55 protein-coding genes, 1 other RNA gene and 1 riboswitch (1 of these 57 running past the window's edge) are annotated in these 55,403 nt (G+C 74.8%); of the genes, 31 read left to right on the top strand and 25 right to left on the bottom strand.

What is annotated here, in order from left to right:
• Positions 1–149 precede the first annotated feature (149 nt).
• On the bottom strand, positions 150–3,569 hold the full coding sequence (locus ACFVHV_RS20360; protein ID WP_380352516.1) for a BTAD domain-containing putative transcriptional regulator: 3,420 nt from the start codon (positions 3,567–3,569) through the stop codon (positions 150–152).
• A 195-nt stretch (positions 3,570–3,764) separates the two neighbouring features.
• Between ACFVHV_RS20360 and ACFVHV_RS20365 the strand changes: the two genes are divergently transcribed.
• Positions 3,765–4,580, top strand: a complete 816-nt coding sequence (locus tag ACFVHV_RS20365; protein ID WP_359896926.1) for a site-2 protease family protein — start codon at positions 3,765–3,767, stop codon at positions 4,578–4,580.
• A 32-nt stretch (positions 4,581–4,612) separates the two neighbouring features.
• Here the strand turns inward: ACFVHV_RS20365 and ACFVHV_RS20370 are convergent, their stop codons facing one another.
• On the bottom strand, positions 4,613–4,798 hold the full coding sequence (locus tag ACFVHV_RS20370; RefSeq protein ID WP_359896925.1) for a hypothetical protein: 186 nt from the start codon (positions 4,796–4,798) through the stop codon (positions 4,613–4,615).
• Positions 4,799–4,910: 112 nt separating this feature from the next.
• Positions 4,911–5,603 (bottom strand): NADPH-dependent F420 reductase, encoded by a 693-nt coding sequence (npdG, locus tag ACFVHV_RS20375; RefSeq protein WP_359896923.1) that lies wholly within the window; start codon positions 5,601–5,603, stop codon positions 4,911–4,913.
• 47 nt (positions 5,604–5,650) lie between these two features.
• Here npdG and ACFVHV_RS20380 point away from each other — a divergent pair, with 47 nt between their 5' ends.
• Both ACFVHV_RS20380 and ACFVHV_RS20385 read left to right on the top strand, forming a co-directional pair.
• Positions 5,651–6,274, top strand: coding sequence for a hypothetical protein (locus tag ACFVHV_RS20380; RefSeq protein WP_359896922.1), 624 nt, complete (start codon positions 5,651–5,653; stop codon positions 6,272–6,274).
• A 95-nt stretch (positions 6,275–6,369) separates the two neighbouring features.
• Complete coding sequence (locus ACFVHV_RS20385; RefSeq protein ID WP_359896921.1) at positions 6,370–7,707, top strand: MFS transporter; 1,338 nt, start codon at positions 6,370–6,372, stop codon at positions 7,705–7,707.
• 16 nt (positions 7,708–7,723) lie between these two features.
• On the opposite strand, the gene ACFVHV_RS20390 is transcribed toward ACFVHV_RS20385, so the two are convergent.
• Positions 7,724–7,951, bottom strand: coding sequence for a hypothetical protein (locus ACFVHV_RS20390; RefSeq protein ID WP_359896920.1), 228 nt, complete (start codon positions 7,949–7,951; stop codon positions 7,724–7,726).
• A gap of 112 nt (positions 7,952–8,063) precedes the next feature.
• Here ACFVHV_RS20390 and map point away from each other — a divergent pair, with 112 nt between their 5' ends.
• Positions 8,064–8,909, top strand: a complete 846-nt coding sequence (map, locus tag ACFVHV_RS20395) for a type I methionyl aminopeptidase (RefSeq protein WP_359896918.1) — start codon at positions 8,064–8,066, stop codon at positions 8,907–8,909.
• Positions 8,910–8,949: 40 nt separating this feature from the next.
• Here the strand turns inward: map and ACFVHV_RS20400 are convergent, their stop codons facing one another.
• A complete protein-coding gene (locus tag ACFVHV_RS20400) occupies positions 8,950–9,645 on the bottom strand; it encodes a bifunctional DNA primase/polymerase (RefSeq protein ID WP_359896917.1) in 696 nt (231 codons plus the stop codon).
• A gap of 546 nt (positions 9,646–10,191) precedes the next feature.
• Here ACFVHV_RS20400 and ACFVHV_RS20405 point away from each other — a divergent pair.
• Together ACFVHV_RS20405 and ACFVHV_RS20410 are read left to right on the top strand one after the other, a co-directional pair.
• Complete coding sequence (locus ACFVHV_RS20405; RefSeq protein WP_359896915.1) at positions 10,192–10,422, top strand: hypothetical protein; 231 nt, start codon at positions 10,192–10,194, stop codon at positions 10,420–10,422.
• A gap of 73 nt (positions 10,423–10,495) precedes the next feature.
• Positions 10,496–10,693, top strand: a complete 198-nt coding sequence (locus ACFVHV_RS20410; RefSeq protein ID WP_380352519.1) for a hypothetical protein — start codon at positions 10,496–10,498, stop codon at positions 10,691–10,693.
• 167 nt (positions 10,694–10,860) lie between these two features.
• On the opposite strand, the gene ACFVHV_RS20415 is transcribed toward ACFVHV_RS20410, so the two are convergent.
• Positions 10,861–11,538, bottom strand: coding sequence for a PadR family transcriptional regulator (locus tag ACFVHV_RS20415; RefSeq protein WP_380352521.1), 678 nt, complete (start codon positions 11,536–11,538; stop codon positions 10,861–10,863).
• Positions 11,539–11,709: 171 nt separating this feature from the next.
• Between ACFVHV_RS20415 and ACFVHV_RS20420 the strand changes: the two genes are divergently transcribed.
• Both ACFVHV_RS20420 and ACFVHV_RS20425 read left to right on the top strand, forming a co-directional pair.
• The gene (locus ACFVHV_RS20420; RefSeq protein ID WP_359896909.1) at positions 11,710–12,108 is read left to right on the top strand and encodes an ACT domain-containing protein; all 399 of its coding nucleotides are present in this window, start codon (positions 11,710–11,712) and stop codon (positions 12,106–12,108) included.
• Between the two features lie 101 nt (positions 12,109–12,209).
• Entirely contained in the window at positions 12,210–12,467 is a 258-nt protein-coding gene (locus ACFVHV_RS20425) for a Prokaryotic metallothionein (protein WP_359896907.1), read from the top strand.
• Between the two features lie 39 nt (positions 12,468–12,506).
• On the opposite strand, the gene rnpB is transcribed toward ACFVHV_RS20425, so the two are convergent.
• From rnpB to ACFVHV_RS20445, 4 genes are all read right to left on the bottom strand, one after another.
• An RNA gene (rnpB, locus tag ACFVHV_RS20430) (RNase P RNA component class A) lies at positions 12,507–12,904 on the bottom strand.
• 13 nt (positions 12,905–12,917) lie between these two features.
• Positions 12,918–14,399: a DHA2 family efflux MFS transporter permease subunit gene (locus ACFVHV_RS20435; RefSeq protein ID WP_359897128.1), complete on the bottom strand. Its 1,482-nt coding sequence runs from the start codon at positions 14,397–14,399 to the stop codon at positions 12,918–12,920.
• A 170-nt stretch (positions 14,400–14,569) separates the two neighbouring features.
• On the bottom strand, positions 14,570–14,941 hold the full coding sequence (locus tag ACFVHV_RS20440; RefSeq protein WP_359896904.1) for a type II toxin-antitoxin system death-on-curing family toxin: 372 nt from the start codon (positions 14,939–14,941) through the stop codon (positions 14,570–14,572).
• Positions 14,938–15,303 (bottom strand): hypothetical protein, encoded by a 366-nt coding sequence (locus tag ACFVHV_RS20445; protein ID WP_359896902.1) that lies wholly within the window; start codon positions 15,301–15,303, stop codon positions 14,938–14,940. The genes ACFVHV_RS20440 and ACFVHV_RS20445 overlap by 4 nt, the downstream gene beginning before the upstream one ends.
• Before the next feature lie 183 nt (positions 15,304–15,486).
• On the opposite strand from ACFVHV_RS20445, the gene yaaA reads away from it, so the two are divergent.
• On the top strand, positions 15,487–16,272 hold the full coding sequence (gene yaaA, locus ACFVHV_RS20450; protein WP_359897126.1) for a peroxide stress protein YaaA: 786 nt from the start codon (positions 15,487–15,489) through the stop codon (positions 16,270–16,272).
• A 20-nt stretch (positions 16,273–16,292) separates the two neighbouring features.
• Here the strand turns inward: yaaA and ACFVHV_RS20455 are convergent, their stop codons facing one another.
• The 3 genes from ACFVHV_RS20455 to ACFVHV_RS20465 are packed head-to-tail and all read right to left on the bottom strand — an operon-like array spanning position 16,293 to position 19,034.
• Positions 16,293–17,426: a bifunctional RNase H/acid phosphatase gene (locus tag ACFVHV_RS20455; RefSeq protein WP_359896901.1), complete on the bottom strand. Its 1,134-nt coding sequence runs from the start codon at positions 17,424–17,426 to the stop codon at positions 16,293–16,295.
• Positions 17,427–17,430: 4 nt separating this feature from the next.
• The gene (locus ACFVHV_RS20460; protein WP_359896899.1) at positions 17,431–18,174 is read right to left on the bottom strand and encodes a C4-type zinc ribbon domain-containing protein; all 744 of its coding nucleotides are present in this window, start codon (positions 18,172–18,174) and stop codon (positions 17,431–17,433) included.
• Positions 18,175–18,197: 23 nt separating this feature from the next.
• Entirely contained in the window at positions 18,198–19,034 is an 837-nt protein-coding gene (locus ACFVHV_RS20465; protein ID WP_380352524.1) for a Nif3-like dinuclear metal center hexameric protein, read from the bottom strand.
• A gap of 807 nt (positions 19,035–19,841) precedes the next feature.
• On the opposite strand from ACFVHV_RS20465, the gene ACFVHV_RS20470 reads away from it, so the two are divergent.
• From ACFVHV_RS20470 to ACFVHV_RS20480, 3 genes are all read left to right on the top strand, one after another.
• Complete coding sequence (locus ACFVHV_RS20470; RefSeq protein ID WP_380352526.1) at positions 19,842–20,858, top strand: hypothetical protein; 1,017 nt, start codon at positions 19,842–19,844, stop codon at positions 20,856–20,858.
• Positions 20,855–22,846, top strand: coding sequence for an alpha/beta hydrolase family protein (locus ACFVHV_RS20475; RefSeq protein WP_380352528.1), 1,992 nt, complete (start codon positions 20,855–20,857; stop codon positions 22,844–22,846). The genes ACFVHV_RS20470 and ACFVHV_RS20475 overlap by 4 nt, the downstream gene beginning before the upstream one ends.
• Positions 22,847–23,248: 402 nt before the next feature.
• Complete coding sequence (locus ACFVHV_RS20480) at positions 23,249–23,422, top strand: hypothetical protein (RefSeq protein WP_380352529.1); 174 nt, start codon at positions 23,249–23,251, stop codon at positions 23,420–23,422.
• Between the two features lie 169 nt (positions 23,423–23,591).
• On the opposite strand, the gene ACFVHV_RS20485 is transcribed toward ACFVHV_RS20480, so the two are convergent.
• Positions 23,592–24,674, bottom strand: coding sequence for an alcohol dehydrogenase catalytic domain-containing protein (locus ACFVHV_RS20485; RefSeq protein ID WP_380352530.1), 1,083 nt, complete (start codon positions 24,672–24,674; stop codon positions 23,592–23,594).
• 148 nt (positions 24,675–24,822) lie between these two features.
• Between ACFVHV_RS20485 and ACFVHV_RS20490 the strand changes: the two genes are divergently transcribed.
• The 5 genes from ACFVHV_RS20490 (at position 24,823) to ACFVHV_RS20510 (ending at position 30,545) form a co-directional block, all read left to right on the top strand.
• Positions 24,823–26,208 (top strand): M48 family metallopeptidase, encoded by a 1,386-nt coding sequence (locus ACFVHV_RS20490; protein WP_380352532.1) that lies wholly within the window; start codon positions 24,823–24,825, stop codon positions 26,206–26,208.
• Between the two features lie 160 nt (positions 26,209–26,368).
• Positions 26,369–27,022, top strand: a complete 654-nt coding sequence (locus ACFVHV_RS20495) for a class I SAM-dependent methyltransferase (protein WP_359896888.1) — start codon at positions 26,369–26,371, stop codon at positions 27,020–27,022.
• Positions 27,023–27,159: 137 nt separating this feature from the next.
• Entirely contained in the window at positions 27,160–28,401 is a 1,242-nt protein-coding gene (locus tag ACFVHV_RS20500) for a hypothetical protein (protein WP_359896885.1), read from the top strand.
• A gap of 7 nt (positions 28,402–28,408) precedes the next feature.
• Positions 28,409–29,452, top strand: a complete 1,044-nt coding sequence (locus tag ACFVHV_RS20505; protein WP_380352534.1) for an N-acetylmuramoyl-L-alanine amidase — start codon at positions 28,409–28,411, stop codon at positions 29,450–29,452.
• 187 nt (positions 29,453–29,639) lie between these two features.
• Positions 29,640–30,545 carry a hypothetical protein gene (locus ACFVHV_RS20510; protein ID WP_359896883.1) on the top strand — a complete coding sequence of 302 codons (906 nt, stop codon included), beginning with the start codon at positions 29,640–29,642 and terminating at the stop codon, positions 30,543–30,545.
• A 168-nt stretch (positions 30,546–30,713) separates the two neighbouring features.
• On the opposite strand, the gene ACFVHV_RS20515 is transcribed toward ACFVHV_RS20510, so the two are convergent.
• From ACFVHV_RS20515 to ACFVHV_RS20525, 3 genes are all read right to left on the bottom strand, one after another.
• Entirely contained in the window at positions 30,714–31,775 is a 1,062-nt protein-coding gene (locus ACFVHV_RS20515) for a prenyltransferase (protein ID WP_380352536.1), read from the bottom strand.
• On the bottom strand, positions 31,772–32,515 hold the full coding sequence (locus tag ACFVHV_RS20520) for a methyltransferase domain-containing protein (RefSeq protein ID WP_359896878.1): 744 nt from the start codon (positions 32,513–32,515) through the stop codon (positions 31,772–31,774). Before ACFVHV_RS20520 ends, ACFVHV_RS20515 begins: the two co-directional genes overlap by 4 nt.
• 184 nt (positions 32,516–32,699) lie before the next feature.
• On the bottom strand, positions 32,700–34,010 hold the full coding sequence (locus ACFVHV_RS20525; protein WP_359896876.1) for a glycosyltransferase family 4 protein: 1,311 nt from the start codon (positions 34,008–34,010) through the stop codon (positions 32,700–32,702).
• 256 nt (positions 34,011–34,266) lie between these two features.
• Between ACFVHV_RS20525 and ACFVHV_RS20530 the strand changes: the two genes are divergently transcribed.
• The 6 genes from ACFVHV_RS20530 to ACFVHV_RS20555 all read left to right on the top strand — a co-directional run bounded on the left by ACFVHV_RS20530 (position 34,267) and on the right by ACFVHV_RS20555 (position 40,695).
• Positions 34,267–34,863: a TetR family transcriptional regulator gene (locus tag ACFVHV_RS20530; protein ID WP_359896874.1), complete on the top strand. Its 597-nt coding sequence runs from the start codon at positions 34,267–34,269 to the stop codon at positions 34,861–34,863.
• 119 nt (positions 34,864–34,982) lie between these two features.
• A riboswitch (cobalamin riboswitch) is annotated at positions 34,983–35,055 on the top strand.
• Positions 35,056–35,167: 112 nt separating this feature from the next.
• On the top strand, positions 35,168–36,436 hold the full coding sequence (locus ACFVHV_RS20535; protein WP_380352539.1) for a prenyltransferase/squalene oxidase repeat-containing protein: 1,269 nt from the start codon (positions 35,168–35,170) through the stop codon (positions 36,434–36,436).
• Positions 36,436–37,137 (top strand): SCO2322 family protein, encoded by a 702-nt coding sequence (locus ACFVHV_RS20540; protein WP_359896870.1) that lies wholly within the window; start codon positions 36,436–36,438, stop codon positions 37,135–37,137. The genes ACFVHV_RS20535 and ACFVHV_RS20540 overlap by 1 nt, the downstream gene beginning before the upstream one ends.
• Positions 37,138–37,157: 20 nt before the next feature.
• Positions 37,158–38,264, top strand: coding sequence for a CbiQ family ECF transporter T component (locus ACFVHV_RS20545; RefSeq protein ID WP_380352541.1), 1,107 nt, complete (start codon positions 37,158–37,160; stop codon positions 38,262–38,264).
• Entirely contained in the window at positions 38,261–39,862 is a 1,602-nt protein-coding gene (locus tag ACFVHV_RS20550) for an ABC transporter ATP-binding protein (protein ID WP_380352543.1), read from the top strand. The genes ACFVHV_RS20545 and ACFVHV_RS20550 overlap by 4 nt, the downstream gene beginning before the upstream one ends.
• Entirely contained in the window at positions 39,859–40,695 is an 837-nt protein-coding gene (locus tag ACFVHV_RS20555) for an ECF transporter S component (RefSeq protein WP_380352545.1), read from the top strand. Before ACFVHV_RS20550 ends, ACFVHV_RS20555 begins: the two co-directional genes overlap by 4 nt.
• On the opposite strand, the gene ACFVHV_RS20560 is transcribed toward ACFVHV_RS20555, so the two are convergent.
• The 3 genes from ACFVHV_RS20560 to ACFVHV_RS20570 all read right to left on the bottom strand — a co-directional run bounded on the left by ACFVHV_RS20560 (position 40,692) and on the right by ACFVHV_RS20570 (position 43,527).
• Positions 40,692–41,507, bottom strand: coding sequence for a helix-turn-helix domain-containing protein (locus tag ACFVHV_RS20560; RefSeq protein WP_380352547.1), 816 nt, complete (start codon positions 41,505–41,507; stop codon positions 40,692–40,694). The genes ACFVHV_RS20555 and ACFVHV_RS20560 overlap by 4 nt on opposite strands.
• 232 nt (positions 41,508–41,739) lie before the next feature.
• Complete coding sequence (locus ACFVHV_RS20565; RefSeq protein WP_359896861.1) at positions 41,740–42,828, bottom strand: methyltransferase domain-containing protein; 1,089 nt, start codon at positions 42,826–42,828, stop codon at positions 41,740–41,742.
• Positions 42,829–43,029: 201 nt separating this feature from the next.
• Entirely contained in the window at positions 43,030–43,527 is a 498-nt protein-coding gene (locus tag ACFVHV_RS20570) for an ATP-binding protein (RefSeq protein ID WP_380352549.1), read from the bottom strand.
• 163 nt (positions 43,528–43,690) lie between these two features.
• Between ACFVHV_RS20570 and ACFVHV_RS20575 the strand changes: the two genes are divergently transcribed.
• The 6 genes from ACFVHV_RS20575 to ACFVHV_RS20600 all read left to right on the top strand — a co-directional run bounded on the left by ACFVHV_RS20575 (position 43,691) and on the right by ACFVHV_RS20600 (position 49,422).
• Complete coding sequence (locus ACFVHV_RS20575) at positions 43,691–44,989, top strand: multiprotein-bridging factor 1 family protein (protein WP_380352551.1); 1,299 nt, start codon at positions 43,691–43,693, stop codon at positions 44,987–44,989.
• On the top strand, positions 44,986–45,531 hold the full coding sequence (locus ACFVHV_RS20580) for a GNAT family N-acetyltransferase (RefSeq protein WP_380352553.1): 546 nt from the start codon (positions 44,986–44,988) through the stop codon (positions 45,529–45,531). The genes ACFVHV_RS20575 and ACFVHV_RS20580 overlap by 4 nt, the downstream gene beginning before the upstream one ends.
• Before the next feature lie 93 nt (positions 45,532–45,624).
• Positions 45,625–46,275 (top strand): M15 family metallopeptidase, encoded by a 651-nt coding sequence (locus tag ACFVHV_RS20585; RefSeq protein ID WP_380352555.1) that lies wholly within the window; start codon positions 45,625–45,627, stop codon positions 46,273–46,275.
• A gap of 95 nt (positions 46,276–46,370) precedes the next feature.
• Complete coding sequence (locus tag ACFVHV_RS20590) at positions 46,371–46,784, top strand: NUDIX hydrolase (RefSeq protein ID WP_380352557.1); 414 nt, start codon at positions 46,371–46,373, stop codon at positions 46,782–46,784.
• A 152-nt stretch (positions 46,785–46,936) separates the two neighbouring features.
• Positions 46,937–48,340, top strand: a complete 1,404-nt coding sequence (locus ACFVHV_RS20595) for a hypothetical protein (protein WP_380352559.1) — start codon at positions 46,937–46,939, stop codon at positions 48,338–48,340.
• Positions 48,341–48,588: 248 nt separating this feature from the next.
• Complete coding sequence (locus ACFVHV_RS20600) at positions 48,589–49,422, top strand: LysR family transcriptional regulator (protein ID WP_380352560.1); 834 nt, start codon at positions 48,589–48,591, stop codon at positions 49,420–49,422.
• Between the two features lie 70 nt (positions 49,423–49,492).
• Here the strand turns inward: ACFVHV_RS20600 and ACFVHV_RS20605 are convergent, their stop codons facing one another.
• Together ACFVHV_RS20605 and ACFVHV_RS20610 are read right to left on the bottom strand one after the other, a co-directional pair.
• Positions 49,493–49,816 (bottom strand): antibiotic biosynthesis monooxygenase, encoded by a 324-nt coding sequence (locus ACFVHV_RS20605; RefSeq protein ID WP_117487522.1) that lies wholly within the window; start codon positions 49,814–49,816, stop codon positions 49,493–49,495.
• A 102-nt stretch (positions 49,817–49,918) separates the two neighbouring features.
• The gene (locus ACFVHV_RS20610; RefSeq protein ID WP_380352562.1) at positions 49,919–50,356 is read right to left on the bottom strand and encodes a cupin domain-containing protein; all 438 of its coding nucleotides are present in this window, start codon (positions 50,354–50,356) and stop codon (positions 49,919–49,921) included.
• Between the two features lie 20 nt (positions 50,357–50,376).
• Here ACFVHV_RS20610 and ACFVHV_RS20615 point away from each other — a divergent pair, with 20 nt between their 5' ends.
• A complete protein-coding gene (locus ACFVHV_RS20615) occupies positions 50,377–50,868 on the top strand; it encodes a MarR family winged helix-turn-helix transcriptional regulator (protein ID WP_380352564.1) in 492 nt (163 codons plus the stop codon).
• A 14-nt stretch (positions 50,869–50,882) separates the two neighbouring features.
• Here the strand turns inward: ACFVHV_RS20615 and ACFVHV_RS20620 are convergent, their stop codons facing one another.
• Both ACFVHV_RS20620 and ACFVHV_RS20625 read right to left on the bottom strand, forming a co-directional pair.
• Positions 50,883–51,362, bottom strand: coding sequence for a hypothetical protein (locus tag ACFVHV_RS20620; protein WP_380352566.1), 480 nt, complete (start codon positions 51,360–51,362; stop codon positions 50,883–50,885).
• Positions 51,363–51,406: 44 nt separating this feature from the next.
• Positions 51,407–53,479 (bottom strand): MFS transporter, encoded by a 2,073-nt coding sequence (locus tag ACFVHV_RS20625; protein ID WP_380352568.1) that lies wholly within the window; start codon positions 53,477–53,479, stop codon positions 51,407–51,409.
• A 468-nt stretch (positions 53,480–53,947) separates the two neighbouring features.
• Between ACFVHV_RS20625 and ACFVHV_RS20630 the strand changes: the two genes are divergently transcribed.
• Positions 53,948–55,168, top strand: coding sequence for a hypothetical protein (locus tag ACFVHV_RS20630; protein ID WP_380352569.1), 1,221 nt, complete (start codon positions 53,948–53,950; stop codon positions 55,166–55,168).
• Positions 55,169–55,224: 56 nt separating this feature from the next.
• Here ACFVHV_RS20630 and ACFVHV_RS20635 read toward each other — a convergent pair whose 3' ends face one another.
• A protein-coding gene (locus ACFVHV_RS20635; RefSeq protein ID WP_359907155.1) for a TMEM165/GDT1 family protein crosses the window boundary here: on the bottom strand, positions 55,225–55,403 show its final stretch. Its footprint extends 406 nt past the window's final position; only the last 179 of its 585 coding nucleotides appear in the window; its start codon lies off the right edge, out of view; it ends in the stop codon at positions 55,225–55,227.

Here is a 55,403-nt window from a genome sequence, read left to right on the forward strand (position 1 = left end):
GTTTATACGAGCCCGGCCGGGGCGGGGCGCCGCCCGCGGACGGGGCCCGTGCGGCGGGTGACCGGGGGACGGGCGCCGGCCGCACGGGCCCGGGAAGTGCGGGGCGTCCGCGGAGTCCGGGGAGCCCGGGGAGTCCGGGGAGTCCGGGGCTAGCCGATCAGCCCCTCCAGCAGCTCGAAGGCCTGCTCCTGGGACGTCCCGACCCCGCCGTCCCGGGCCTCCTCGTACTCGGCGTCGCCCATCAGCTCCCGCAGGACGGCCTCCGTGCGCGCCCGCTCGGACCGGTCCAGGTAGCCGCCCTTGGGGCCGTTCAGCCCGCCGTGCGCGCCGATCAGCACCGCCGCCGCCCGGGCCCGCTCCAGGTCCCCGTCGCGCCGGGCGAAGCTGCACAGCACCGCCGTCACCGCGGGCACCACCATGACCGTCATGTGCTCGGCGAAGCCGCTCGCCGCCGTCACCGCCCGCAGCTGCCGCCAGCCGTCGCGCAGCAGCTCGAACCCCGCCTCCGGATCGCCGGCCCGGGCCGTGATCCAGCCCCGGGCGCTCAGCAGCATCCCGGTCACCAGGCTCGGCGCGAAGCCGCCGACCCGGACCGTGTCCAGCTCGTCCAGCTCGGCCATCGCCAGCTCGAACTCGCCGCGCTGGGCGTGCAGGCCGCAGAGCGTCAGGTGGCCGAACATCAGGGCCCCGGTGGTGGACTGGTTGAGGCCCGGGGTCTCGATCGAGGCCAGCGCCTCCCGGACGACCCGCTCGCCGCGGTCCATGTCGTGCTCCAGCAGGGCGGTGCCCAGGTTCACCCGCAGGATCGGCACCTCCAGCGGCGCCCCCAGCTCCTCGACCAGCCCGATCGCCCGCTCGTACGCCTCCGCGGCGGCCGCGGAATCGCCCCGGTTGGCCAGCGACTCGCCGTGCGCCGCCAGCGCCTGGGAGATCCCCCAGAGGTCGCCCGCCTGCTCGTACAGCTCCAGCGAGCGCTTGCCGTCCACGATGCTCTGCTCCGCGCCGCTCGGCCAGTCGTTCAGCATCCTGGCCCGCACCTGCAGGATGAACGCCAGGTCGCTCGGCCCGCCGTACCGCTCGCAGCCGAGCACGGCGTCGTCCAGCAGGTCCTTCATCACCTCCAGGCGGCCGGCCAGGAACGCGCCGAACACCCGCATCAGCGCCGGGAAACGGTAGGACTGCGGCAGGTCCGGGGTGTAGGCGTCCATCAGCCGCTGGGCGACCTCGACCGCCTCCGGGTCGCCGAGGACGTCCAGGTTGCCCTCGAACAGCCCGATCAGCCGGAACATCGCGAGCAGCCGGCGGGCCTCCTCGACCACCGGCGCGGACAGCGGCAGCTCGTACGCGAACACGCTGTGCTCCAGCGGCACCGCCCGCGGGGCGTCCGGGCCGAACGGGTCCGGGCCGAGCGCGCCGACCGCGGTGTACCAGGTGCGCGCCTCCATGCTGTAGCCGCGCAGCGACCAGTACCAGCTCATGCCGAGGGCGAGCAGCAGCGCCTGGTCCTCGTCCCGCAGGTCGATCGCCCGGCGCAGCGCCGCGCGGATGTTGTCCTGCTCGCGCTCCAGCACCGCCAGCCAGTGCAGCTGCCGGGGGCCGTGGATCTGCGCTTCCGCGACCGCGATCATGGTGCGGAAGTGCGCCAGGTGACGGGCCTCGGTGGCGGCGCGCTCGGCGGCGGACGCGGCCAGGCGCTCGGTCGCGTACTCGTGGATGGTCTCCAGCATCCGGTAGCGCGGCAGGCTGGCCCCGTCCAGGTCGGCCACCAGCAGGGACTTGTCGACCAGCGACAGCAGCAGGTCCGCGACGTCGCCGGTGGCCACCTCGACGCCGTCGGCGCAGACCGCCTCGGCGTCCTCCAGCTGCCAGCCGCCCGCGAACACCGCGAGCCGGCGCAGCACCGCCCGCTCCCGCTTGCCCAGCAGGTCCCAGCTCCAGTCCACCACCGCGCGCAGCGTCTGCTGGCGCGGCAGCAGGGTGCGGCTGCCCGCGGTGAGCAGCGCGAACCGGCCGTCCAGCCGGTCGGCTATCTGGCGCGCCGTCATCACCCGCAGCCGGGCGGCGGCCAGTTCGATGGCCAGCGGCAGTCCGTCCAGCCGGCGGCAGATCTCGGCGCAGGCCTCCGGGTCGCCCTGCGGGTCGAAGCCGGGACGGGCGGCTGCCGCGCGCTCGACGAACAGCCGCAGCGCGACCGGGTCGGGCAGCGGCTCCACCGGCAGCACCGTCTCCCCCGGCACGCCCAGCGGCTCGCGGCTGGTGGCGAGCACCGTCAGCCCGGGGCACTCGGCGAGCAGGACGTCGGCGAGGTCGGCGGCCGCCTGGATCAGGTGCTCGCAGTTGTCCAGGACGAGCAGCATCCGGCGGTGGCCGCAGTGCTCGACCAGCCGGCGCACCGGGTCCTCGGCCCGCTTCTCGATCACCTCGGCGACCATGCTGGTGCTGTGCAGCACGATCTCGCGCAGGCCGAGCGCCGAGACCACGGCGGCGGGCACCGCGTCCGGGCTCTCCAGCGGGGCGAGTTCGGCCACCCAGACGCCGTCCGGCCAGCCTCCGGCGGACTGCTCGGCGCGGCCGGCCTCGGTCGAGAGGCTGGTCTTGCCGGAGCCGCCGGGGCCGGTCAGGGTCACCAGCCGACGGTCCGTCAGCATCGCGCGCAGCGCGGCGAGATCGTCCTCGCGGCCGACGAAGCTGGTCAGCCGGCCGCGCAGGTTGCCGCCGGGGCGCGGGAGTTGGGGCGCCGCGGGGGCGGAGGCGGTGACGGGGGCGGGATCCGGGTTCCGCTCCCCCTGGGCCGCCGGGGCCTTCGGGGTCGTCGGGGCCGTCGGGGCCACCGGGCCCGTCAGCTCCGTCGGGTCCGTCGGAGCGAGCAACTCGGCGTACAGGGAACGGAGTCCGCGCCCCGGGTCGACGCCGAGCTCGTCGGCCAGGGCGCGCCTGGTCCGCTCGTAGTGGCGCAGCGCCTCGGCCGTCCGCCCGCTCTCGTGCAGCGCCCGGATCATCAGCAGCTGCAACGGCTCGTCCAGCGGCTGCCGTTCGCACAGCTCGGCCAGCTCGGCGATCAGCTCGGCGGCCCGGCCGAGGCCGAGGTCCGCGGTGATCCGGTGGCGCCGGGCCTCCTCGTGCTGGGCCTCCAGCCGGACGGCCGGGCCGGTGCGGTCCGGCAGGTCGGCGAGCGCGGGGCCGCGCCACAGGGCCAGGGCGGCGCACAGCCGCTCGGCCGCGAGCGCGTGGTCCCCGGCGTCCAGGGCGCGGCGGCCCTCACCGGTCAGCCGCTGGAAGTCGGCGAGGTCGGTGGCCGGGCCGGTCAGCCAGTACCCGGCCGGGCCGGAGCCGACCTCGTCCCGGCCGATGGTGCGGCGCAGCCGGCCGACCAGGGTCTGGAGCGCGGCGGAGGAGTCCTGCGGCGGCTCGGCCTCCCACACCTCGTCCACCAGCAGGTCGGCCGGCACCGGCCGGCCCTGCCGCAGGGCCAGGGCGGTGAGCAGGGCCCGCAGCCGGGCGCCGCCGATCGCTACCGGCGTGCCGTCGTCGTGGTGGGCCGTCGTCGTCCCGAGGATGCCGTAGTGCACCGCACCATTCTGGTCGATGCCCGGGGGAAGGGCCGCACAATTGTGCTGGGCCCCTCCCGGCCCCGGCACGTAGGGTGGAACGCCACCGCGCGCCCGGACGTTCACCCGGGACGGCTTGTCCGGTCACCGGCCCGCCCGGCATGATCGACCCGCCCGCGCCCGCCCGCCTTCCCCTCCCCACGGAGCACCCAGACCATGACCTTCGCCGCCACGCCGCGCTCCCGCAGCGAGGACCGCCGGATCAGCCCGGTGTTCTGGGCGCTCCTCGCCGTCCTCGGCACCTCCGGCTGGGCGGTGTACCAGGGTTACGGCAACGCCTCGTTCGGGGTGTTCCTGTTCGTGGTCGCGGGCTGGATGGTCTCCCTCTGCCTGCACGAGTACGCCCACGCGCGCACCGCGCTGCACGGCGGCGACATCACCGTCGGGGCCAAGGGCTACCTCACGCTCAACCCGCTGAAGTACGCCAACGTGCTGCTCAGCTTCGTGCTGCCGATCGTCTTCGTGATCCTCGGCGGCATCGGCCTGCCCGGCGGCTCGGTCTGGATCGAGCGGCACCGCGTCCAGGGCCGGCTCAAGCACAGCCTGATCTCGGCGGCCGGCCCGCTGGTCAACCTGCTCATCGCGGCGGCGCTGCTGATCCCGATCGGCGCGGGCTGGCTGGACGACCCGACCGTGCACGCGTTCTGGAACGGCTACGAGCTGACCATCTCGCCGTTCTCCGGCGCGCTGGGCTTCCTCGGCTTCCTCCAGCTGAGCGCCGCCGTGCTGAACCTGCTGCCGGTGCCCGGACTGGACGGCTACGGGATCGTCGAACCCTGGCTGTCCTACAAGACCCGGCGCGCGGTCGAGCCGTTCGCGCCGTACGGGATGCTCGCGGTGTTCGCGCTGCTGTGGCAGCCCCAGGTGAACCAGTTCTTCTTCGGGATCGTCCACGGCCTGATGAACCTGTTCGGCGTGGACCAGGACTACGCCACGCTCGGCCGGTACCTGTTCAGCTTCTGGAAGAACTAGCTCCTCCGGCGGACCGCGGGCGGGGCAGGGCCTCAGCCCTGCTCGGCGGCCGCCGCGGCGATCCGGGCCCGGCGGCGGTCCATCCACAGCACGTTGCTGGCCACGCCGGCCAGCGGCAGCCAGATCAGGCCCAGCCAGAAGCCCTGGACCAGCGAGACCACCAGGGCCACGAGCGCGAGGACGACGGCGGCCAGGGCGAAGAGGGACGTGCGAGGCATGGCGGGAGGCTCCTAGAACGGGTGCGGGCGGCCGGGTCACGGCCGCCACCCATTGTCGCCGACCTCACCTCCGGAGCCGGTCCAGGGGTGAGGTCGACACGGCCCGTGCCGGTCAGACGTCGGTGATCCGCAGGCCCGCGTGGGCCTTGTAGCGGCGGTTGACCGAGATCAGATTGGCGACCAGCGACTCCACCTGGTGGGCGTTGCGCAGCCGGCCCGCGTAGATGCCGCGCATCCCGGGGATGCGGCCGGCCAGGCCCCGCACGACGTCGGTGGCGTCCCGGTCGTCGCCGAGCACCATGACGTCGGTGTCGATGCTCTCCACCGACTCGTCCTGGAGCAGCACCGCCGAGAGGTGGTGGAACGCGGCGGTGACCCGGGAGTCCGGCAGCAGGGCGGCGGCCTGCTCGGCGGCGCTGCCCTCCTCCGGCTTCAGCGCGTACGCGCCCTGCTTGTCGAAGCCCAGCGGGTTGACGCAGTCGACGACGATCTTGCCCGTGAGCTCCTCGCGCAACGCGGTCAGGGTGGCGGCGTGGCCGTCCCACGGGACCGCGATGATCACCACGTCGCTCTCCCGGGCGACGGCGGCGTTGTCGGCGCCGCGCACGCCGAGGCCCAGCTCGGCCGCCGAGGCCTCCGCGCGGGCGGCGTCACGGGAGCCGATGAGCACCTGCTGGCCGGCCTTGGCCAGCCGCAGGGCCAGTCCCCGCCCCTGGTCGCCGGTGCCGCCGAGGACACCGACCACCAGCTGCGAGACGTCCGGCACCTCGTGGGCCGGGTTTGTCGCTGAATCGAGGGAAGTCATGGGCCGATCCTGCCAAATCCCCGGCCCGGCGGGACATCCTGGCCCGCATGGACGCGGTGAGAGTTTCGGCACTCCGGGAACGGCTGACGGGAACGGGCTGGCTGGAGGCGGTCGGCGGCTTCGCCGGGGCGCTGCGCCGCTCGGTGGAACGGCGCGGGGCGAGCGGGCTGCTGCTGGTCGGCACCGAGGCGTACGAGCCCTGGCACCTGGCCGCCCACCTGGACGACGAGGCCGCGTGGTCGGACGTCCCCCGGCTGGCGCCCACCCTGCTGCGGCACAGCCCGCCGGCCGGCGCCCCCGCCCACCTGCTGCACGACCTGCGACGGCTCACCGGGGCCGGGCGCGGCGACACCGTGCTGGTGGTGGTCCCGGAGGCGGCCGGCGCCCCGCTGCTGGAGCGGGTGCAGGACGCCCGGCGGCGCGGCGCGACCGTGCTCGCGCTGGACGGCGGCGCCCCGGCCGGGCCCGGGACGGCCGGCGGCCCCGGCGGCCTCGGCGAGCTCGCGCACGAGCGGCTGGCCGTCGGCACCGCCGCCGAGGGGCCCTTCGACCTCGCCCAGCACCTGGTCAGCGTCGCCGCCGGGCAGCGGACCCACCGCCGCTCCGTCCGGGACCGGCTCGCCCGACTCGCCGAACGGCTGACCTCGACGCCCGCGATCAGCCGCTGGTGAACCGGGCGCCCGAGCCACCGGTGCGCGTGCTCCGACCGCCGACGGACCGAAAACCCTTTGCGGAAGCGGTGACCGCCGTCCGAGGATGACGGTTCGTGAACGTCGACGAACCCCCGCATCCCGCCGTGCCCGGGCGCGCCCGGAGGCTGCTGCGATCGCTGGCACCCGACCTGGCACCCTGGCGTGCCTCCCGCGACTTCCGCTACCTGTGGACCTCCGGCTGCGTCACCAGCTTCGGCGGCTTCCTGACCCTCGTCGCCGTACCGATGCAGATCAAGGAGCTCACCGGCTCCTCCTTCGCGGTCGGCCTGATCGGCGCCGTCGAACTCGTCCCGCTGATCGTCTTCGGTCTCTGGGGCGGCGCCCTCGCCGACGCCCTGGACCGCCGGAAGCTGGTGCTGCGGGCGGAGGTCGCGCTCGGCCTGCTGGCCGGGCTGCTGCTGGTCAACGCCCTGCTGCCGCACCCGCTGCTCTGGCCGATCTACCTGGTCGCCGCACTGGTCGCGGCCGCCGACGGCATCCAGCGCCCGGCGCTGGACTCGCTCCTGCCCCGGCTCGTCCCGCACCAGCACCTGACCGCCGCGTTCGCCCTCAGGTCGCTGTACCACAACGCCGCTTCGGTGGCCGGTCCGGCGCTGGCCGGGGTCGTGGTGGCCTTCGCCGGGGTGCAGACCGCGTACGCGCTGGACGTCCTCACCTTCGCGGTCTCGCTGCTGCTGCTCGTCCGGATCAAGGCGGTGCCGCCGCCCACCGGCGCCGAACGGCCGTCCGTCCGGGCGGTGCTGACCGGCGTCCGCTACGCGTGGAGCCGCAAGGACCTGCTCGGCACCTACGCGATCGACCTCTGCGCCATGCTGTTCGCCTACCCGGTGGCCGTCTTCCCGTTCCTGGCCTCGGAGTTGGGGGCGGACTGGGCGCTCGGCCCGATGTACGCCGCCTCCGCCCTGGGCGCCCTGCTGGTCGGCGCCACCAGCGGCTGGACCTCCCGCGTCCACCGGCACGGGCGGCTGCTGGTGGCCGCCGCCGTCGGCTGGGGCGCGGCGATGGCGCTCGCCGGACTGACCGAGCACATCGGGCTGGTGCTGCTCGGCCTGGCGCTGGCCGGCGGCGCCGACGAGATCAGCGGGCTCGCCCGCTCGACCATGTGGAACCAGTCCATCCCCGACGAGTTGCGCGGGCGGATGGCCGGCGTCGAACTGCTCAGCTACTCCGTCGGCCCGCAGCTCGGCCAGGTCCGGGCCGGCACCATGGCCGGGCTGATCGGCGTGCGCGCCGCCGTCTGGGCCGGCGGTGTCGCCTGCGTGGTCGCCGTGCTCGCGGTCGCCGCCGCCCTCCCGAAGCTGCTCGGCTACGACGACCGCACCGACCCCCACGCCGCCGCCGTCCGCGCCGAGCACGAACGCACCGAACGGGAGGCCGCCCCGACGGCGTGACGAGCCACCGGGCGGGCTACTCGGCGTCGTCCTTCGGCTTGTCGCTCCAGCGCGGGTCGTTCTGCCACTCGCGGTTGCGCTCGTCGGCGATGCGCAGCGCCTGGGCGGCCTCCTCGGGGGTGGCGTACGGGCCCAGGCGGTCCTTCGCCGGGCACTCCGGGCCCTCTTCGACCTTGTTGTGCTTGATGCAGTAGAACCACTCGCCGGGTTTGCCGGTCGGCTTGCGGTTGAATCCGAGGGGCATGGCGCTCTCCCGTTCAGAAGGCCAGAAGGATGGGTCGGTACCGATCATTCCCCGCCCCGGCCCGGGCCGCACACCCCCCGGGGCCCCGGGGACCGGCGACTAGACTCGCGGCATGGCTCTCGTACCCGGCATCCAGTCCCCCACCCGCAAGGTCCCGGCGCACATCGCGCGCCCCGAGTACGTCGGCAAGTCCGCGCCGACGCCGTACACCGGGCCCGAGGTGCAGACCGCCGAGACGATCGAGAAGATGCGGATCGCGAGCGGGATCGCCGCCCGGGCGATGGAGGAGGCGGCCAAGCTGATCGCCCCCGGCGTCACCACCGACGCGCTGGACGCCGTCGCCCACGCCTACATGTGCGACCACGGCGCCTACCCGTCCGACCTCGGCTACCGGGGCTTCCCCAAGTCCGTCTGCACCTCGATCAACGAGGTGATCTGCCACGGCATCCCGGACTCGACGGTGCTCCAGGACGGCGACATCGTCAACATCGACGCCACCGCGTACATCCACGGGGTGCACGGCGACCTCAACGCCACCTACCTGGTCGGCGACGTGGACGAGGAGTCCCGGCTGCTGGTCGAGCGCACCCGGGAATCCCTCGCCCGGGCGATCAAGGCGGTCAAGCCGGGTCGTCAGATCAACGTCATCGGGCGGGTCATCGAGTCCTACGCCAAGCGCTTCGGGTACGGCGTGGTGCGGGACTTCACCGGACACGGCATCAACACGTCGTTCCACTCCGGCCTGATCATCCCGCACTACGACAGCGAGCGGGCCACCGAGGTGATCAAGCCGGGCATGACCTTCACCATCGAGCCGATGCTGACCCTGGGCACCTACGACTACGAGATCTGGGAGGACGGCTGGACGGTCGTCACCAAGGACCGCAAGCGCACCGCCCAGTTCGAGCACACCCTGGTGGTCACGGCGGACGGCGCGGAGATCCTCACCCTGCCGTGACCGGCGTCGCCGGCGTGACCCGCGCCGCCCGGTGGGCGCCCTAGCCGATCAGCCACTGCTCCTCGGCGACGGCGCCCACCTCGGTGCAGGCGTCGGTGAGCACGTCCAGCACCCGCAGCGGGTCCGGCAGCGGCTGCTCGGGCCCGCGCAGCCACCTCACGTGGGAGCCGTCCGGCAGCGCGGCCGGCGGCAGCAGGGTGTACGAGCCGCGGCAGTGCCAGCGCAGGCCGGGGTGCTCGGACATGGTGTCCGGGGTGGAGTCGAGCGCGCTCGGCCACCACTCGTCCTCGTCCTGGGGGGTGCCGCGGGTGGCGGTGAAGAACAGGTAGCGGTCCTCGCCGACGGCGGCGACCGGGCCCTCGACACCCAGAGCGGTCAGCCGCTCCAGCGCCAGCCGTCCGGCCTCCGCCGGGACGTCCAGCACGTCGTGCACCCGGCCGGTGGCGGTGATGAAGTTGGCCTGCGGGTCGCGGGCGAGCCAGCGGGAGAGCTGCTCGGGGTCGGTGGTGGCCTGGGTCTGCCAGGCGAAGGAGACCGGGTGCTGGGCGGGGGCCGGGCAGGCCACCCGGTCGCAGGAGCACCGGTAGCCGGCCGGGTGGGCGGCGGGCGCGAGCGGGAATCCGGCGCGCGCGGCGCCGAGCAGCTGATCGAGTCCGGCGGCCGGGTCGTCGGCGCCCCCCGCCCGCTGACGTTCACGCTTCTGCCACCAGGTCGTCCACCTGCTGCCGGCTTCCATCGGGCCCCTTCCGCGCAACTGCCGTGCCTGGTGCGACACAGCGTTCGACGTACCACTCGACGCAACGCATGGAGCCCCCGACTGCTTCCCGGGGTGCTCGGCCCTGACGTCCGCGCCCTGCCGGCCGTGGACCGGGGTCACCGGGCGGCCGACGCCCGGGTCACGGTACGCAGTCGCGGCAGCACGCTGTCCGCGCCAAATCGGCCGGATGGCGCGCGGATTCGCGCCTCGCCCGGCCCGTACGGGCCCGCTGACCCGGGTGGACCCCGAGGGCGTAACAGGAAGGATAAGGGTGCGGAGGGCCTCCGGATGACCGGGGGCGGTGCCTCTCCGGTCACACTCGCGGTGACGCCCACGGGCGCACCCCGGGCACACTCCCGGCACGCCGCCCGCACGCGACGTCCCGCCCGCCCTCCCGTCCGGGAGCCCCCGGTCGTCCCGGCGCTCCCCCGCCGGCACCCCGTCCGGCGCCCCGGGCGCAGCCCCGGCCCTGGTCCCGGTCCCGGTCCCGGTCCCGGTCCGGCGCGGAGGTGAGACCCTGGGGGGATGAAGAGCGCGGACACCGAATTCGTCGGCGGCCCCCTGGACGGGACGATCCTGCCCATCCCCCTGGGGCCGATGCTCGGCGTGCCCAAGAAGTACAAGGTTCCGGTCCCCGCGCACGGCGAGGCCGCCGCGCGCACACTGGTGTACGTCCGGAGCAAGCAGGTTCGGGGCCTGAGCTGGTTCTGGCGCTACGAGTACGACGAGGCGGCCACCGTCCGCGCCTCCGGCTGACGGGCCGCGCGCCTCGCCGTCGCCCTGCGTCGCCCTGCATTGCCCTTTTCGTTCGCCTCCCGGGGAGGTCGGCATGGCGAGGACGGTTCGGCACCCGAGGAGCCGCTCCCGGGCGGTGGAGCACCACAACCGGCAGGTCGCGGCCGTCACCGGGGTGCTGCTCCTGGTGGTGTGCCTCTACAGCGTGGTCATCGGGCCGAACGCCTGGCTCTGGTTCGGCTGGGCGGTGCTGCTGCTGGTGTCCGTGGCGCTGTTCACGGTCCGGCCGTGAGGCCCATGAGCGCCTGAGGCCCATGAACCCCGCGAGGCCCGCGAGGCCCGCGAGGCCCTTGCGGCCCTCCCCCGGACCGCCCGGGCAGCGGCACCGCCCGTCCCGTTCCCCGGCGGGCTGCCCGCCCCCCCCCCCCGCGGGTTCTTCCCCGGCTCCCCCCGGGCCGGTCAGTCGTCCTCGGCGAGGATGAGGTACAGCTTCTTGCGGGCCTCGGTCAGTACGGTCAGGCCCTTGGCGCGCTGCGCCTCGGTGCCGGTGGCCATGACCTGCCGGATCGCCTGGTCGACGGCGGCGAGTGCCTGGCCGACCTCCTGGACGGCCTCCCAGTCGACCTCCCGGCCGGCCTCCGCCCACGGTTCGGCCGGCCCGGCGTCGGCCTCGGCCCGGCCCGCGTCGGTGAGCGAGACCAGCCGCTTGCCGCCGACCTCCTGCGCGGTGATCAGGCCCTCCTCCTCCAGCAGCTGGAGGTTGGGGTAGATCGACCCCGGGCTGGGCCGCCAGGCCCCTCCGGTCCGCTCGGTGATCTCGGCGATCATCTCGTAGCCGTGCATCGGCCGCTCCTTGAGCAGCGCCAGCAGCGAGGCCCGGACGTCACCGCGCCGGGCCCGGCCGCCGCGCCGGCCGTGCGGGCCTCCGCGCCGGCCGCCGTGGCCGCCGAAGCCGTGCCCGAACGGGCCGCCCGTCGGCCGGCCGGGGCCGCCGCCGCCGAACGGCGGGCCGAACCCGCCGAACGCCTCCCGGCCCTCGACGCCCTCCCCGGGCATCCCCCGGAACTCGGGGCCCGGGCCGCGGCGCCGGCCGCCGCCCGGGCCGCCTCCGCGCGGGCCTTCCCAGCGGAATCGCATTCCTTGACCTTCCGAGCGCATCGCGCCCACCTCCGTCTCCACGGTTCGACGAGGCAGTCGAGTTACTGTCTCGATAGCTCGACGATATATCGGTGACTGTCGCTCGTCAACGGATTCCGACACGCCCACGGAGCACGACGCATCCCCCGTCCAGCCGCTACGGTGGCGGGCATGGCCGCAGAACGAGACCTCGCGACGCTGCTGCGCGCAATGAGCCCGCAGCTCAACCCGGGGCGGTACGTCTACTGCACGCTCCCCGCCCGGGTGCCCGCCGGCATGCGGCCGGTGGTGACCGTCGCCGAACCCGAGGGGGTGACGATGGTGGTCGCCCAGGAGGAGGCGGACGCGCTCGGGCTGCGCTACGAGTACGTGGCGGCCTGGATCACCCTGCGGATCCACTCGGCGCTGGAGGCCGTCGGGCTGACCGCCGCGGTGTCCGGCCGGCTCGCCGAGGAGGGCATCAGCTGCAACGTGGTGGCCGGTTTCCACCACGACCACCTGTTCGTCGCCGCCGACGACGCCGACCGCGCCGTCCGCGCCCTGGAGGACCTCTCCGCCCGCTCCGCCTGAGCCCCCGCCGCTCGCCCCGGGTGGCCGCCGCCGACCGGGCCTTCGACACTGGGAGTCGAGCCGCCCCGCCGGGACGGCCCCACCGGAAGGAGACGGCCGCCATGGCCATCTGCGTCACCTGCGGCAACGACTACTGGCTGGCCTTCGAGATCAAGACGGTCACCGGCGACACCTACACCTTCGACAGCTTCGAGTGCGCGATGGAGAAGCTCGCCCCGCGCTGCGAACAGTGCGACGTGCGCATCGTCGGCCACGGCGTCGAAGTCGCCGGCATGTTCTTCTGCTGCGCCAACTGCGCCCGCGTCAACGGCGGCCTCGGCGACCAGATCCGCGACGCCGTCGGCGCCCGCCCCGCCTGACCCGGCGGGGCCCCGCCGGACGGCGGGGAGGGAAAGGGGCGGAAGAGTCGGCCTGTACGCCGGGTTCTGTCTCCCGGGTTGCTTGCGCGGCCCGGGGAGGCGGCCATCCATCTAGGGCTGCCGTTGCCGACAGCCTCGTGCGGTCCACCCGCGGACTCGGGCGAGCAGCCTTCAAACGTCCGCGCACGGTGCCCGAGGGCACCGATCTTGACCTTGCTCCAGGTGGGGTTTACCTAGCCGGCCGGGTCACCCCGGTCGCTGGTGGTCTCTTACACCACCGTTTCACCCTTACCCACCACGAAAAGCGGTGGGCGGTCTGTTTTCTGTGGCACTGTCCCGCGGGTCACCCCGGGTGGGCGTTACCCACCACCCTGCTCTGTGGAGCCCGGACGTTCCTCGGCGGGTCTGGGACCCGTCGCGACCGCCCGGCCGACTCTTCCGCCGTAGTGGTCATGGTAGCCGCTCGGGCGGCGCCTCCCGTACACCGGACCGGACGGCCGGCGGCTCGGCGCCGAGGCGGGCGGCCACCCGGGCGGCCGTCGCGCTCGCCCAGGCCGTGGTGGTGACCAGGCCCAGGACGAGGACGGCGCCGCCGAGGCCGACCAGGATCCACCAGCCGGCGTGGCTGGCCCGGGCGAAGCCGGTCGCGACCGGCCCGACCACGGCCGAGGCGACGACCGTGCCGATCACCGCCACGCCCAGCGACTGGCCGATCTGACGGCTGGTCGAGGCGACCGCGGCCGCCACGCCCGCCTGGGCGCGCGGCATGCCGGACACCGCGGCGTTGGTGATCGGCGCGTTGACCATGCCGAAGCCGAAGCCGAACAGCCCGTACGCGGCCAGCAGCAGGGCGGGCGGGGAGTCGGCGGCGAGCCGGGTCAGCAGCAGCCCGCTCGCGGCGAGGCCGAGACCGGCCGCGACCAGCGGCAGGCGCGGGCCCCGGCTCGCGACGATCCGCCCGGACAGCGGCGCGCAGACCAGCATCATCCCGGCCATCGGCAGCGTCCACAGGCCGGCCTCGACCGGGCCGTAGTGGCGGACGTCCTGGAGGTAGAGGGTGTTGAGGAAGAGGAAGCCGCCGAGCGCGGCGAAGGCGCAGACCGCGGTGACGGTGGCGCCGGTGAACGGCGCGCTGGCGAAGAACCGGGGGTCCACCAGCGGCTCGGCCACCCGGCGCTCCCAGAGCGGGAAGGCGATCAGCGCGGCCCCGGCGGTGGAGGCCAGCGCGAGGATCAGCGGGGACGTCCAGCCGTTGGCCGGCCCCTCGATGATCGCGGCGGTGCCGCAGCCGAGCAGCACGATCATCAGCAGCTGCCCGACCGGGTCCAGCCGGCGCGGCCGGGGCGCCCGGGACTCGGGCACGAAGCGGGCGGTCAGCGCGATGGCGGCGAGCGCCACCGGGACGTTGATCAGGAAGATCGACGGCCAGCCCGCGCCGTCCACCAGGAAGCCGCCGAGCAGCGGGCCGAGCGCCATCGAGATGCCGACCACGCCGCCCCAGACACCGATCGCCCGGGCCCGCTCCTTCGGGTCGGTGAAGGTGTTGGTGATGATCGACATCGCCACCGGGTTGAGCATCGAACCGCCCACCGCCTGGAGCGCCCGGAACGCCACCAGCCAGCCCAGGCTCGTCGCCTGGCTGCACAGCAGCGAGCCGAGCGCGAAGCAGACCAGCCCGGTCTGGAACACCCGGCGGCGACCGAAGCGGTCGGCCACCGAGCCGAACAGCATCAGCAGCGAGGCCAGCACCAGGGTGTAGGCGTCGATGATCCACTGCAGCCCGGACGCCGGGGCGCCCAGGTCCCGCTGGATCACCGGCAGGGCGATGTTCACCACGGTGTTGTCGAGGCCGACGATGAACAGGCTCAGGCAGCAGATCGCCAGGACGAGCAGACGGCGGCGGGGGCCGGGCGCGGGCCCGGGGGCAGGCACGGGCGCGGCGGCGGCGCGGGGCTGGGGGGCGGGCACGGACCGATCCTCCCACCGCGGGGCGGCCCGGGGCGGGTTGGCGGCGCGTCCGGGTGGCGCGTCCGGGTGGCGACGCCCGGGCCTCGCCGCCCCCGGCCGGAGGGGGTGGCACGGCCCGGCGGCCCCGGCGGGGCTCAGCGCCCCAGCAGGGACTTCAGGTCCTTGGCGGCGAGCGCGACCGCGTCGTCGTAGCCCCCGGTGGCGAGCCGGAGCATGAAGGCCACGGCGTCGTCCGGGTGCGGGTCGGTGTACGGCTCGCCGTTGTAGTCCAGGAACAGCAGCATCGCCTCGAAGGCGGTGCGCTTGTTGCGGTCGATCAGGGGGTGGTTGCGGGCCAGGCTCTGGCCGAGGGCCGCCGCCTTGGACCAGAGGTCCGGGTAGGCGTCCTCGCCGAACAGGCTCGCCTGCGGGCGGGCGATCGCCGAGAGCAGGCCGCCGAGGTCGCGGACGGTCTCCGGACCGCCGGCGAGGTAGGTGACGTCGTCGAGGTCCAGGTACTCGGTCACAGGTCCTTGAGCCTCTCCAGCGTCTCCGCGTTGGCGGTGCGGATCCGGGCCACCATGGCCGCCCGGCGCTCGGCCCTGCTCTCCCGACCGGCCTCCCGACCGGCCTCCGGAGCGGTCGGCCCGGTGAGCGCCCTGGGGACGTCGGACTGGCGGACCTCGAAGGCGAGTTCGGCGGTGTCCGCGCCGTCCGGCGCCCCGGTCACCCGCACCCGCCCGGCCATCACCGCCTGCGCGGCCGCCCGCAGCGCGAACTCCAGCGCGGTCCGGGTCTCGGCCGGCAGGCCGGCGGGCAGGCGCACGGACAGGGACTCCTCCACGGCGTCGTCGTCGCCGGGCACCAGGTCCAGGGGTCGCAGGGTCATCGCACTCACTCTCCTCGCCGCTCACCGTACTGGTGAACGCCCGGGTGCCCCACCGAATTGCCGGCCGCGCCCGCCCGCCCGCTGCGGGGCCGGGGCAAGGGGGCGGTCGCGAGGGCGGGGTCCGTACGGCGGGCGCAGTAGGGTTGCGGGGTTCGTGTGCCACAGATCGTCGAGGAGTCCGCTGTGCTGGTGCTGTTGCCGCCCTCGGAGGGCAAGGCCGGATCCGGGGACGGCGGGCCGGTGGCGCTGGAGCGGCTGTCGCTGCCCGGGCTGACGGCGGCGCGCGGCGCGGTACTGGACGCGCTGGTGCGCCTGTGCCGGGGCGACGAGGACACCGCCGCCGAGGTGCTCGGTCTCTCCCCCGGCCTGCGCGGCGAGATCGCCAAGAACGCCGGACTGCCGACGGCCGGGGCCCGCCCGGCGGGCGAGGTGTACACCGGGGTGCTGTTCGACAACCTCGGCCTGGCCACCCTGGACGCCGCCGCGTACGACCGGGCCGAGCGCTCGCTGCTGGTCTTCTCCGGCCTCTGGGGCGCCGTGCGGATCTCCGACCGGATCCCGTCCTACCGCTGCTCGATGGGCGTGAAGCTCCCGGAGCTGGGGGCGCTCGGCACGTACTGGCGGAGCGTGACGGCCCCCGTGCTCCCGGAGGTCGCGGACGGGCTGGTGCTGGACCTGCGCAGCTCCGCGTACGCGGCGGCGTGGAAGCCGGCCGGCGAGGTGGCCTCCCGGACCGCGACCGTCCGGGTGCTCCAGGAGCGCGACGGCAAGCGCACCGTGGTCAGCCACTTCAACAAGGCGACCAAGGGCCGGATCGTCCGGGACCTGCTGCTCGCCGGGGCCGAGCCGAAGACCCCCGGCGAGCTGATGGACGCGCTGCTGGAGCTGGGCCACCAGGTCGAGCTCGCGGCGGAGGGCACGGCGCGCAAGCCGTGGCAGCTGGACGTGGTGGTCACGGACGTGCACTGAGCACGTCCGTGACCGGCCGGTCAGCGCAGGTGCGAGGTGTCGTTGAGCAGCCGCAGCGAGGCGTTGCCGTCCGCGTAGTACTGGACGGCGCAGATCGAGGCGGCGGACAGCTCCATCCGGTACATGGAGTCCGGCGGGGCGCCGAGCGCCAGCCGGACCAGGGTCTTGATCGGGCTGACGTGCGAGACCACCAGGACCGTCTTCCCCGCGTACCGGGCGAGGATCTTGTCCCGGGCGACGCCGGCCCGGTGGGTGAGCGTGGTGAAGCTCTCGCCGCTGCCGGTCGGCCTGGCCTTGGCGGAGCCGAGCCAGGCGGTCAGGTCGTCCGGGTACCGCTCCCGCACCTCGGCGAAGGTCAGGCCCTCCCAGTCGCCGAAGTCGACCTCGCGCAGCCCGTCCTCGTACCGGACCTCCAGGCCGAGCCGGGCGGCGACGGTCTCGGCGGTCTGCCGGGTGCGGCGCATCGGGGAGGCGACGACCGCCTGGACGCTGCCGCGCGCGGCCAGCGCCTCGGCGGCCCGCTCGGCCTGCCAGCGGCCCTTGTCGGAGAGCTCCGGGTCGCTGCCGCCGCTGCCGGAGAAGCGCTTCTCCGGGGTGAGCGGGGTCTCGCCGTGGCGCAGCAGGACGAAGGTGGTGGGGGTGCCGAGGTCGGCCGGGGCCGCCCAGCCGGCCTTGGGCGCGGCGGTCTCCAGCGGGGGTTCCTCGACGGCGGCCGCCGGCTTGCGGGGCTCCCACTGGCGCCCGGCCTTGCCCGCGTCCATCGCCTCGTTGGCCAGCCGGTCGGCGTCCTTGTTCCGCTCGCGCGGGATCCAGGTGTACGTGACCCGGGCGCGCGGGAAGACGGTGCGCGCCTCGGCGGCGAGCGGCTGCATGTCGGGGTGCTTGATCTTCCAGCGCCCGGACATCTGCTCGACGACCAGCTTGGAGTCCATCCGGACGTCCACCGAGGCGTCCGGGTCCAGCTCGCGGGCCGCCTTGAGCCCGGCGATCAGGCCCTTGTACTCGGCCACGTTGTTGGTGGCGTGGCCGATGAACTCGGCGGCCTCGGCGACGATCTGCCCGGTGTCCCCGTCACGGACCACCGCGCCGTAGCCGGCCGGCCCCGGGTTGCCCCGGGACCCGCCGTCAGCCTCGACGACGAAACGCGCCGCCACCGGCTCAGACGCCCGAGTCGGAGGTGCGGACCAGGATCCGCGAGCAGTTCTCGCAACGGACCACCTTGTCGGCCGGCTCGGCCTTGATGGCGTTCAGCTCGGTGATGGAGAACTCGGTGCGGCAGCCCTCGCAGCGGCGCTGGTAGAGGCGGGCCGCGCCGACGCCGCCCTGGGTCTCGCGCAGCTTGGCGTACACCTTCAGCAGGTCGGCGGGGATGACGGTGGCGACGGTCTCGCGGTCGCGCTTGACCTTGTCGGCCTCGCCGTCGATCTCGGCGAAGGAGGCGTCGCGGCGGCCCTCGGCCTCCTTGAGCACGATGGTGGAGTGCTCCAGGCGGGCGGACAGCTCCTCGACCCGGGTGTTGGCGCTCTCCTGGCGCTCCATGATCTCCAGCACGACCTCCTCCAGGTCGCCCTGGCGCTTGGCGAGCGAGCCGATCTCGTGCTGGAGGTTCTCCAGGTCCTTCGGCGAGGTGATCGCGCCGGAGTCCAGGCGCTGCTGGTTGCGGGCGGCACGGGAGCGGACCTGCTCGACGTCCTGCTCGGCCTTGGTCAGCTCGCGGGCGGTGTCGCCCCTCTGGGCCTCGGCGGCGACGACGAGGTCCTTGAGCGCGGTGTGGTCGGCGGTGGCCTTGTCGATCTCGGCGTGCTCGGGCAGGCTCCGGCGCCGGTGGGCCAGCTGGTCGAGCTTCGAGTCGATGGCCTGGAGGTCGAGCAGGCGGATCTGGTCGGCGGGCGCGGCGTTCAAGCGGAGAGCTCCTGTGAATCGGGTCAGGCGGTGAAGGACATGGGGGCGTGCGCGGTCCACGGGTCGGTGACCCGGTGGGAGACCTTGGTCTCCACGGCCCAGCCGCGCTTGTCGGCGACGGCCAGCAGGGCCCGCTCGGCCAGGGTGAGCCAGGGCCACTCGGTGGCCCAGTGGGCGGCGTCGAGCAGCGCGACGGGCGCCGCCTCGGCGGCCTCGGAGGCCGGGTGGTGACGCAGGTCGGCGGTCAGGTAGGCGTCCACGCCGGCCGCCCGGACGTCGGCGAAGAGGCTGTCGCCCGAGCCGCCGCACACCGCGACCCGGCTGACCAGCCGGTTCGGGTCGCCGGAGACGCGGACGCCGGCGGCGGTGGCGGGCAGGCCCTTCGCCACCTGCGCGGCGAAGGCGGAGAGGGGCAGCGGGGGCTCCAGCAGGCCGATCCGGCCGGTGCCGCGGCGGCCCAGCGGGTCGGTCGGGTCCGGTACCAGCGGGCCGGTGACCCGCAGGCCCACCGCCTCGGCGAGCGCGTCCGAGACGCCGGGGTCGGCGTGGTCGGCGTTGGTGTGGGCGACGTGCAGGGCGATGCCGTTGGTGATCAGCGTGTGCACCACCCGGCCCTTGAAGGTGGTGGCCGCGACGCTGGTGGTGCCGCGCAGGTAGAGGGGGTGGTGGGTGACCACGAGGTCGGCGCCCCACTCCACGGCCTCGTCGACGACCGCCTGGACGGGGTCGACGGCGAAGAGCACGCGGTTGACCTCGGCCTGAGGGTCCCCGCAGACCAGGCCGACGGCGTCCCAGGACTCCGCCCACTGCGGCGGGTAGACCTCTTCGAGCGCGGTGATGACGTCGGACAGTTTCGGCACCTGTCGAGACTACCGTGCGCGCGGGCGCGGTCGGGCCTCGGCCGTTCGGCGGGCTGCCGGGGGAGTCGCGGCGGCTGTTCGGACGCGGGAGCTGTGGGCGTACGGGTGCGCGTCAATCTGTGACGGGAGGCGCCCGGCGGGGCCCGCGCGCTCCGTACGCGGCCGCGCGCCGGGCGCCCGTTACTCACAGCAGGGTTCTCGTACGAATTCGAAACCACGCCTTGATCACCCTTACGAGTGAAGTGACCGGCTCTGCGTTGAGGCTTCGGCCGGCTCGAAAGTAACTTCACTCCTGCGAACGGGAGTTGCACCGGCGGCAGCCACGACCCGGAGTCGGGCGGATGCCGCGCGGGCCGGACGGGATCCGGGTGAGCACTCCCGTGCCGGGGCGGCACCGCCGCCCCCTCCGGGGAAACCGATCGGGCCGGGCCGCCGCCCCGGGTGCCGCGAGCAGTGGGCACCCGGCGCGGCGGCGGAGACGAAGGGATGTGGTGGCGAATGAGGGCGGGCACATCGCTGCGTGCGGCCGGGGACAGGGGATCGGTGGAGCGCGGACCGGATGCGGCGGGTTCGTGGCCGGAGACGACACGGGCGGCACTGACCGGTGCCGGAGGCCGGGGAGGCGGCGGTGACCGGGACGTCACCGCCGGCGGCTTCCGGCGCGCGGCCAGGCCGCCCGTGTCCTCGCCGCGCGTTCCTGCCCCTTCTCCCGGCGCCGCCCCTTCCGGCAAGGCGCTTCCCTCCGCGCCTGCCCCTTCCTCCGCTTCCGCCGCGGCCCCTTCGGCCGGGGCGAAGCGCCGGGGCGGGGTGCTGCTGGCCGGGCGGTACGCGCTGACCGCCGCCGTCCGGCACGACGCGGAGGGCGGGGTGTTCCTCGGCCGGGAGGTGTCGAGCGGTGCCGAGGTCGTGGTCAAGCAGGCCCGGGCGCACACGGGGGTGGACCGGGCCGGCACCGACGCCCGCGACGCGCTGCGGCACGAGGCCGCGCTGCTCGCCCGACTGGCGGGGCAGGGCCTGGCGCCGCTCGCCGTCGAACTGATCGAGCAGGAGGACTCCGTCTTCCTGGTGCAGGAACGAATCGCCGGGCAGCCCCTGGACGACTGGGTGGCCGCGCGGCTGCGGCGCGACGGCCGCCCCGACGTCGACTGGGCCGAGGCCGGGCCGGTGGCGCACGGACTGCTCGATCTGGTCGAACAGGTGCACGCCCAGGGGCTGGTGCTGCGCGACCTCTCCCCCGGCAACGTCATGGTCCGCCCGGACGGCACGCTGCGGCTGGCCCACCTCGAACTCGCCGCCGAAACCGGACGCCCCGCGGGCTCGGCCGGCGCCCCCGGCTACCGCGCCCCCGAGCACGGGCCCGGCCGGCTCGCCGCCGCCGACCGCGGCCGCGTCGCCGATCCGGCCGTCGACCTGTACGCCCTCGGCGGACTCCTCTTCCTACTGGCCACCGGCCACGACCCGCTGCTGTCCGAGGACCTCCCGCGGGCCCGCCCGGTCGCCGAACGCCTCGGCCGCTGGCTCGCCCTCGCGGCCAGGACCGGCGGGACGGCCCGTCGGCTGGCGCCGGCGATCCTCGGGCTGCGCGCCGAGCATCCGCGGCAGCGGTGGGGAGTGGCCCGGGTGCGGGCGGCGCTGCGCGACGACCTCCTGGTGCCCCCGGACGGGACCGGGGCCTGCCGCGCCCCCGGCTACGGCACCGGCGCGGCAGGCCCGCCGGCCTTCCGGCCGCGGCTGCGCCACGGCGGCCCCCGGCTCCGGCCGGACACGACAGGCCCGTCCGGCGCCGCGCGCCCGGCCGGCACCACCGGGGTGAGCGGAGCATGAACGTGGCCACCCGGACCGTGACCCAGGCCCTGCGCCGGCTGAACTTCGCCTTCGCCGCCGACGGCAGCCACGCCGCCTGCCTCGCCTCCTCGGCCGACAGCGGCTGGTACGTGGAGAGCTGGCGGCTTCCGCAGGACGGCGGGCCGGCCGCGCCGACCGCACTGGCACTGCCCGGCAACCGCTCGGAGAGCCTGCGCTCGCAGCTGGTCGCCCTGCCGGACGGCTCGGTGCTGATCTGTCGGCACGACGGCGACCGGCACGACCTGTCCCGCCTGACGCCGGGCGAAAGCTCCGCTGTGGAACAGCCGTCGGGTGCGCTCAGGATGGCCGGACTGCGGATGCTGCCGCTCCCGGCGGCGGCCGGGGCCGGGCCGCGGACGCCGGTGGCGGTCGCCCTCGGCAGCGACACCCGCCCGGCGACCACCGCCTGGCTGGTGCGGACGGACGGCAGCGAGCCCGAACAGGTCGCCGAGATCCCCGGGTTGCACGGCGGCGGCACCTGGCTCGACCGTACGGGCACACTGCTCGCGCTGGACCGGGTGAACGACGGCCTGGTCCGCAGCGTGGTGCTCGACCTGCGCACCGGCCGCACCACCCCGCTGCTGGAGATCGGCCCGCACAGCAACGACCGCCTCGTCCTGTTCGACCCGGAAAGCCGGTTCGCGATGGTGCGCAGCGACGCGCCCGGCACCGACCGGCTCGGCTGGGGTCTCCTCGGCACCGGGGAGCCGCTGCGGTTCCCGGAGTGCCTGCACGTCGCGGGCATGCTCCTGCGGCCGGTGGCCCTGCGGGTGGCGGCGGACGGCCCCCGGGTCGCGGTGCAGATCGACCACGGCGCGGGCTCGACACTCGCGCTGTGGCGGCCCGCCACCGGACGGCTGGACCCGCTGCCGGCGCCGCCCGGGCGACTCGGCGCGGTCGGCCACTGGGGCGAGGCCGGGCTTCGGCTGCCGTACTCCTCGCCCGACCGTCCGACGGCGCTGGCCACCCTGGACGTCGACGCGCTGCTGGCGCACGGCCCGCTCCCGGCCGCCTCCGCCCCGGTACCGCTGCCGCTTCAACTCGCGCCGCTGGCCTCGGGGTTGCCCGGCCCGTGGCGGGACACCGTCCTGCCCTGGCAGCCCGGTGGGATGCGCCCGGTACGGACCACACCGCCCGGCTGGCGGCTGGACGGCAGCACCCCGCCCGGCGACGGCGGCCGCTGGCAGCCCGCGCAGAGCCTCGAACTGGCGGGCCCGGCAGGCCCGTTGGAGGCCGTGGTGTACGGCGGGGACAGCTGGCTGAGCAGCCCGCACCTGGTGCTGGCGCTGCACGGCGGCCCGGCGGACGCTTGGCGGCTGGAGTTCGACCCGGCGCTGCAGCGGATGGCCGCCGAGGGCCTGGCGGTGGTCGCGCCCAACCAGCGCGGCTCCACCGGCTACGGCGTGGCGCACGCGCTGGCCATCCGGGGCGCCTGGGGCGGCCCCGACCTGGACGACGTCCTGTACCTGCTGGACGGCATCGCCGGCCAGCGCGCCGCCCTGGGCCTGGAGCCGCCCGCCCTCTTCGGGGTCAGCTACGGCGCCTTCCTCGCGCTGCTGGCGGCCGCGCACGCGCCGGCCGGGCAGGTCGCCCGCTGCGCGGTGGTCGCACCGTTCCTGTCCGGCGCCCGGCTGCTGGCCGAAGCGGCGCCCCCCGTGGGGGCGTTGGCCACCCGCCTGGGCGGTGGCGAGCCGATCTCCGACGCCCGCGGACCGCGCGACGTCCTGCAACTCGCACACCGGCTGAGCGCGCCGCTGCTGATGGTGCACGGCAACCGGGACGAGGTCGTGCCGGTGAGCCAGTCCCGGTCGCTGCGGCACGAACTGCTGCGGATCGGCCGGGTCGAGGGCGAGGACTTCCGGTACGTCGAGGCGGCGGGCTCCGGGCACGAGGTGCTCGCCGACGAGGGCGCCGCCGTCCTGCACGAGCTGCTGGCCACGTTCCTGCGGACCGGCCGTCCGGGCTGATCCGCCCTCCGCCCGCCGAAGATCACGAACTCCCGGACCTTCCCGGACCCTCACGGACCCTCCCGCACGGCCGGGCGGCCCCGATGCCGCGCTGGGCGATCCGAGTGAACTGCGCAGGTGAGCGCGGGCCGTCGGCCCGGCCCGGCGACCTCCGGACACCGCCCCCGGTCCACCGCGAGCCGGTGCGCCGCCGGCCCGGCCCCGGGCCCCGGACCAGCACGGGACTCGCGTCAGGATCTCGATAGGATCTCGCCCGTCCCGGCCGTTATGGTGGCCGGGGCACGGGCCGTGATCACCGGCTACGGGCGCGTACCGAGCACCCGATCGGGGACCCGACCGTGCGCCACCGGCGCCGGCCGGGCGCCGATGACCCGCACCCTCCGCACGGAAAAGACGAATCTCATGTCCGACACCCTCACCGACACCACCGGACCCGCGGTTACCGGGACCGACGCCGACGAGAAGACGGCCAAGGACACCGGGTCGCACGGCCGCCACCGCGGTGGCTCCGCCGACGACGACAGCCCGGAGACCGACCCGCACGGCCGCCACCGCGCGGCCGGCGCGCGGGGCTGACCGCGCCACCACCGGGGCGTCGGCACCAAGGGCACCGCGCAGCAGCACCGCACGGCGGTGCCGCGCCCGAGGGCCCGCCGGGAGAGCACGGACTCCCCCGGCGGGCCCTCGCTCTTCCCCGGGCCCCGCCCGGCCGTCCCCGCGTCCCGCCCCCGGCCCGGCCCGGCCCTCAGTCCATCGTGACGACCGTCCGCAGCGCCTCGCCGCTGCGCATCTGCGCGATCGCCTCGTTGACGTCCGCGAGCCCCACCCGGTGGGTGACCATCCCGTCGAGGTCGATCCGCCCGGCCCGCCAGAGGTCCACGACCAGCCCGATGGTGCGCGTCACCGTCGCCCCGCCGTACAGCGAGGGCAGCAGGCGCTTCTCGTTGAAGAACAGCTCGCCCATGGTGAACTGCGCGAGGTCGTCCTGCGCGCCCGCGCCGATGACCACCACCGCGCCGCCGCGCCGGGCGGCCTCGTAGCCGGCCCGGACGGTGGCCGCGCGGCCGACCGCCTCGAAGACGTAGTCGAAGCCGCCGCCGGGCAGCTTCTTGGCCGCCGCCTTCAGGTCCTCGGGCGCGATCGCCTCGGTGGCGCCGAAGGCCAGGGCGCGCTCGCGGCGCGAGGCCACCGGGTCGACGACGGTGATCCGGCCGGCGCCGCAGACCCGGGCGCCCTGCACGGTGGCCACACCGACCCCGCCCGCCCCGATCACCGCGACGGAGGCGCCGGGCTCGACCCGGGCGGTGTTCACGGCGGCGCCGATGCCCGTGGTCACTCCGCAGCCGATCAGCGCGGCGGCCTCGTAGGGGAGGTCGGCGGGCACCTTGATGACGGCGTTCGCCGCGACCACGACCTCCTCGGCGAAGGCCCCGGTGCCGTAGAAGCCTGAGGCGTTCAGCTCGCCCTCGGCGATCCGGAAGCCCGGGGCGCCGAGGCCGCGCAGGCTGGCGATGCACAGGTGGCCGCGGTCCCGGCGGCAGTGGTCGCAGCGGCCGCACGGGGCCATCCAGCAGAGCACCACCCGGTCACCGGCGGCGAGGCCGGTGACGCCCTCGCCCACCTCCACCACGTCCCCGGCGCCCTCGTGCCCGGGGACGAACGGCGCGGGCTGCGGCAGCACGCCGCTCATCGCGGAGAGGTCCGAGTGGCAGAGGCTGGCGGCGCGCATCCGGACCCGTACGGTGCCCGGCCCGAAGCCCACGGCCGTCACGTCCTCGCGGACGTCGAGGGTCTCCTGGCCGGTCTTGTGCAGGACGGCTGCGCGCATGGTGCTGCTCCCGGGGTGCCTGGTGTTCCTCGGATCGGCGGTCGCGCCGATTCTGGCACGGGCGGCGCGGCGCGACGAGAACGCGTTCCACAACAAGCGGCCGGCGGAACTGTGCGGATCCACTGTCCTTCCACCACCGGAACACGCCATGATCACCACCGTGTCGATACCCCCGCAGACGTCCCCACCGACGTCCCCACCGACGTCGCCGCCGATCTCCGCCGAGCCGGCCGCCCACGGCGGGCCCTGCCCCCGCTGCGACGCCGCGCTGACCGCCGACCGGCGCTTCACCGCCTGGTGCCCGGCCTGCGACTGGAACCTGTCCCCCGGTCAGGACGGCACCGCCGCGCCCACCCGGCGCGAGCGGGCGGCGGCCGACCGCACCGACCGGCTGTTCGAGGAGCAGGCCGCGGGCGGCGACTCCCCCACCGCCCGCCGCGACTGGCTGCTGGCCTCCGCCGCCGTTCCGATCCACCTGGTCACCGTCGGCCTGTTCTTCCTGGCGCTCTGGCTGCTCGTCACCGGGAACACGGTGCAGCGCTGCGCGGGCGCGGTGGCGCTGGTGATCGCGGTCGCGCTGCGCCCCCGGCTCGGCCGGTTGCCGCGCGAGAACGTCCTCGACCGGGCCTCGGCTCCGGCGCTGTACGGGCTGGCGGACCGGGTTGCCGCCGAGCTCGGTGCCGCGCCGGTGGCCGCCATCCAGGTCACCGACGAGTTCAACGCCTCCTACGGGCTGGTGGGGCTGCGCCGCCGTCCCGTCCTCCGGCTGGGTCTGCCGCTCTGGGAGGTGCTGGACGACCGGCAGCGGATCGCCCTGCTCGGCCACGAGTTCGGCCATCACGTCAACGGCGACCACCGGCGCTCGTTCTGGCTGCACAGCGCGATCGTGGCGCTCGCGGCCTGGTACGACATGGTCCGGCCCGACCGTCCGGGCCGCCGGCCCGGCGACGAGGTCTCGCTGCTGATCCGGATCGGCGCGATGGTCGGCGCGGTCGTCCTGCGGGCCGTCGCCTGGCTGCTGCTCCAGGGCCTGTACCTGTTCGACCGGCTCACCTCCCGCGCCGGACAGCAGGCCGAGTACCGAGCGGACGCCCTCGCCGTCCGGGTCGGCGGCAGCGAGGCGGCCGGTGGCATGCTCTCGACCTTCCTGCTGTTCGGCCCGGTGTGCACGGCCGTGGACCGGATCCGCGCCGAGGAGCGCCGGCGTCCCCGGACGGTCCGCCGCGGCCGGGGCCGGACGGCCGAGCAGCCGGAGCCGCCGAAGCCGCCCGCCCCGGACCTGCTCTGGGAGCGCCTGCGCGAGCACCTCGGCTCCGTCCCCGCCACCGAGCGCGAGCGCCTGCTGCGGCTCAGCGCCCGTGACCGCGTCGCCGTGGACTCCACCCACCCGCCGACCCATCTGCGGATCGCGCTGGTCGAGCGCGCGGAGGCCCGGCCGGCCGCCGTCACCGCCGCCCCCGCCGAGGCCGGGGCGATTGCCGCCGAGCTGGCCCCGCACCGCGCCCGGATCGCCGCCGAGCTGCTCGCCGGTTGAGCACCGGACGGGCACTGGGCGGGCACCGACTGCTCGCGGGCCGGGCACCGTGAGCCCGCGCGGCCCCGGCCGCCCCGGCCGCCCCGGCGCCGTCGCCGCCGCTACCGTCGAGTAGGGTCCGTGCACGTCCGCCCGCGTCCCGACCCCCGAGGAGCACCGCATGTCCGACCTGCTGCTGAGCGCCGAGCCGGCGCCCGAGGTGCTGGCGGCGTTCGAGGAGGCCACCGGGTTCATGCCGGTGGACGAGGGGCTCGCACTGTACGCGGCGGCGGTGGCGGTGGCACGCGGCACCGGGCTGCCGGTGCTGGAGATCGGCACCTACTGCGGCCGCTCGGCGATCCTGCTCGCGGCGGCGGCGCGGGAGGCCGGGACCGTCGCGCTGACCGTCGACCACCACCGCGGTTCGGAGGAGCAGCAGCCCGGCTGGGAGTACCACGACTCGACGCTGGTCGACCCCGAGGTCGGGCTGATGGACACCCTGCCGAGGTTCCGCCGCACCCTGCACGCCGCCGGGCTGGAGGAGCACGTGGTGGCGCTGGTCGGCCGTTCGCCGCGGATCGCCGCGCTGTGGGGGCGCCCGCTGGGCCTGGTGTTCATCGACGGCGGGCACACCGACGAGCACGCGACCGGCGACTACGAGGGCTGGGTGCCGCACCTGGCGCCGGAGGGCCTGCTGGTGGTGCACGACGTCTTCCCGGATCCGGCGGACGGCGGCCAGGCCCCGTACCGGGTGTACCTGCGGGCGCTGGCCGAGGGCTTCGAGGAGGTCTCGGTGACGGGCTCCCTGCGGGTCCTGCGCCGAGCCGCCCGGTAGCGCGTTCCTTCCCGCGTCCCCGCACCGATGCTCTAACGTCGTGCCGGGGCTGTCGGGCGGGGGTTCGAACGGTACGGTGGCCGCGCAGCACCAGGCAGAGCGCAGATCATCGGCGGACGGTGGGGGCCAGCAGCGACATGACGGACCAGCAGAACAGCGCTCCGGCGGTCTGGGACCCCACCGCGCGCGGCGGTGCCGGCGGCTGGGTGCGCGGCCCGCAGCGCCCGGCCGAAGCCCAGTCCGCCCCCGGGGCTCCCGCCGCCCCCCAGCCTCCCGCGGCCCCGCAGTCCGCGGCTCCGCAGGCCGCCGCCCACCCCGGCCCGACGGCCCCGCCGTCCGTGCCCGGCGCCGTCGGCGACCAGGGCCCGCCGCTGGGCGCCCGCCCGTACCTGGCCGCCTCGCCCGGCTACGATCCGCCGACCGCCCGGCTGTTCCCCGCCGCTCCGCCGCCCCCGGCCGCCCCGCCCCCGGCCTCGCCGTTCCCCTCCCATGCGGGTCCGCAGTCCCACGCCCCGCAGCAGGCACCGCAGCAGGCCGCCGGCTACGACTACCTCCTGCAGCCGCCCGCCGCCCCGCCGCAGTCCCCGTACGGCGCCCAGCCTCCTTACGGCACCCAGCCCGACTATCCGACCGGCCACGGGGACGACGAGGACCGGCCCACCAACCGCAGGACCCCGCTGCTGATCGGCTCGGCACTGCTGCTGGTGCTGGCGATCGGCGGCGGCCTGCTGTTCGCCCTCCAGGGCGGCGACAAGGACGACCGGGCCGTGCCCGCCCCGGCCTCCGCCCCGGCGACCGGCCCGGACAACCTGCCGCCCGCCCCCGCGCCCACGGGCACGGACGGCGCGCCGAGCGCCGCAGCGAGCGCCTCCGGCTCGCCCGCCGGCACGCCGTCCCCGACCGCGACCGGCCCCGGTCCGGCCGCCGGCACGCAGGCCCAGGCGCTGGACAGTCTGCTCAGCGAGGGCGAGAACGCCAAGGCCCCGATCGGCAGCGCCGTCGCCAAGGTGACCAGCTGCCCGCCGAAGGCCGACATCGAGAGCGCCGCGCAGGACTTCGACAACGGCGCGAGCCAGCGGGCCGCCCTGCTGGCCAAGCTCTCCCAACTGACCGTCACGGACGTGCCGGGCGGCGCGGACGCGGTGAACTCGCTGAAGTCCGCCTGGCAGCTGTCGGCCGACATCGACAAGGCGTACGCGAGCTGGGCGCGCGCCGTCGCCGCCCAGGGCTGCACCGGCAGGGCCCCGGCCACCCCTGACAAGAAGCGCGCGGACGAGCTCAACCCGAAGGCCACCCAGGCGAAGACGGACTTCATGACCAAGTGGAACGTGATCGCGAAGAACTACGGTCTGACTCCGCGCACCCAGGACAGGATCTGACCGACCAGTGACCGGTTCCGCCGCCCGACCGCCCCGCCGCTCCGCCCTGCTGCGCGCCACCACGGCCGCGGCCGTGGCCGTTCCGCTCTGCACGGCGGGCTGGTTCGGCTGGCGGGCCCTCGACCACTCCGGCCCGGCGGGCGCCGCGGCGGCCCCGGCCACGTCGTCCCCGGGCTCGGCCCCGGCCGCCGAGCCCCCGGCTCCGACGGCCACGGACCAGCCGGCCACGGACCAGCCGGCCGCCACCGGCACACCCCTCACCCCTCCGGTCGCACCGGCGCCCACCGACAGCGGCCCCACCGGCGGCGCCCCCTCGGCCGGGACCCCGGCCCCGCCCGCCGACACCGCCACCGGCCTGGCCGGCCGCACCGTCCTGCTCGACCCCGGCCACAACCCCGGCAACTCCGCCCACACCGCCGAGATCAACCGCCAGGTGGACATCGGCAACACCCGCAAGGAGTGCGACACCACCGGCACCGAGACCAACGCGGGCTACTCCGAGGCCGAGTACACCTTGGACGTCTCCCGCCGGGCCCGCGCCATCCTGACCGCCCGGGGCGCCAAGGTGGTGCTGGCGCAGGACGGCGACCGCCCCTGGGGCCCGTGCATCGACGAACGCGCCCGCGCGGGCGCCGACGCGCACGCCGACGTCGCGCTCTCGGTGCACGGGGACGGCGGCCCGGCGAGCGGCAGCGGATTCCACGTGATCATGCCCGCCAGGGTGGTGGCCGGAAAGGCGGACAACGCGGCCATCGTCGATCCCTCGCACCGGCTCGGCCTCCTGCTGCGCGAGCGGTTCCACGCCGCGACCGGCGAACCGTACGCGGACTACACCGCCAAGGACGGCCTGGACACCCGCTCCGACCTGGGCGGCCTCAACCTCTCCACCGTCCCCAAGGTGTTCATCGAGTGCGGTAACATGCGCAACTCGACGGACGCGAAGCGGATGACGGACCCTCAGTGGCGCCAACAGGCGGCCCAGGGGATCGCCGACGCACTGACCGCGTTCCTGACGACCCAAGAGAAGACCGAAGAGCGACACGGGAGTTGAACCGCACACCCCCGGAGGACGACGCTCCGCCCGGACCGCACGGTTTGCAACGACTTCGCCCCATTCCCGGTCCCGCCGTGCACCGGCAGGACGGATGGGCCTAGGCTTCTGGTCCGTTCGGGAGTTTCGGCCGGTCGGCCCGACCGCACGAACCACCGTCCACGACACGTCAACGAGGGGAACGTTAGTGAATCTGCGCGCTCTCACCAGGGGAGACGCCGCCGTCGCAGGCGCGGCCGTCCTGCTCTTCATCGCCTCCTTCCTGCCCTATCTGGCCGCGGACTGCAGCGGTCGGCTCTGTGCGGACGCCTCAAAGAACGCGTGGAGCACCGATCTGTTCCCCGTCCTGCCCTCGATCTACCTGCTCGGCATCGTCGCCGCCGCGCTGATCCTGGTGCAGCGCTTCCAGGGCCAGGCCGCGGCCAACCGACAGGTCCTCGGCCTGCGACTGGACCAGTGGGGCATCGCCTTCGCGGTCGCCGCGCTGTGGACCTCGGTCTGGTCCCTGGGCGCCAGCCCGTACGGCCCGAACGTCAGCCACGGCTTCGGCGCCTGGCTCGGCTTCATCGCGCTGATCGTGCTCGCCGGCGCGGCCGCCGCGAGCCCCCTGGTGCCCGCGCTGAAGGCCCCGCTGGTCTCCGACCGCCCGGCGGCCGTCCCCGGCCAGTACGGCTACCCGGGCCAGCCGGGTCACCCGGGTGCGCCCGGCCAGCCCGGTCAGTACGGCTACCCGGCCCAGGGCCACGACCCGGCGTTCGGCGGCCAGGGCGGCTACGGCTACCCGGGCGCCGGCCAGCCGCAGCCCGGCCAGCCGGTCCAGCCGCACGACGCCGGCACCCCGGTGCCGCAGCCGGCCCCGGCCGCGCAGCAGCAGGCGGCCGCCCCGGCGGCGGACTTCCAGCCGTTCTGGTTCGCCGTCCCGGCCCCACGCCAGCTGGCCCCGAAGGACAACCCGGCCGGCGCCCCGGTCGGCGAGGTCGTGCCGGGCACCTGGTACCTGGCCGTCGAGCAGCGCGGCGCCGCGCTGGTCGCGCAGCTGCCGGACGGCAGCCAGGGCGTGCTGGCCGACACCACGGGCATCCAGCGCGGCTGACCGCCCGCGGGCACGTACCGCGAAGGGGCGGGACCGGTTCTCCGGTCCCGCCCCTTCCGCATGAGCGCTCGCCTTCCGTACGCGCGACCGACCGTCGTACGCGTCCGACTGCCCGCTCGCAGGCCCGGCTGCCCGTACGCGCGTACGGCTACCGCACGCGCGCCCGGCTCAGCAGCAGTCCTCGACCACCAGCCCGGCCGGCAGCTGCTCCCCGCCGAAGACCGAGACCGTCGCCGGGTCCCCGCCGAGCGCGGCCACCGCGAGCAGCAGCGCCCCGGCCGTCCAGGTGGTGCGCTCCTCCGGCCAGATCGCGTCGTCCTCGAAGACGTACCCGGTCCAGTACGAGCCGTCCTCGTGCCGCAGGTGCTTCTGGATCCAGCGCAGGATGTCCACCGCGCGGTCGGACTGGCCGATCGCCCAGAGCGCGAGCGCCAGCTCGGCGCTCTCCCCGCCGGTCACCCACGGGCGGTCGCTGACGCAGCGCACGCCGAGGCCGGGGACGACGAAGCGCTCCCAGTCCCGCTCGATCCGGGCCACCGCCGCGTCGCCGCGCAGGCCGGTGCCGAGCACCGGGTAGTACCAGTCCATCGAGTAGCGGTCCTTGTCCAGGAACCGCTCGGGGTGGTGGGAGACGGCGTGCCCCAGCCGCCCGGCCGCGAGCTCCCAGTCGGGCTGCGGCTCCTCCAGGTACTCGGCGACGGCCAGGCCGCAGCGCAGCGCGTGGAGGATGCTGGACGAGCCGGTGAGCAGCGCCTCGTCGGTGGCGGTGCCGTCCTCGGAGACCCGCCAGGCGATCGGGCCGCCGGGCAGCCGCAGTCCGACGATGAAGTCCAGGGCGCGCCGGACGACCGGCCAGATCCACTCCAGGAAGGCGTCGTCGCCGGTGCTGAGGTGGTGGTGCCAGACCCCGACCGCGACGTACGCGCAGAAGTTGCTCTCCTTGGCCCGGTCGGTGACCACGCCGTCGGTGTAGGCGGCGTACCAGGAACCGTCCGGGTTCTGGGCGGCGGCGAGCCAGCGGTAGGCGGCCTCGGCGGCGGCGTGCTCGCCGGCCGTGTCGAGGGCCATCGCGGCCTCGGTGTGGTCCCAGGGGTCGAGGTGGTGGCCGGCGAACCACGGTATGGCGCCGTCGGGGCGCTGCTCGGCCAGGATGCTGCGGACGGTGTCGGCGGCCTGCTCGGCGTCGAGCACCCCGTCGAGCAGCAGCACCTCGGGGACGGCGGCGGTCATGCCGTCCTGCCCGGCGCGCGGTTGGGCTTGGAGGCGTACGCGACGAAGCTCTTGCCGATCACCGGGTTGAGCGCCCGCTCGGCGGCCTTGGTGAGGCTGCTGATCACCGGGGTGCCGACGATGTCCCAGACCAGCAGCTGGTGGTACGCCTTCACCGGCAGCGCCTTGTCGTTGTCGACGCCGACCGCGCACTTGATCCACCAGTACGGCGAGTGCAGCGCGTGCGCGTGGTGGGTGCCGTACGGCTCCAGGCCGGCGTCCTTGAGCTTGCCGAGCAGCTCGTCGCCCCGGTAGATCCGGATGTGGCCGCCCTCGTTCGCGTGGTACTCGTCGGACAGGGCCCAGCAGATCTTCTCGGGCAGCCAACGCGGCACGGTCACGGCGAGCAGGCCGCCCGGCTTGAGGACCCGGAACATCTCGTTGAGCACGCCCTTGTCGTCCGGGATGTGCTCCATCACCTCGGAGATGATGATCTTGTCGAAGGATTCGTCCTCGAACGGCAGCGCCAGCGCGTTGCCCTCCATCGCGACCGCCGACGCCCCCTCGGGGGCCTCACCGGCCTGCTCCATCGCCGCGAACCACTTCCTGACCTCGGCGATCTCCCCGGCGTTCTGGTCGAGGGCGATCACGTTGGCGCCGCGGCGGTAGCACTCGAACGCGTGCCGGCCCCCGCCGCAGCCCAGGTCGAGCACCCGGTCGCCAGGGGCGAGCGGGAAGCGCGAGAAATCGACGGTCAGCACTGCTGGACTCCCATTCCTATTGCTGCCAAGCGTTCTTGACGCCTCGTCAGGCCTTCGTTCAGCACGTCGCACTGCGCCGGGCGGGCCCCGACCCGCCGTCACCGACCCGTCGTCACCGACCCGCCGCCACCGGCCGGGCGGCCGACCGGGACGGCGCCGTCCGCCCGTGCGCGTCGACAGGGCCCTAGGCCACGTACCGCCAGCCCGGCCCCGAGCGGGCCCGGGCGCCGGCGCCGGTGGCGATCGCCGCGCGGTAGGCCTCGGCGGTCAGCTCGGCGGCCCGCTCCCAGGTGAACCGGGCGAGCACCCGCTGCCGTCCGGCCGCGCCGAGTCCGGCCCGCAGCTCGGGGTCGTCCAGCAGCCGGCCGAGCGCGGCGGCCAGCGCGTCCGCCTCCCCCGGCGGCACCGCCAGGCAGGTCTCCCCGTCCGGCCCGGCCACCTCGGGGATCGCCCCGCCGGTGGTGGCGACCAGCGGGGTGCCGGTGGCCATCGCCTCGGCGGCGGGCAGCGAGAAGCCCTCGTACAGGGAGGGGACGCAGGCCACCTCGGCCGAGCGGTAGAGGTCGACCAGCTCGCGGTCGGTCAGTCCGCTGCGGAACTCGATGTGCCCGGCCAGCCCGAAGCGGCGCACCGCCTCGGCCACCGGCCCGTCCTCCTTCTGCGGCTTGCCGACCACCACCAGGTGGGCGTCCCGCTCGGTGCGCACCTTGGCGAGCGCCTCGACCAGGAAGACCAGGCCCTTCAGCGGGACGTCCGCGCTGGAGGTGGTGACGATCCGGCCGGGGACGCGCCCGATCTCCGCCGAGGGCGACCAGAGCCGGGTGTCGGCACCGATCGGCACCACCGAGATCGCGTCCGGCGCGGCGCCCAGGTGCTCGGCGATCTCGCGCTGCGAGGTCCCGGAGACGGTGATCACGTGGTCCAGCCGGGCGGCGACCCGGCGCTGCATCCGGGTGAAGGCGTACCAGCGGCGCAGCGAGAGCCGCTTGCCCCGGGTGGTGGCGGCGTCCAGCTCCAGCTGCCGGTCCACGGTGATCGGGTGGTGGATCGTGGTGACCAGCGGGAAGCCGTGCCGGGCCAGGCCGAGCAGGCCGTAGCCGAGGGTCTGGTTGTCGTGGACCACGTCGTAGCGGCCCTTGTGGGCGGCCAGGTACCGGCGGGCGCGCAGCGAGAAGGTGAGCGGCTCGGGGAAGCCGCCGGTGCGCATGGTGGCGAACTCCAGCACGTCCACCGGGCCGCGGAACTCGCCCCGGGCCGGGGTGCGGAAGGGGTCGTCGGCGCGGTAGAGGTCCAGGCTGGGCAGCTCCACCAGGCGCACCGAGCCGGGGCCGTCGACCTCGTCGAGCACCGGGTAGGGCTGGGCGCCGATCACGTCCACGTGGTGGCCGAGCCGCGCCAGCTCGCGGGAGAGGTGTCGTACGTACACGCCCTGACCCCCGCAGAAGGGGTCACCGCGGTACGACAGCAGGGCAATCCGCAGCGGCTGCGCGGTCATCCTGGGCCCTCTTCTCTAGCTGCTATCGGTGCTGCCGGTCGTGCTTCCGGTCGCTAAAGTAGATCAGGTTTCAATGGCTGGGGAACTCGTCGTCGACCACGTGAACAATGAGAGACCTCGAAGATACCGGCCCGTAGCTTTTCCCCAGGAGCCAGGGCTGGTGATTCCCGCCACGCCGAATCCTGCCGACCATGTGGAGCACGCCGCCACTCTCGCCCGCCCGGGAGCACCCTTGCCGCCACCCCCTCCTTCGACGTTGCCGCCGGTCTCCCCTCCGGGCGAGCCGCCGCTGACCGCGCGCCAGGCCGAACGGCGCCGGCGCATCCTGCGGGCCGCCACCGCACTGGCGGTGCGCGGCGGGTACGAGGCGGTGCAGATGCGGGAGGTCGCGGAGAGCGCGCAGGTCGCCCTCGGCACGCTCTACCGGTACTTCCCGTCCAAGGTGCACCTGCTGGTGGCGGTGATGCTGGAGCAGCTGCAGGGCCTCCACGAGCACATCCGGCGCCACCCGCCGACCGACCTCGAACCGGCGCTGCGAGTCGCCGACACCCTCACCCGGGCCTTCCACGCGCTGCAGCGCGAGCCGCTGCTGGCCGAGGCCATGGTCCGGGCGCTGTCCTTCGCGGACCGCTCGGTCGGGGCCGAGGTGGACCAGGTCAGCGTGGCCACCGGACAGCTCATCCTGGACGCGATCGGCCAGTCCGGACCGCCCACCGGGAGCCAGCGCGCGGCGGTGCGGGTGATCGAGCACACCTGGCACTCGGCACTGGTCGCCTGGCTCTCCGGCCGCGCCTCGATCGCCGAGGTACGGGCCGACCTGCACACCGCGGCCCGGCTGCTCACCCTGCCGTGAACCGTCCTCCTCCCGCCGCCGACTGGAACCTGTTCCTGCCCGCCCCGGGCCGCTCGTCGTGCTGCGGCGGCTAGAGTCGACAGTCGGCACAACTCCATCCCGCTCCTCCCCCGGGGAAAGCCGGTGCGAATCCGGCGCTGACCCCGCAGCCGTGAGACCGGTGCCCGCCCTCGGCCGCCCGGACGAGTCGGAGCGCCCGGGGAGGGGCGAGCGGCCCGTCCGGACGCACGCGCCCGGCACCGTCGAGGACTACGGAACGGCCCCGCCCGGGCCACCACCGCTCACCGAAAGGCACACCCGCACCATGCTGACCGCCGCCCGCCTGGGCGCCGCCGCCCTGTCCGCCGCGCTGCTCACCGGCATCGCCGCCGGCCCGGCCCTCGCCGACAGCCCCGCGCCGACCCCCGCCGCCCTCCCCGACGGGCTGTACGGCAAGGGCGACCCGACGTACGACGGCGTCTGGCGACAGTCGCTCGCGCTCACCGCGCTGGCGGCGGCCAAGGTCACCCCGGCCGACTCGGCCGTCGGCTGGCTCACCGGGCAGCAGTGCGAGGACGGCGGCTGGCCGTCGTACCGGGCCGCCGGCGCGGCCTGCGACCCCAAGACCGAGGACAGCAACGCCACCGCCGTCGCCGTCCAGGCCCTGGTCGCCCTCGGCGGGCACCAGGAAGCCGTCGACAAGGGCGTCGGCTGGCTCAAGGCCAACCAGAACGCCGACGGCAGCTGGGCCTACAACCCGGGCAGCCCCGGCGACGCCGACTCCACCGGCCTCGCCGTCAACGCGCTGTTCGCCGCCAAGACCGACCCGGCCGGCGTCGCCAAGGCCGGCCGGTCCGCCTTCGACGGGCTCGCCCTCTTCCAGCTCGGCTGCGCCGCCCCCGCCGACCAGCGCGGCGCCTTCGCCTACCAGTTCGACCCGGCCGTCGGCGCCCTCACCCCGAACGCCCTGGCCAGCGCCCAGGCCGCGCTCGCCGCGAGCGGCGGCCACCTGCCGGTCGCCGGCTCGGTGCACGCCGACGCCGCGCCCAAGGCCCTGGCGTGCGCCTCCGACGCCCCGGCCGCCCAGGGCTCCTCGGCCTCCTCGGCCCCGGTTACGCACGCGGAGTCCGGCGAGGCCGTCGGCGCCTACCTGACCGCCCAGCTCGCGGCCGGCGGCGACCACCTCACCCTCACCACCCCGGGCGCCGCCCCCACCCCCGACTACACCGCCACCGCCTGGGCCGCCCTCGCCCTCAGCCAGAGCGGCCACCCCCAGCAGGCCGCCGGCGCCGTCGACTGGCTCACCAAGGAGGGCGCCACCTGGACCAAGGGCGGCACCGACGCCGGCGCCACCGCCACCCTCCTGCTGGTCGCCCAGGCCGCCCACCGCGACACCGCCGCCCTGACCGGCCAGCTCACCGCCCTCGGCCCGGCGCCCAAGGCCGCCGAAGCCGCCGCCTCGGCGACGGAGGCCCCGAAGGAGAAGAAGGACGGCGGCATCGGCCAGTACTGGCTCATCGGCGTCGGCCTCCTCGTCGGCATCGGCGGCGGCCTCGTGCTCAGCCTCCAGCGCAAGCGCAACCCCCACCTCTGATGCGCCCCGCACCCCGCCCCGCCCCGGCGGGCGCCGACGTCCGCACCCGCCGGGCCGTCGCCGCGCTGCTGCTGCCCCTCCTCGGGGCGGTGCTGGTGCTCGCCTCCGCCGCTCCCGCGCAGGCCGCCGGCTACCGCTACTGGTCGTTCTGGCGCGGCGCCGAGGGCGGAGCCTGGACGTACCAGCAGCAGGGGCCCGCCGTCGCGGTGCCGCCGGACGGCTCGGTGGACGGGTGGCGGTACGCGCTGAGCCCGGACGGCGGGCAGGACGCCGCGAAGCCCCGGACCGCCGGGAGCTTCACGGAGATCTGCGCGGACACACCCGCCCAGGAGGGCCGCAAGCGGGTGGCCGTCGTGCTGGACTTCGGGACCGCCGAGGACGCCGGTTCGCCCGCCGCCCCGGTGCCCGGGCAGCGGACCGCCTGCGCCGCCGTCGCGCCCCGCGCCACCTCGGCCGAGGTGCTGGCCGCCGTCGCCCCGCCGCTGCGCTACGACACCAACGGGCTGCTGTGCGCCATCGCCGGGTACCCGCAAGCGGGTTGCGGCGACCGGATCGGCGCGGCGGGCGCGGCCCGGACCGCCGACCAGGGCGGCGGCAGCAGCGGCAGCGGCCCCGACATCGGCCTGATCGCCGGTGGCGCGCTGCTCGCCGTCCTCGCCGGCGGTGCCGTCCGGCAGGCGCGCCGCCGCCGTCACTCCTAGTCCCCCACCCAGGAAACACCGTGAGCAGCACCGCCCGTAGCACCCGGCCGCCCACCGGCCCCCGTCAACTGCACCCCGGGGCCTGGTGGTTGTGGGCGCTCGGGCTGGGCGCGGCGGCCACCCGCACCACCAACCCGGCGATCCTGCTGCTGCTCGCCGCCGTCGCCGGGTACGTGGTCGCGGCCCGGCGCGGCGATGCGCCCTGGTCGCGCTCGTACGGGGCGTTCCTGCGGCTGGGCCTGCTGGTGCTCGGCATCCGGCTGGTGTTCGCCGTGTTCCTCGGCTCGCCGGTCGCCGGCACCCACGTGCTGTTCACCCTGCCCGAACTCCCGCTGCCCGTCTGGGCGCAGGGCGTGCGGATCGGCGGCCGGGTCACCGCCGAGGGGCTGCTCGCCGCACTGTACGACGGGCTGCGGCTGGCCACCCTGCTGATCTGCGTCGGCGCCGCCAACTCCCTGGCCAGCCCGGCCCGCCTGTTGCGCACCCTGCCCGGCGCGCTCTACGAGGCGGGCGTCGCCGTCGTCGTGGCGATGACCTTCGCACCCAACCTGGTCGCGGACGTCCGCCGGCTGCGTGCCGCACGGCGCCTGCGCGGCCGCACCGACAAGGGCGTCGCCGCCGTGCTGAGCGTCGGAATCCCGGTGCTGGAGGGCGCGTTGGAGCGGTCCATCGCGCTGGCCGCCGCGATGGACACCCGGGGCTTCGGCCGCACCGCCGACGTCCCGCGCCGGCTCGCCCGGGCGACGGCCGCGCTCACCCTGGCCGGGCTGCTCGGGGTCTGCCTGGCCGCGTACGGGCTGCTGACGGCCGGCGGCGCGGGCTGGGCGCCGCCCGTCCTGCTGCTCGGCCTGGCCGCCGCCTTCGCCGGGCTGCTGCTCGGCGGCCGACGCTCCATCAGAAGCCGCTACCGGCCGGACCCGTGGGCCCTTCCGGAATGGCTGACCGCCGGTTCCGGGGCGGCCGTGGCGGCCCTCACCGTCTACCTGGCCGCGCGGGACCCGGCCGCCTTCGCCCCCACCGTCGTCCCGCCGACCGTCCCCGCGCTGCCCCTGACCGCCGTGCTGACCGTCCTGCTCGGCCTGGTGCCGGCGTTCGCCGCCCCGACCCCGCCCCGGAGGGCATCGTGATCACCTTCGAGCAGGTCTCCGTCCGGTACGCGGACTCCGCGGCGCCCGCGCTCAGCGGCGTCGACCTCACCGTCCCCGAGGGCGAACTCTGCCTGCTGGTGGGCCCGTCCGGCTCCGGCAAGTCCACCCTGCTGGGGACGGTCAGCGGCCTGGTGCCGCACTTCACCGGCGGGGTGCTGCACGGCCGGGTCACCGTCGGCGGCCGGGACACCCGCGAGCACCGGCCGCGCGAACTCGCCGACCTGGTCGGCACCGTGGGGCAGGACCCACTGGCACACTTCGTCACCGACACGGTGGAGGACGAACTCGCCTACGGCATGGAGTCCCTGGGCCTGCCGGGCGACGTGATGCGCCGCCGGGTCGAGGAGACCCTCGACCTGCTCGGCCTCGCCGACCTGCGCGACCGCTCGCTGACCACCCTCTCCGGCGGCCAGCAGCAGCGCGTCGCGATCGGCTCGGTGCTCACCGTGCACCCCCGCGTACTGATCCTGGACGAACCCACCTCGGCCCTCGACCCGGGCGCGGCCGAGGAGGTGCTGTCCGTCCTCCAGCGGCTGGTGCACGACCTCGGCACCACCGTGCTGATGGCCGAGCACCGGCTGGAACGCGTCGTCCAGTACGCCGACCAGGTGCTGCTGCTCACCCCCGGTGCCCCGCCCGTCCTCGGCGGGCCCGCCGAGGTGATGGCGCACTCCCCGGTGCACCCGCCGGTGGTCGGCCTCGGCCGGCTCGCGGGCTGGCGGCCGCTGCCGCTCTCGGTCCGCGACGCGCGCCGCAAGGCCGCCCCGCTGCGCGCCGAACTGGACGGCCGGACACCCGCCGCTGCCGGTTCTTCGTCCGGCACCCCCATCGCCGTTGCCGACCGCCTCGCCGTCCGGCGCGGGCCGGTCCCCGCCCTGCGCGGCGTGGACCTCGCGCTCCGCCCCGGCGAGATCACCGCCCTGATGGGCCGCAACGGCGCCGGCAAGTCCACCCTGCTCGGCAGCCTGGTCGGCCTGCACGCCCCGGCCTCCGGCAGCGTCAGGGTCGGCGGCCGCACCCCGCACCGCACCCGCCCCGCCGAACTGATCCGCGAGGTCGGCCTCGTCCCGCAGGAACCGCGCGACCTGCTGTACGGCGAGTCGGTCGCCGCCGAGTGCGCCGCGGCCGACACCGACGCGGGCGCCGCCGCCGGCACCTGCCGCGCCCTGGTGGAACGCCTGCTGCCCGGCATCGCCGACGACGCCCACCCGCGCGACCTCTCCGAGGGCCAGCGGCTCACCCTCGCCCTCGCCGTCGTGCTCACCGCCCGGCCCCCGCTGCTGCTCCTGGACGAGCCGACCCGCGGCCTCGACTATGCCGCCAAGGCCCGGCTGGTGGAGATCCTGCGCGCCCTCGCCGCCGAGGACCACGCCGTACTCCTCGCCACCCACGACGTCGAACTGGCCGCCGAACTCGCCCACCGCACGGTGATCCTGGCCGAGGGCGAGATCGTCGCGGACGGGCCGACCGCGGAGGTGGTGGTCTCCTCCCCGGCCTTCGCCCCGCAGGTCGCCAAGGTGCTGGCGCCCGGGCCGTGGCTCACCGTCGGGCAGGTCGCGGAGGCGCTGAGCGCATGAGCACTCGTCCCGTCCCCCTGGGGCACCGGTCCGTCACCGCGCTGCTCCTCGTCACGGCCGTCGGCGTGACCGCCTTCGGCTGGCCGCTGCTCGCCTCCACCAAGTCGGCGCTGGTCGGCCACTCCGCGGACGCGCCGTGGCTGTTCGCCCTGCTGCTGCCGCTGCTGCTCGCCGTCGTCATCGCCCAGATCTCCGAAGGCCGCTCGGCGGGCGGCGGGGCGCCCGGGCTGGACGCCAAGTCCGTCGCCCTGCTGGGCGTCCTGGCCGCGGCGGGCGCGGCACTGCGGCCGCTCGGCGCGGGCACGGCGGGGCTGGAGCCGATGTTCTTCCTGATGGTGCTCTCCGGGCGGGTGCTCGGACCGGGCTTCGGGTTCGTGCTCGGCTCGCTGTCGATGTTCGCCTCCGCGCTGCTGACGGGCGGGGTGGGGCCGTGGCTGCCGTTCCAGATGCTGGCGATGGGGTGGGTGTGCCTGGGCGCGGGGCTGCTGCCGGGCCCCGCCTCCTTGCGCGGCCGCCGCGAGCTCTGGCTGCTCGCGGGGTACGGCGCCGCCGCGTCCCTGCTGTACGGCACGATCATGAACCTCCAGGGCTGGCCGTACATCGGCGGCCTGGCCGGCTCCATCTCCTTCCACCCCGGCGACCCGCTGCCCGCCAACCTGGTCCGCTTCGCCGCCTACTGCCTCACCACGTCCCTGGGTTGGGACCTCCCCCGGGCCGCCCTGACCGTCGTTCTCTGCCTCACCCTCGGCACCCCAGTCCTGCGCGCCCTGCGCCGCACGACCCGCCGCGCCGCCTTCGACGCCCCGGTCACCTTCCGGCCGCCGGAGCGCTAACGGCACGCCCCGCACACCTGCCCGGGCCCGGCCACGGGCCGCCCGCACAGCCCGCCGCGCCCGGGGCACTCGTGCCTGCGGGGCCCGTCGTCCGCCCTGTGGGGCCCGTCGCCCGCCCGTCGGGGTGCCGGAACGGCCGGCAGCCCGGCGATCCGCGCCGCCACGATCGCCCCGACACCGCGGGTGACCTTGTCCGGCAGGGGCGCCGACAGGATCCCGGCGAGCGCCTCACCGCTCCACCCGCCCGCCAGCAACCCCTCCACCCGCGCGGCCTGGTCGCTGAGCGGCTTCCCCGCCAGGGCCATCCGGGGCTCCCTGCGCCCGAGTTCGAGCAGCAGTGCCATCCCGGCCGTCAACTTCTCGGAGGGACGGACGGAAGGTTGTTCCGCTTCCTTCTTCCTCGATTCCTTGGAAGGGCTTCCCGCCGTCCCGGCGACTGGATGGCCCGGAGCTGGGACACCGGCGGCCGGGGACGCGGGAAGCGGCGGCACCGTGTGCACCGCCTTGCCCGTCACCGGCACCTCATGAAAGGAAACGACCGTCCGCACCTGCCCGGTCAGCGGATCGCGCTGGGTCCGCCGCACGTAGTGCCCGGCCGCCTCCAGTTCCCTGAGCGCCCGCGCGACGGTCGTCCGCCCCTCCATGCTCTTGGCGGCGAGCGTGCGCACGTCCTCGCGCGCCCCGTCCGGCAGGCTGAGCAGGTAGTTCAGCAGCCCGCGCGCGGCCCAACTCAGCGAGTGCTTGCGGACGACGTGACCGTTGTCCAGGATCGTGTACCCGGGGGCATGCCGAGGGATACGATGGATCTGCATCTGGAGGTCTCTTCTCCTGGTGTCGGACCCCGGGGTGTTGGCGCACCGCCGGGGTAACTCTTTTGCTCACGCACCGAGTGCCCCTCCAAGCACCCGGCACCGCAATCTTCACCGTAATTCCGTAACGCCCCGTCAAACTCCTTTCCTCATCACCCGTTCGGGCGGCGCGAGCGCGCACAACCCAGCGCGTCCCGAGCTCGCGAGCCCGGGACGCGCTCCTCACTGCCTCGCATCAACCGACCACGTGGCCCGGCTCGTCCAGCCACACCCGGTGCTCGCCCTCGACCGTGACGGTCAGACCGAACCGGTCGAGGCCCGGCTCGCCCTGGTCCTGCCACCGGGCGTGGGCGGCGGTCACCTCGTCCCACAGGTTGCGGGGGCCGGACTGCGCGACGGCGTGCCTGCCGTCCCAGTCGGCCAGGCGGCAGTGGGCGTACGAGACCCCGTCCCACACCTCCAACCGGCCGGTCCCGAGCCGGTCGTAGCCCGCCGACACCTCCTGCCGGAACAGCCCCGGCAACCGCAGCCCGATCGCGAAGGCGGCGTCGGTGTCCTCCGCCACGACAGCGGGGTCGAGTTCGGACGGGCCGTGCCGGACGTCCTCGATCTCGAACTCGCCGCTCCCGGGGCGCTGGCCCCGCACCCACATGAAGGCGACGTCCTCGACGAACGGCCCGCTCGCGGAACGGCCGTCGTCGGCGACGGTGAGCTTCAGCAGCCCGCCGTTGCAGAACGCCGTGCCGTACGGGACGACGATCACGCCCCCGGGCACCGTCTGCTCGATCAACGCACCGGGGACACGCTGCACGGCGGCGGTGACATGAACCCGGTCGTACGGCGCGGCCGCCGGATGGCCGAGCATGCCATCGCCGACCACGGCCCTGACCGGCAGGCGGTTCGCCGCCAGACGGCGCCGTGCGGCACCGGACAGTTCAGGGTCCAGCTCGACGGTGGTGACGTTCTCCACCCCGAGCCGGCGGGCCAGCAGCGCCGCCGTCCAGCCCGTGCCGGTACCGATGTCCATCACCCGCATACTGTCGGAGACTTGCAGGTGCCGGAGCATCTGGGCCACGACGGTGGGCATCGAGCTGGACGAGGACGGCGTGCGACCGTCCTCGTCCAGCCGGGTCACCAGCGGGATGTCGGAGCCGACCAGCTCGCCCCACTCGACCGGGCGTTCATTGCGGTCGATCCACTCACCCCCGTGGCGGATCCGGTCCGGAACGAACAGTCGGCGGGGCACGCCTCGGAACACCGGCTCCCAGTCGGCCGACAGCGCCCCGGACTCCCGGAGCGCATCGCTGAGCACGTTCCACTTCACTCGGCCGCCCCCCTCAAGGCTTCGACGGCTTGGGCAGGTTGGTGGGCGATACGTCCCGCTGACATGGCATTGCTCCTTATGAGGCGGAAGCGGAGGAGAGGCGATCCCGGCCGCGCCGCCGGGCCGGCGGCTCGGCCGGGAAATCAGTGGGTGCGGCTGATCAACACCAGGTCCGCGATGACATGCAACTCGGCGGCCGGCTCACCGCGACGCCGGATCGAACGTCGAGAGATCAGCGTGCACGACTTTCCCGAACGGGCGGAGGCTGACACCCCAGCGGCCCTGAGTGAGCCGGTGGACCAGCGCAAGACCACGACCCGACGTCGCGTAGGGCCCGGCCTGGATCCTCACCGGCATCGCGCGGGAGCCGTCACCGACGAGGATGCGGACGGTCCGGTCGCTCGGGCGCCGCACAGCGACAACCATGCGCGTCTGGCAGCCGGTCTCGACGGCGTTGGTGGCCAGCTCGCTGACGATCAGCAAGGCATCGTCCACCAACGCGTCCAGCTCCCACTCCCGCAGCTTCGCTCCGACAAGGCGCCGCGCAGCCCCCACGGACTCAGCCTGGTACGGCAAGCAGGCAGTCGGCCTGATGGCCACCCGAGGGGCGGCATCGAAGTCGGTGCCAGTGGTTACCGGACAGCAGGTCGACTGCTTCCGATTGAGGCCCACCTGGGCTGACGGCATGGACGGAGACATCGAGGTCACTCCCTCGGGTGGTCTGGTCGATCCCTCCTTGGCGTCTGATCTGCCAGCGAGGTATTCCTAGTTCACCGCCCCGAGAGGGCGGCATGGGGCTCGTGCGACCGGACGTTTCAGCGGACATTTGGGTCTGGCAGGCATGTCCGGCGGAAGAGCGCGTATGACTGCTGGGGGTTCTGTGGCAACGCGATCACTGGCCGAGCTGCGCAAGGCTGCCGGCTACTCACAGGAGAGCTTTGCTGCCGCGTTCTTGGACATGGCACGACGCATGGATGTCCGCGCTACGGTGAGCGTTCGCCATCTCAGGAGATGGGAGTCCGCCAACCCGCCGTTGCCTCACCCTGGCCAGCAGGCTGTCCTGGAAGCGCTCTTGGGTGTCCCCCTGGCTGAACTCGGCTTCGCAGTGCCGCAGGAACGGGTCGCCGTCGCATCAGAGGGCAGCCTCCAGGAGGACACGGTGCAGCGTCGGCGGTTCGTTGTAGATGTCGGAGCACTACTCGGGGCTTCCGTCCTGACCCCCACGAGAAGTGGTCGGCGAATCGGTGCCACCGATATTCAGGCCTTTCGATCGAAGATCGCCGACCTGTACACCATTGACCACTCACAAGGTGGCCACGTCGCCCGGCAGGCTGCCGTCCGGGTGCTCCAGAGCATCGAGAAGGCCATGACCGGAGGCGTCTATCTCGCTCCGATCGGACGCGACCTTCACACGTTGGTCGGAACATTGCACTCCCACCTCGGATGGATCGAGTTCGACGCGGGGAGGTCGGCTGCCGCCCGTGCAGCGTGTACCGAGGCGCTGACCTCCGCCCGCCTGGTTGGCGATCCGCTATTGGAGGTTCGAGCTCTCGACAGTCTGTCCTTGCTGGCTGTCGAGCAGAAACGGCCATGGGAGGCGGTCGCTGCCGCAACCGCCTCCGGGGAGATCGCTCAGGCACAGGCCGGACCGAAGGTGAAGTCCGTGGTTGCCCTGCGACAGGCTCGGGCTCTCTCAGCTGCTGGTGACTACGCAGGTGCTCGGCGAGCCCTTTCTCGGGCAATGACCTGGCAGGACCGATCGGATGGAGACACCGACGCACCTTCGTGGACGGCCTTCGCCGGTCAGGTCGAGGTGGACTACGCCACTGCCGCGTGGCATGTGGAGACAGGGAAACTCGCGTACGCGATCCCATTCCTTCGGTCAGCAATCGAACATCTCGGCCCGACTTACGGCCGAAATGCAGCGCTGTACCGGGCGCGGCTGGCCGAGGTACTGATGAGGACAGGAGAGGTCGAGGAGTCCTGCACAGAGGCGGTGACCGGCGCCAGGGCGGCGAAGGGGATGGCTTCGGCGCGGCTGACGGACCGGCTGCGTATGGTGGCGTCACTGGCGGCCCGCGTGGATACGGCGGCAGCGCGAGACTGTGTTGAGGAACTTCGAGCGCTTGGGGTTTCGGCCCGGAAGCAGAGGGCGGCGTGACAGTGACGGTTCAGCTCCTGAATGGCGAGCAAACTGCCGAGCTGGAATCGGAGTTGAAGAAGGTATTCGCCGAGGCATTCGCCGAGCCTCCCTACGGCGAGGGTCCGGCCGATGTGGAGCGGGCGTTTCGGCGGTTCCGCTCCCAGATACGGCGGCGCGGGTTCCGGGCGGCGATCGCCTTCGATGACGAAACCGTCGTGGGGATGGCCTACGGCTACCCGCTGTCGGCGAACACCGGGTGGTGGGACACGCTGATCGATCCCGTTCCCGGCGACCTCAGGCACGAGGACGGTAAGCGGACCTTCGGCCTCTTCGAATTGGCAGTCCGGCCCCCGTGGCGCCGCCAAGGCATCGCCTCCCACATGCACCGCGTCCTCATCGAAGGCCTCGACAACGCCCGGGTTCTGCTGAACGCGCGACCGGAGGCGACGGGCGCCCAGGCCGCCTACCTGGCCTGGGGCTACCGGCGGGTCGGATCAGCCATCCCCTGGGAGGGCGCGGCCCGACACGACGTGATGGTCCTCGACCTGCCGCATCCGTAGCCCGCTCGGTCACGGCGCCGGGCCGGTCCGTGGGCGCGTGCCCATGGTCTCCACGTGACCACGTAGCCTTGGTTCCCTTCCCCAGGAGGCGTGTTGAGCGAGATCATCCTCATGTCCGACCCAAAGGTCGCCGCGATACCCGTCGCGCCCCGCGACGAGCAGCTGCTCGACGTACGGAGCGGCAGCGGACTGCTGGTCGACGAGCGCCAGCAGGACGGCACCGGCGCCTTCGCGCGCCTGCGGGCCGGGGTGCTCGATCGGCTGCTCGACGCGCAGGCCGCGCTGCCCGACGACCTGCGGCTGCTGTTCGTCGAGGGCTACCGGCCACCGGCTCTCCAGAGCCGCTACTTCGACGAGTACGCCGCCGAGTTGCGGGCCGCGAACCCCGACTGGCCGGACGACCTGATCAGGTCGGCGACGAGCCGCTACGTCTCGCCGCCGGAGATCGCGCCGCACAGTGCCGGGGCCGCCGTCGACCTCACCCTCGTCGACGCCGACGGCCGTGAGCTCGACCTCGGCACCAGGGTCAACGCCAGCCCGGAGGAGAGCGCCGGGGCCTGCTACACCGACGCGGACGGCATCGGCGCCGAGGCCCGCGCCAACCGGCAACTCCTCTGCGACGTCCTGACCGGCGCCGGGCTCGTCAACTACCCCACCGAGTGGTGGCACTGGTCGTACGGGGACCGCTACTGGGCGCTGGCCACCGGCGCACCGGCCGCGCTCTACGGGCCGGCGCACGGGTAGCCGACACGACACGCGGCCCGTGGAGCCTGCCGAGCGGACCTGCGGCCCCGGGCCAGGATGGCGTCGGCACCGATGCCCGCCCGAGGAGCAGAGCGATGACCGAGCAGACCCCCGAACAACTCCCCGCCGTCGCCGTCGCGATCGTCGTCAAGGACAGCCGGGTGCTGATGGTGCGGCGGCGGGTCGCCGAGGGCGAGCTGTCCTGGCAGTTCCCGGCCGGGGAGGTCGAGCCGGACGAGTCCCCCGAGGCGGCGGCGGTCCGCGAGACCGCCGAGGAGACCGGCCTCCATGTCGCCGCCGCCCGGCTGCTCGGCGAGCGGGTGCACCCGCAGAACGGGCGGCGGATGGCGTACACGGCCTGCGAGGTGGTCGGCGGCACCGCCACCGTGGTGGACTCCGACGAGCTGGACCGGGTGGTCTGGGCGTCCCGCGCCGAGCTGGCCGAGTACGTGCCGTTCCCGCTGTTCCCACCGGTGCGGGAGTACCTGGACGGCACGCTCGCCGGGTAGGCGCGGAACGGCGGACGAACCCGCGCGAGAAGTCGGCCCGTCCGACTTCCCATGCACGAGCACCACCACCAGTGTCCGGAACTCATCCCCGCCGTAGGGACGTTCGGACGTTCGGACGGGAGACCGCTCGTCCCCGCCCCGGAAGGAAACGCGTGACAACCGCGCACGGAGCCCCGCCCGACCACGACCACGCCGTACCGCGAGCCCGCCGCCCGGGGCGGGAGCCGGTCACCGACGAGACGGTCGCCCGGCTCCGGGCCCCGGCCCGCACCGACCCCGCCTCGGGCCTGCCCGCGCTGGCCGCAGCGCTGAGGGGCCGGGCCTACGGCGAGCCCCGGCCCCGGCCCGAGGAGGCCGTCCCGTTCCTGGAGGAGTCCGCCGGCATCTACCGCGCCCTGGTCGCCGACGGCGGCACCGAACACCTGGCCGCTGCCGCCCGCGCGCTGTCCTCCCTCGCCCTGCACCACTCCCGGGCGCACGCGGACGGCCCCGCCCTCGCCGCCCGGCAGGAGGCGGCCGACCTGGCCCGGCGCGCCGAAGCGGACCAGCCGGTGGAGGGCTTCGGCCAGGCCGCCGTCCTGCACGCCGACCTCGCCCACGGCCTCGCCGAGGCGGGACGGTTCGACGAGGCCGTGGACGCCGCCCGCACGGTGGCCGACCGCTCCCTGGCGGTGACCGAGGCCGGCGGGAGCGACCTGACGTGGCGACTGCTCGACCTCACCGTGCTGCTCCGCCTCGCGGACCGCACCGAGGAGGCCGTGGCCGTCGAACACGAGGCCCTCGCCTGGCTGCGCGAGGGCCGCACGGAACCGGCCCGCAGTCCCGTCCCGGCCCTACGGGCGGCCGGCGCCGCCCTGTGGTTCGCCGATCTGGGCCGCACCGAACAGTCGCACCGGCTGCTCGCGGACGCCGCCCGCTCCTGCGAGCGCCTGCCCGCCCGCGGCGACGCCGGCGACTTCGGCTTCAACGAGGGCCTGCGGAGCGCCTTGTTCGCCCGCTCCGGCGTACGGGACGAACAGGCCGCGGCCGACGCCCCGGACCCGCTCGCGCTCGGCGTCGACCCGGGACGGCGCCTCCAACCGGTGCTGGGCCTGGACCTCCACCACTGGTCCTTCAGCCTGCGCGCGTCCTTCGAGGACGGACTGGTCACCCTCGCGCGGGCCGTCGAGGCCATCACGGGCACGCCCGAGCCCACCGACCGCCTGCCCGACGAGGAGGGCCCGTCCGAACAAGCCGACGGCTCACTGCCCCTGCCGGAGGACCGCGACCTGCTCGCCACCCTCGGCACCCTCACCCGGCGGCTCGACCTGCGCCGGGCGGTCCGTGGAGACCATCCCAGCTACTACGCCCACCTCACACTCCCCCGGCTGCGGCGGAGCGTCCGGATCGAACGCCGCCTCCACGCGACCGGCCCCGCCCACGACACCCGGCGCCTGGTCAGGGCACTCACCGACCTGGCGATGGCCCAACTCGTCCACGGCGACCACACCGAGGCGACCGGCACCCTGCACGAGGCCCACGCCCTCGCCGTACGGACGGAGAACCCGGCCGGGTGACCACCGCCCCCGGTGCTCCGCCCGGCACCCACCGGCCGGGGCAGCGAGGAGGAGTCCCCTGCTCGCCGCAGGAGCCCGAAGCCGGGCCTGCGGGCCGCGGCCGGGCAGCACGCGGCCCGCCGAAGCCACCGAACCGGCCGGAATCCCCATCCACCCCCCGGTACACCCCCGTACCCTGTCCCGCAGCACTCGCACGGGCACGGTACGGACCTTCGGGGGAACCGGGGAAACCAGTGGAACTACGTCAGTTGCGCGTCTTCGAAGCCGTCGTCACCCACCGCACCGTCACCGGCGCGGCCGCGGCGCTCGGACTCGCCCCGGCCTCCGTCTCCGAACAGGTCCGCACCCTCGAACACAGCCTCGGCACCGACCTGTTCGACCGGGCCAGGCACGACCTGACCCTCACCTCGGCCGGGGAACGACTACTGCCCTGGTCCCGACGGCTCCTCGACCAGGCCGAACAGGCCCGCCGCGAGGTCGTCGTGACCCGGACCCGCCTGCGCCTCGGCGTCCTGGCGGCCGTCGCCGCCACCCACCTCCCGACCGTCCTGGCCCGCCTCACCGACCGCCGCCCCGGCCTGGACATCTCCCTCCACACCGACGCCACCCGGGACGTCCTGCTCGACGGCGTCGCCGCCGGAGCCCTGGAAGCGGCCCTCGTCCTCGACGCCCCCGGCCCGCTCGGCGCACTCGGCTTCCCCCTGCCGCCCGCCCCGCTCGACCACCTCGATCTCCAGGCCGTCCACCTCGCCCTGGTCGCCGCCCCCACCCACCCGCTCGCCCGCGCCACCACCCTCGCCCCCGAGAACCTCCGCGGCCACCGCCTCCTCGTCGACACCCCCGCCTGCTCCTACCACCTCGCCGGCGAACGCCTCCTCGGCCACCACGTCCAACGCCTCCGCACCGGCGCCGTCCCCACCACCCGCGCCTGCGCCGCACAGGGCCTCGGCATCGCCCTCCTCCCCACCCACGCCGTCCACGACCACCTCGCCACCGGCGCCCTCACCCGCCTCCCCCTCGACCCCCCGCCCCTCCACCTCCGCCTCCTCTGGCCCAGCGACCACGCCCCCTTCGCCACCTGACCGCCCCCGCACACAGCAGCGCGCCCCGGGGTTCCGCAGAACCCCGGGGCGCGCAACTACCGCACGGACGTCAGGCCTTGGGGCCCGCCGACTGGACGACCTCGAAGGACCAGAGGGTGGAGCCGGAGGCGGCGGGGCGCTTGGGGGCCTCGCCGGAGGGGCCGTTCTGGTGGGCCGCCTTCATCGGGCCCTCCATCCAGGCCTTGAAGTCCTCCTCGCTGCGCCAGCGGGTGTAGACGAGGTACTGGTCGGTGCCCTCGACGGGGCGGAGGAGCTCGAACCACTCGAAGCCGTCCGAGTTCTCCACCGCGCCGGCGCGGGAGGCGAAGCGCTGCTCCAGCACCTCGCGCTGCTCGGCCGGCACCGTCAGCACGTTGATCTTGACGACGGACATGGGGCTCCTTCTGCTCCGGGGACTGCTTACGGCAGCAGTCTGCTACACCTCACGGCCGGGGCGGGCCTCCGGCCGTCCCCCGTGGGCGCGGGCGGGCCGGGCTCAGGCGATCCACGGCGGCAGGACGCGCTGGTCGTCGCGCGGGGCGAGGCCGCAGGCGCCCTCGGGGGTGCGGGCGTCGGGGTTGTAGGCGTGGGCGGGGGACAGGGAGGCGACGACGGCGGTGAAGCCGTCGGTGGTGGCGATCTGCCGGACGGTGTCGGCGGGGAGGACGGCGGTGTCGCCGGCGGCGAGGGTGAAGGCCTCCCCCGCCAGGTCGACCCGGGCGGTGCCGGTGAGCAGGGTCCAGACCTGCTCGGTGTCCATGGCGTGCAGCGGGCCCTTGGTGCCGGCGGCCATGTCGACGTGCCAGACGGCGAGGGCGGCGGAGCCCTGGGTGGGCGAGGCGTAGGTGGTCATGACGGCGTTCGGGGTCGCGGTGCGGCGGGCGTCGGTCCGGCGGATCACGGGCATGGTGAAGGAACCCCCTAAGATGGTCAATGAAGTTGTCTATATGGTCAATGAGGTTGTCTATCGTGTCAAGTGAAGCGCCCCCGCCGGGCTTCGAGCTGCCGCTGCGCCTGCTGCTCGCCTTCCGGACGATCATCGACGAGCTGCACGAGCGCATCGCCCGCGAGGGCCATCCCGACCTGCGCCCGATGCACGGCTTCGTCTTCCAGGCGATCGGCCCGCACGGCACCACCGCCTCCGAACTCGGACGCCGCCTCGGCGTCACCAAGCAGGCGGCGGGCAAGACCGTCGACAACCTGGAGCAGCTCGGCTACGTCGAGCGCGCCGCGGACCCCTCCGACACCCGGCGCAAGCTGGTCCGGCTCACCGGGCGCGGGGTGGACTGCCTGGTCCGCTCCGCCCGGATCTTCGACGAGCTGCGCGAGGAGTGGGCCGCGACCCTGGGCGAGGAGCAGCTGCGGCAGCTGGAGGACGGCCTGCGCCGGCTCGCCCCCGGCGACCCGTTCCGCCTCGACACCCCGCGCTGGTTCGGGGCGCCGTAACCCCGGCACCGAGGTCAGGACCCGGGGAGCCCGAGGGTCGCGAGGGTCTGGTTCTTGTACGCCTTCACGCCGGTGATCTCGGCGCCGAACCACTCCGGCGCCGAGAACGCCTCCGCCTCGGCCTCCGAACCGAACTCGACCTCGACGGTGCGCAGCCCGGCCAGCTCCCCCTGGTAGACGTCCGCGTAGACGGTGACGCCGGACGCCTCGAAGGTGTAGCGGTCCTTGACCAGGCGGGCGCCCTCGGTGGCCGGCCAGAGCTCGGTGAACTCCCGCTCCCCGAGCTCGCGTTCCACCTCGATCCGGACCGGCGCGCCGGCCGAGGAGTCCTTGCGCTTGACACCGAGGACGCAGCTGCCGGCGATCCGCCGCAGCCGCACCTCCGTCCCGTCGTCCTTGATCGCGATGTACCCCTGCTCGATGCGCTGCCGCACCGCCGTGCCCGGCGGCTCGAAGGCCTTCAGCAGGAACTTGCGCTCGATTTCGAGCGGCATGCCGCACCACCCTTCCCTGCCGCACCCGACAGGCCGACGCACGGTCAGAACGACCGCCCCTCCCCACGGTACGGCGGCTCCGGCCCCGAGGAGTCCGGCCGGTCCCGCAGGTCCGCGCAGAGCGAGGAGCTGAGCCGGTTGAGCACCCCGGCGAGCTCGGCGTACCGCTCCTCGTCCCAGTCCCCCAGCAGTTCGGCGAGCTGGGCGCGCCGGGCGGCGACCAGCCGCAGCGCCACCTCCTCCCCCGGTTCGGTGAGCCGCAGCGGCAGCCCGCCGGACCGCACCGCCAGCCCCCGGCCCTCCACCTCCCGGGCGGCCTCCTCGACGACGGCCACCGGGACGATCCGCCGCTCGGCCAGTTCGGCCGGCTCGACCGAGCCGTGCTGGTGCATCTGGAGGAGCAGCCAGCTGGAGGCGGGCCGCAGGTCCAGTCCGGCGGTCTCGGTGATCCGCCGGAAGAGGTCGCGCCGGGCCTCGCGACTGTTCAGCACCGAGAGCGCGCGGGCGATCTCGTCCAGCGAACTGCGCTCGACCGGATTGACGCCGATGGACTCGCTGAGGTCCGGCCCGGTGACTGCGGAGCGCAGCTTCTGTTCGCGCAGGAACAGCGACAGCACGAAGGCGACCACCGCGACCGGCACCGCGTACAGGAACACCCGGGTGATCGACTCGGCGTACGCGTGGTAGACCGCCGGCTGGACGGCGGCCGGCAGTTGGGGGATGACCCGCGGGTCGGCGGTGATGGCCTCCGGCTGGAAGCCGGGCGGCAGCGGCACCCCCGCCAGCGCGTCGGCGAGCCGGCTGCGCAGGCCGCTGGCGAAGACCGTCCCGAAGATGGAGACGCCAAAGGAGGCCCCGATGGAGCGGAAGAAGGTGGCGCCCGCGGTGGCCACGCCGAGGTCCTCGTAGCCGACCGAGTTCTGCACGATCAGCACCAGCACCTGCATCACCAGGCCCAGCCCGAGGCCGAAGACCAGGAAGTAGAAGCTCATCTCGGCGGTGCTGCTGTGCTCGTCCAGCCGGGAGAGCAGCAGCAGCCCGACGGTGGTCACGGCCGTCCCGGCGATCGGGAAGATCCGGTAGTGGCCGGTGCGGGCGACGATCTGGCCGGAGCCGATCGAGGTGAGCAGCATGCCGAGCACCATCGGCAGCATGTGGATGCCGGACATGGTCGGCGAGACCCGCTGGACCACCTGGAGGAAGGTCGGCAGGTAGGTCAGCGCGCCGAACATCGCGAAGCCGATGACGAAGGAGATCACCGCGACCAGGCTGAACGTCCGCGAGCGGAACAGCCGCAGCGGCAGCACCGGCTCCACCGCGGTCCGCTCGACCAGGACGAAGGCGAGCAGCAGCACCAGGCCGAGCACGCCGAGGCCGACGATCTGCCAGGAGGTCCAGGCCCAGGTGGTCCCGCCGAGCGAGGTCATCAGCACCAGGCAGGTGGCGACGGCGGCGATCAGGACGGTGCCGAGGTAGTCGATCCGGTGCTCGCGCCGGACCTCCCGCCCGTGCAGCACCGTCGCGATCACCACCAGGGCGACGATGCCGATCGGCAGGTTGATGTAGAAGACCCAGCGCCAGCTGAGGTGGTCGACGAACACTCCGCCGAGCAGCGGCCCGAGCACGCTGGTGACGCCGAACACGGCACCGAAGAGGCCCTGGTAGCGGCCGCGGTCCCGGGGGGCGACGAGGTCGCCGACGATCGCCTGGGAGAGCACCATCAGCCCGCCGCCGCCCAGGCCCTGGAGCGCGCGGAAGGCGATCAGTTCGCCCATGTTCTGGGCGATCCCGCACAGCACCGAACCGAGCAGGAAGATCACGATGGAGGCCTGGAAGAAGCGCTTCCGGCCGTACATGTCGCCGAGCTTGCCCCACAGCGGGGTCGCGGCGGTGGAGGCCAGCAGGTAGGCGGTGACCACCCAGGAGAGGTGGTCGAGGCCACCGAGGTCGCTGACGATGGTCGGCAGCGCGGTGGAGACGATGGTCTGGTCGAGTGCGGCCAGCAGCATCGCCAGCAGCAGGGCGCCGATCGGCACCCAGAGGTTGGGGACGGTGACCGCCGGCGGGCCGCTCCCGGCCGCGGTGCTCCGGTCGGACGCGGCGTGCGACTCCGTCATGACGTCTCCGTCATGGCCTTCTCCGTCATGGCCTTCTCCGTCATGGCCTTCTCCGTCATGGCTTCTCCGTCGGCCATGGCTTCTCCGTCGACATCACGACGTCTCCGTGGGCATGGCGTCTCCGTGGGGGGTCGCGGGCCCGTCGGCCGGGCCGGGCAGATGATCACTCCCAGCTCACAACGCTCGCTGGTTCGTCCCGATTTGTTCCACCGGGTTGAGCCGAGCGTAAGCGCCGGGGACAACCGCCGCGCCCCGGGCGTTCTCCGGAGAGCCAACCGGCACCAATCGGCACAACCTCCCCGCGGGGGGACGGACGCCCCTGTCCACCCTTCGGGCGGTCCTGCATAATCAGGCGCGATCGTGCGCCCGGTTCCGCCCGGACGGCGCACCGAACGACCGAACGACCGAACAGCCCGACGACCGAACAGCCGCCCGCGAAGTCGACGCGAAACCGAGGAGGACCGGCCGATGCCGGACCAGCACTGCCCGACGTGCGGCACCGCACGCTCCACCGGGTGCGGCTGCCTCCCGGACCCGAGCCTCACCGAGACCGCCGTCCTGCCCCACATCGAGGGCCCGCCACTGGTCCGCCCGTACGTCCCGCAGACCGCCGACCAGCTGGCCGACGAGACCCACCCGAACGCACCGGTGGTGGACCCGTTCGCGACCACGGTGCTGCCGCCCGCACCCCCGGGGCAGCCCGGGCCGCCGGCCGCTCCGCCGCTCGGACCGGACGCGGACGCGTACGCCACCACCGTGCTGCCGCCCGTCGCCCCGGGGCAGGCCCCGTTCGGGCCGGGCGCCGGTGCCCACCCGGGCACCGACGGCTACCCGGCAGGCGACGGCTACCCGGACCTCGGCGCCCACCCGGAGGCGTACGCCACCACCCTGCTGCCGCCGGTGCCGCCCTCGGGGCCGGCCGGGAACGAGATCGGCCTCTTCGCCTTCGGGCAGGCGCCGGACCCCGGGCCCGCCTCGAACGCCGGCCGGGGCCCGAACGCCGGTCAGGCCGTGCCCGGGCCGGAGGCCGGTGGCGGCCGGGCCGCCAGGAGGGCGGCCGAACAGGCCGACCGGCACCCGCTCGCCCAGCGCAAGGGGCTGCTCGCCGGGGTCGGCGCCGCCCTGGTGGCGCTCACCATCGGTGTCGCGTACGCGGTGACGCCCTCCAACGAGCCGCCGGCCAAGCAGGCGCAGCCGCTGCCGACGAGCACCCTGGCGCCCGCGCCGGTGGACCCGCCCACCCTGGCGACACCCGTTCCGAGCGCCGCGGCGCCGACCAGCGAGGCACCGAGCCCCACACCCACCCCCACCCGCAAGCCCAGCCCGACGAAGACGGCCACCCCACCCCCGATCGCCACGCCGACCGCCGAGGCACCGGCCGCTCCCCCCGCCGCGGCCCCCACGCCGACCGCGCCGGCGCCGAGCACCCCCACCCCGACCCCGACGCCCACCGCCACCTCGACGCCGCGCGTCCTGCAGTACGGAATGAGCGGCCCCGACGTCACCGCTCTCCAGCAGAAGCTCGCCGTCGTCGTCTGCTGGGCGAGTGTGCCGGTGACCGGGCAGTACGACGACACCACCGTGAACACCGTCGGCTACGTCCAGTGGATGTGGGACGTCAAGGGCGACAAGCGGGGCATCTTCGGCCCCAACACCCGTGCTGCCCTGGACAAGCACAGCACCTGCTGACCGGAACTGCCCGGCCGGCGGTCACCCCTCGGGCCGACCGCCGGTCGTCCCCCGGATCAGCCGGTGATCGCTCCGAAGATGCTGATGCCCGCCAGCACGACCATGATCGTCGCCGCCACCCGGATGATCAGCTTCATCGGCACGTACTTGAGCAGCTTCTGCCCACCCACGATGGCGACCCCGCCGACCGCGCACAGCGCCAGCCAGGAGCCGAGGCCGACGGCCAGCGGGTCGG

Source organism: Kitasatospora sp. NPDC127116, from assembly GCF_042677365.1.
GTDB lineage: Bacteria > Actinomycetota > Actinomycetes > Streptomycetales > Streptomycetaceae > Kitasatospora > Kitasatospora lactacystinica.

Coding starts and splice junctions, on each gene's coding strand:
- ACFVHV_RS20515 (WP_380352536.1), bottom strand. CDS start 31,775: ATGACCGCCGCCGTCCCCGAGGTGCTGCTGCTCGACGGGGTGCTCGAC.
- ACFVHV_RS20525 (WP_359896876.1), bottom strand. CDS start 34,010: ATGACCGCGCAGCCGCTGCGGATTGCCCTGCTGTCGTACCGCGGTGAC.
- ACFVHV_RS20415 (WP_380352521.1), bottom strand. CDS start 11,538: ATGCGATTCCGCTGGGAAGGCCCGCGCGGAGGCGGCCCGGGCGGCGGC.
- ACFVHV_RS20570 (WP_380352549.1), bottom strand. CDS start 43,527: ATGTCTCCGTCCATGCCGTCAGCCCAGGTGGGCCTCAATCGGAAGCAG.
- ACFVHV_RS20370 (WP_359896925.1), bottom strand. CDS start 4,798: ATGCCTCGCACGTCCCTCTTCGCCCTGGCCGCCGTCGTCCTCGCGCTC.
- ACFVHV_RS20495 (WP_359896888.1), top strand. CDS start 26,369: ATGTCCGACCTGCTGCTGAGCGCCGAGCCGGCGCCCGAGGTGCTGGCG.
- ACFVHV_RS20490 (WP_380352532.1), top strand. CDS start 24,823: ATGATCACCACCGTGTCGATACCCCCGCAGACGTCCCCACCGACGTCC.
- ACFVHV_RS20425 (WP_359896907.1), top strand. CDS start 12,210: ATGGCCATCTGCGTCACCTGCGGCAACGACTACTGGCTGGCCTTCGAG.
- ACFVHV_RS20485 (WP_380352530.1), bottom strand. CDS start 24,674: ATGCGCGCAGCCGTCCTGCACAAGACCGGCCAGGAGACCCTCGACGTC.
- ACFVHV_RS20420 (WP_359896909.1), top strand. CDS start 11,710: ATGGCCGCAGAACGAGACCTCGCGACGCTGCTGCGCGCAATGAGCCCG.
- ACFVHV_RS20560 (WP_380352547.1), bottom strand. CDS start 41,507: ATGCAGATCCATCGTATCCCTCGGCATGCCCCCGGGTACACGATCCTG.
- ACFVHV_RS20555 (WP_380352545.1), top strand. CDS start 39,859: ATGAGCACTCGTCCCGTCCCCCTGGGGCACCGGTCCGTCACCGCGCTG.
- ACFVHV_RS20535 (WP_380352539.1), top strand. CDS start 35,168: ATGCTGACCGCCGCCCGCCTGGGCGCCGCCGCCCTGTCCGCCGCGCTG.
- ACFVHV_RS20400 (WP_359896917.1), bottom strand. CDS start 9,645: ATGGAAGCCGGCAGCAGGTGGACGACCTGGTGGCAGAAGCGTGAACGT.
- ACFVHV_RS20540 (WP_359896870.1), top strand. CDS start 36,436: ATGCGCCCCGCACCCCGCCCCGCCCCGGCGGGCGCCGACGTCCGCACC.
- npdG (WP_359896923.1), bottom strand. CDS start 5,603: ATGACTTCCCTCGATTCAGCGACAAACCCGGCCCACGAGGTGCCGGAC.
- ACFVHV_RS20625 (WP_380352568.1), bottom strand. CDS start 53,479: ATGACGGAGTCGCACGCCGCGTCCGACCGGAGCACCGCGGCCGGGAGC.
- ACFVHV_RS20390 (WP_359896920.1), bottom strand. CDS start 7,951: ATGCCCCTCGGATTCAACCGCAAGCCGACCGGCAAACCCGGCGAGTGG.
- ACFVHV_RS20445 (WP_359896902.1), bottom strand. CDS start 15,303: ATGACCCTGCGACCCCTGGACCTGGTGCCCGGCGACGACGACGCCGTG.
- ACFVHV_RS20480 (WP_380352529.1), top strand. CDS start 23,249: ATGTCCGACACCCTCACCGACACCACCGGACCCGCGGTTACCGGGACC.
- ACFVHV_RS20380 (WP_359896922.1), top strand. CDS start 5,651: ATGGACGCGGTGAGAGTTTCGGCACTCCGGGAACGGCTGACGGGAACG.
- ACFVHV_RS20630 (WP_380352569.1), top strand. CDS start 53,948: ATGCCGGACCAGCACTGCCCGACGTGCGGCACCGCACGCTCCACCGGG.
- ACFVHV_RS20620 (WP_380352566.1), bottom strand. CDS start 51,362: ATGCCGCTCGAAATCGAGCGCAAGTTCCTGCTGAAGGCCTTCGAGCCG.
- ACFVHV_RS20405 (WP_359896915.1), top strand. CDS start 10,192: ATGAAGAGCGCGGACACCGAATTCGTCGGCGGCCCCCTGGACGGGACG.
- ACFVHV_RS20605 (WP_117487522.1), bottom strand. CDS start 49,816: ATGTCCGTCGTCAAGATCAACGTGCTGACGGTGCCGGCCGAGCAGCGC.
- ACFVHV_RS20500 (WP_359896885.1), top strand. CDS start 27,160: ATGACGGACCAGCAGAACAGCGCTCCGGCGGTCTGGGACCCCACCGCG.
- ACFVHV_RS20365 (WP_359896926.1), top strand. CDS start 3,765: ATGACCTTCGCCGCCACGCCGCGCTCCCGCAGCGAGGACCGCCGGATC.
- ACFVHV_RS20575 (WP_380352551.1), top strand. CDS start 43,691: ATGACTGCTGGGGGTTCTGTGGCAACGCGATCACTGGCCGAGCTGCGC.
- ACFVHV_RS20590 (WP_380352557.1), top strand. CDS start 46,371: ATGACCGAGCAGACCCCCGAACAACTCCCCGCCGTCGCCGTCGCGATC.
- ACFVHV_RS20615 (WP_380352564.1), top strand. CDS start 50,377: ATGAGGTTGTCTATCGTGTCAAGTGAAGCGCCCCCGCCGGGCTTCGAG.
- ACFVHV_RS20410 (WP_380352519.1), top strand. CDS start 10,496: ATGGCGAGGACGGTTCGGCACCCGAGGAGCCGCTCCCGGGCGGTGGAG.
- map (WP_359896918.1), top strand. CDS start 8,064: ATGGCTCTCGTACCCGGCATCCAGTCCCCCACCCGCAAGGTCCCGGCG.
- ACFVHV_RS20475 (WP_380352528.1), top strand. CDS start 20,855: ATGAACGTGGCCACCCGGACCGTGACCCAGGCCCTGCGCCGGCTGAAC.